We start from the raw sequence: 57671 nt of genomic DNA, 5'->3' as shown, positions 1-57671 counted from the left end.
TGTTTTTTTGCTGAATAGAAAGAAGGTGAGTCACATCCTCTTCTTTTAGCATGCCAAGGGAAACGGCAATCGCTCCAAAAGGTTTACTTTCTTCAGACTGTTTATTTAAAATTTGAAATATTTGTTCAACAGTAAGCTTGCCTTCATTTAAAGCAATACGTCCTATGGGAAGCCAAGTTTGTTTTTGAATGTCTAAAGCCGTCATAACTTGACCTGGTGTTACATATCCTTTTTTTACGAGATAGGATCCAAACAGCTGCATATGTACCTCTCAAACACCTTTGCGGATTAATTTAGCGGCAAAATATTCTTGAAGAATATGTCGACATAAAGTTACAGAATATTAGCTTTTAGAAAGGATTTGTGTCAAATGCTCTCACCTTACATAAAACTTAAAGATAACTGTGTGTTATGTTCAAAATTAAAGAACTCTCAAAATGATCCTGATTTTCTTTTTGACGGAGGACACAACTTATACGTCTATAAAAGTCCATTTGCGGAAAAATGGCCAGGTGCTTTTATGGTTATTTTTAAAAGACATATTTATGAACAATCAGAAATAAGACCATCTGATTTACCAGATACTTTACATTCTTTAGTTTGTTTTGAAAAAGCAATTCGAAAAGTAACAAATTGTAAACGTATTAATTTAGTCAAATTTGCAAATGTAGCTCATCATTTGCATTGGCATATTATTCCTCGATATCAAAATGAAAATTTTTCAGAAAATTGCTCTTGGGAATTACAAGATAAAACAAAAGAAGAATTATATAAAAGAATAGATAAAGATTTCTTTAATAAAGATAATCCAATTTATAATAAATTAATTCAGGAATCTTTATTTGAAATTAAAAATAGAAGTTCCCCCTATTTTGGATGCGCTCTTTTTTTAAGACCTGTAGATTTAAATTTAAGAAGTCAATATTCAAAATACACTCCAGATGAAATAATTAGAATGGCTCGAGAAAATCCTAATCAATGGGAATGTCTTTTGATGAAAAGAAATTATTATGATTATGCTTGGGACTTTATTGGTGGAAATTGTGAAATCAATGAATATCCAGAATTTGGAATGATGAGAGAAGTATTAGAAGAAGTTGGTTGGAAAATTGAGAAATATAAAGAAGTAACAAGGCAATGGAAAATGGGTGCGATTAAAGGCTTTGTTTATTTAGCTATTCCAGAAAACATACAATTTCTTGAAGAAGAACCTCCTCGTATTCATTGTGAAGAGGTTCAAACAGTAAAATATTTTAATTTAATTCAAGTATTAAATGATTCTTTATTTCCGGATAGTGTGAGAGGAAGAATTTCTGCTTTCTTGAATAATAAACCTGACTTTGGAAGTATAGATGCTTAAATAGTTAAAATATTTAAACGCAACAATATGCTGCCTTAAAAAGAATTGATTTTTTTCTCATAATGATAGTGGTGACATGAATGTGTAATCTTTTAAAGGAGTGCGCTATGTCAGAGCTTCTATCAACCGAAATTCTTGCACGATTGCAATTTGCAATTACGATTATGTTTCATTATTTATTTCCTCCCTTATCTATTGGTTTAGGATTAATTCTTGTAATTACAGAAGGAATTTATCTTAAAACAAAAAATCCAATTTATGAAAAAATAACAAAATTTTGGGTTAAAATTTTTGCGGCGAATTTTGCAATGGGAGTTGCAACTGGATTAGTTATGGAGTTTCAATTTGGTACAAATTGGGCGACTTATTCACGTTTTGTTGGAGATATTTTTGGATCCGCATTAGCGGCTGAAGGTATTTTCGCATTTTTTCTTGAATCTGGATTTTTAGCAATACTTGTTTTTGGCTGGGATCGAGTAACACCTAAAGTTCATTTTTTCTCAACATTAATGGTTTGTTTAGGTTCTATGTTTTCTGCAGTTTGGATTATTATTGCCAATGCTTGGATGCAAACACCAGCTGGGTATCATATTGTTGGCGAAGGAATGCATGCAAAAGCGATAATAGATGATTTTTGGGCAATGGTTTTTAATCCATCAAGTATGAGAATGCTTCTTCATGCCATAATTGGTTGTTGGTTGATGGGTGCTTTTTTTGTAATGAGCATTAGTGCTTGGTATATATTAAAGAAACAACATTTAGAAGTAGCTAAAAAATCTTTTACTATAGGACTTGTTTTAGCATTTATCTCTTCTATTGCAGCAGCAAGTTCTGGACATTTATTAGCAGAAAGAGTTGCGGAAACACAACCTGCAAAAATGGCGGCTATGGAAGGTCATTTTATTACAGGGACAGGCGGAGCCCCCTTATATTTATTTGGAATTCCTAACTCTGAAAAACAAACTGTCGAATATGGAATTAAAATTCCAGGAGGTTTGAGCTTTTTATTGCACTGGAATTTTACAACTCCCGTTAAAGGTCTTGATCAATTTAAACCAGAAGACCGACCACCAGTTGGGATTACATTTCAAATGTATCATATTATGGTTACTTTAGGCATGTATATGCTATTCATTACAAGTGTTTCTTTAATACTTTTAAAACGGAAAAAATTATTTGAATCAAAACTTATGATGAAAATTTATTGTTTTTCCGTTATTGTTCCTGTGATTGCAAATCAAGCGGGATGGATTGCTACGGAAACAGGGAGGCAACCATGGATAGTTTATGGATTAATGAGAACTCCTGAAGGACTATCTAAATCTGTTAAAGCAAATGAAATTTTAGCTTCTATAATAATGTTTACTTTAATTTATATATTACTTTTTTTGGTTTGGGTTTTTGTAATTCACAATAAAGTGAAACATGGACCTGATGAAATTTTTCCTAATAAAAAAAGAAAATTTATTGAAGAAAATAATGTCTAGGAGTTATTTATGGACTTAAATATATTTTGGTTTGTTACTTTAGGAATACTTCTTGCAGGATATGCTGTTTTAGATGGATTTGATTTAGGTGTGGGAATTTTGCATCCTCTTGCAAAAACAGATCATGAAAAACGATTATTTTTAAATTCAATTGGGCCTTTTTGGGATGGAAATGAAGTGTGGTTAGTTACATTTGGAGGCGCGCTTTTTGCTGCTTTTCCAGATGCCTATGCAACTGCTTTTTCGGGTTTTTATTTACCCTTTATGTTACTTTTATGTGCTCTTATTTTTAGAGCCGTTTCTATAGAATTTAGAAGTAAACATGACTCTCCTATTTGGAGAGCTGCCTGGGATTGGAGTTTCTTTGGAGCGAGTGTTTTAGCAACTTTTTTATTTGGAGTTGCTGTTGGTAATTGTTTAAATGGAATTCTTGTAGGTGCTGATAAAGAATATGCTGGTACTGTTTTAGATCTTTTAAATCCTTACTCTATAGCGATTGGAATTTTAGCTGTTGCTACTTTTGCAATGCATGGTTCTATTTTTCTTTATCTTAAATTAGAAGGGGAATTAAAAGAGAGAGTGCATAGATGGATTTGGCATACTTTTGGTTGTTTTATTATTTGCTACATTTTAGCAACCATTTATACTCTTGTTTCAGTACCTAGATCGATTCATAATTTTGAAAATCATCCTTGGCTTTGGGGTATTGTTATTTTGAATGTATTAGCAATTGCAAATATTCCCAGAGCTGTTTTTTTAGGAAGACCAGGTTATGCATTTCTTTCATCCTCTTTAACTTTAATTGCTTTTACAGCATTATTTGGTGCAGCATTATTTCCAAATTTAATTACTTCAAATATTTTACCAGAATATAGTTTAACAATTTATAATTCGGCTTCCTCAGAAAAAACATTGAATATTATGAGAATTATTGCTTTTTGCGGAATGCCTTTTGTTATTTCATATACTGCAATAATATATTGGGTATTCAGAGGAAAAGTTAAATTAGGTAAGTTTAGTTATTAAAATTAATATATAAATTATATATATTTTACATATTTATGTATAAATAAAAACTTGTAATTATTATATTTTATGATAATCAAAAATCTCATTCGAATTAGAATGAGATTTTATTTATGTGTTTTTTGTTTTTGTTGGAGTGTGGAAAATTGAATAAAAAAATAATCAATTCATTTTTATTATCATTAATTGCATTTTCTCAATTTGCATTTAGTTTCGAATCTTTTGCGGCGTCTTATTTTGGATCTTATTTATTTTGTTCAAGTGAAAACGGCTTAAGACGTGATGAATATTGGAATAGAAAAGTCTTTTGGAGATGGTCAAGAGGAAAGGATTCAAACACCCAAACAATCAAAATTGATGATAAATATAATAACTTTACTTTTGCCAATAAATCTGGAACCTGGATTAATGGATTTGGAGATATCTCATCAACAACATTGCAACATTATTTATTAGTTAAAAAAACCTTTGAAAATAAACAAGAAGCTATACGTTATTGTCAATTTCTAGAAAATAAATGTGTAAAAGAATTTGGCCCGTCTTTTAAATACGTTGGTGTTTCTTCTTGGAGTATTCCTCAATCAGCTTGGGGTACAATTGCTGTTCGTTATAAAGAATATAAACAAACAAAATGGACAGCATGTTCAAATTGGCAATTTTCAGATTATAAAGAATTAAATTATTATCCTCTGTGGAAAGTTACAAGCTTAACTAGTTTGGCTGCAGCTGGTTTGGTTATTTATCCATGGGCACTAGGTGGATTATTAGGGACTATTGGCCCAATATCAGGAGCTGTGGGAACGGGTATTGGTCTTGCAATTGGAATCGATGATGCCTTCGATATTTACCAATATATTTCAGAAAAAATGTATAATAATCAAGATTAAAAAATTATTTTAGCCCTATATAAATTATAAAATTTATATAGGGCATTCTTTATTCAGAGGAGTTATGCTTGAATAGAAATAGATTCAGTTCTTTTTTATTATCGTTCATATTATTATCTCAATTTGTAATAAGTTTAAACACTTTTGCTGAATCCTATTTTGGATCTTATTTGTTTTGCTCTAGTGAAAATGGGTTAAGAGGAAATGAATACTGGAAGAAAAAAGTAAATTGGAATTGGTCAAAAGGTTTTACTTCAAATAATCAAATTGATGATAAATATAAAAGTTTTACTTTTGTAAATAAATCTGGAACTTGGATTAATGGCTTTGGTGATATATCAGCAAAAACAGGTCAATATTATTTATTGGTAAGAAAAACTTTTGAAAATAAACAAGAAGCTATACGTTATTGTGAAAATCTAGAAAAAAAATGTGTAAATGAATTTGGTCCTTCTTATAAATATCTTGGTGTTTCTTCGTGGAGTATCCCTCAAACAGCCTGGGGAACTATTGCTTTGCGCTATAAGGAAAACTTAAGTATAAAATGGACAACTTGTTCTAACTGGAAATATTCAGATTATAAAGAGTTAAATTATTATCCTGTTTGGAAATTAGTGGGATCAAGTATTGGTTATAGTTATATAGCTGCTTCTGGAATGCTAATTTATCCTATAATGTGGTACATAAAAGGAGGATTTATTGGGTTTACATTAAGTCTTGCTCCTGGAATTATAGTTGCTGAAGAAGCGGTTGTAGTTGGAACTTTAGCTGGTGTTGTTGCAGGAACAGCCTATGGAGTTTATATAGGACTTGATGAAGCTTATAAAATATATAAAAATATTTATAATGAAGTAAATAATAAAGAAGATTAAATTTTTTTAATACTTCATGTAAAAAAATAGTATTGTTAAAGTTCTCTTCATTAATATTTATTTTTAAAAGGAAGTTGTCAAATTGTATAGAAATATTTTTAGTTCATTTGCTTTATTATCAATTGCATTTTTGCAATTTATTGTATGTATTAATTCTTATGCAAGTTCATATTTGGGCTCATATTTTTTTTGTTCAAATAAAATGGTTTAAGAGGCGATTCTAAAATTTTACTTATATAAATGAATCTGGAACATGGATAAATGGATTTGGCGGTATTTCTGCAAATAATTATAAATTTTTTTATTAGTAAATAAAACCTTTTAAAATAAAGATGAATCTATTCAATTTTGTCAAACTTTAGAAAAAAAATGTGTATCTGAATTTGGTCCTAATTATAATTATGTTGGCGTTTCTTCTTGGAGTATTCCAATATCTGTATGGGGATCAATTGCTGTTCGTTATAAAGAAAATAATGTTACAAAATGGACAACTTGTTCAAATTGAAAATATTCTGGTTATAAAGAGTTAAATTATTATCCTGTTTGGAAAGTTACAGGTCTAACATTAGTTGCGGCAGCTGGAATTGTAATATCTGCTGTCACTATGAATGTTTTCGGCTCTATGCTTGATATTTATGCACTTGAAGATCTATTATTGGGAAATAAAGTTGTGACAGCTTTTGGTACCATTATAGGAATTGATATTGCTTACAAAATTTATGAATATGTCTACGAAAAAATTAGTCTAAACGATTAAAAATTATATTTTTCAATATTTATTACTTTTGACTTCTTTTTCCTTTACTAAGTCACAATTTTTATTTTCTTTTATAAATCCATAAGGACAATTTAAACATCCACTTTTACAACAATATCCTCTTTTTAAATGGTATTCCTTAGTAAATACCATAAGTCCCTTATCGTTAAAATAAAAATCTATTCCTTCTTGTATTTTTTCAACACTCATCGTTGGTTCCATTTTATTTTATAATATAAAAAATACCATATCTTTTTAATTTTAGCATATTAGAATTATTTAAGTCAATTTGTTAGTTTTATTAATTGTATTTATTTAATATAAATGAGTTACTAATAATATATTCGTTCTGGTTAAATTTATATTTATTTAAAATAAAATAGGATAAAAATTCTGAAAAATTTTTAATTTTATGAATAGGAAAAGAATAAAGCCCATAATTGCTATCAAAAAGATAAATTCCTTTTTTAGTTAATGCATAACAGATGGAGTGACCGCCATATTTTGTTGGCAATGCAATTGTTCTAAAAATAATATTGTTGTTATTTAGAATATTTGATTCTGATAATAAATCGGGATGAAATTCAATTTTTTCGAAAATAGGGTAAATTTTGTTGAAATGAATATGATAGAAATTATTTTTAAGGAAGTTTAAATCCATACTTAAATATAATGATAGTCTTTCTATTTTTTCTTCATCTGCATTTATAGGTAGATAATTTAAGATATTTTCTTTGTTGATTTGCTGAAAGTCATTTAATTTATTTTTATTTAAATCTTGAATTTGTTTGCTAAAAGAAATTAAATTTGTATCAATTTCATATTTATCTCTAATGTTGTTTTTAGGGCTGTTTTTTAGTTTATTTATAAATTCAACTTCTATTGCTGATGTTTCTTTTGTTTCCTCAGAATTATTAATATAGTTTTGAACTATCTCTTCGAATTTTGATTTAAATTCTTTTTTGTTACTTTGAACAAAAATTAGTTTTCTAAGATTTCTTTTTAGTTCTATTTCTTGTTTTCTTTCTGGGTAGTTTTTTAGTTTTTTTGCATTTATATATTTTTTTTGGATAGACATTACAACTTCTAGGAAATGAATAAAATCTGGTGTTTCTAAATAAGAAATAAATTCTGATATGTTGTTATTTTTTAAAAAACTATTTGATAAAAATTTAGCAAATAAATAGGTAAATCCTAAACATAAACCAGATGAAAAATTGTTATCTAATCGGTCTTTAAACTTGTTTACATAATCTTCTTGATTAAAATTGTAAATTTTTGAACATAAATATTTATTTAATACATATTTTTCATTTAAATCTTCTAAAAATCTCATGCTAAATTCCAGTTTTAATTCGCGAATATTTTATATTTTAAAACTCATAGAATTTATCATTTATAGTATTAAAATTTGATGAATTATTTATTTAATTTTGAATGTCGGAATTTAATGAAAATATAAAATTTTAGAAATAAATGAATATAATCCATTTTAATTTAAAAAATCTATAGAGCACCATAATCATAATCACTGATGTGCCAATATTATTTTGTAAATAATTGATATTGCTTAATTATGTGTGTTTTAGGAATTTTATTGGATATTAGTTATATCCGAGTTTTTATAACTAAATAATTGAATTCCATTCTTATTAGTAAAAATTTAATATTAAATAGAATTTAAAATTCAGAGTGATTATTAAAAATAGATTAAGTTTTAGATATCCAAAGATATACTAATAATATTAATATATTGTTGTTTTGTCAATTTATTCTTTGTAATTTTGGCAAATATGAAAACTTAACAATATTTATAATTTTCAACTATTTATAATTTATAACATCATTATTACGTATATCATCTCTTCATTTTTGCATTTTCAGCTCCGATAAAACCCCGAAACAAATTTGCAACCCGCTTTTGATGTGTTAGTTACACTTTAAGTTTGATGAACGAGCGCTACAATACGCTTTCGTTCTTATTAATTAAACGATGTGGAGTAAGTCATGACCTTGCCAAAAATTCATAGTCAAAAGTGGTTAAGTGAAGTTGAATTGCTTGATTCTGAAATAGAGCCTTCTGACTCTTTAAAACCAGCAAACATAGAGAAATTTTTTGCTGGAATAACGGATTCAAAAGCCTGTTCAAATGCTTCAAGCGGTATTTTAAATGATATATCCAAAGAACTTGAAACCACTGTTCCATGGTTTTTATCTCAAATGCCGCCCCTCTATTTATGGTCGACTTCACAAAAAGCGATCATGGACGACATTTTAGAAATCGTTTCTGGCAAGGTTCTTAGCGAAAAACAAATTGCTGAGAGGGTATGTGCCTCCACTCAAACTGTTACTTTTATTGCAGCGGGTGAGCACTCAACAGCATCTGTTAGAATTGCCCCTGTTTTATCGCGTCATCATGCAAAAGTAGCACGTTTATTTAATTCATTAGATAAAAAAATTGGACTCTGTGAAATTTATCAAGCTCCCTATAATACAGAAAAAGCATGGGAAGAAAAAACTTCTCAAGCAAAATTAGCTTCGCTTAGAAAGCTTCTGTCCAATAAATCTTCCTATATGGTAGATTCCTTTGTTCAATCGCTTGATAAAGACTATGTTGAAGTCGCTACTACAAAACAAATGGCAATTGCCTTTGAAGCTGTAAATTATTGCATTGAAAATGAAAATTCTTATGTAAATTTAACAACCATAGTCGACGAGCAAACAAAAGATACACGCGTTAGAGTTGATATCTGTCTTAAGCACTTTCCAGTTAATGCTGCGATGGAAAATATAATTGGAATTTTCAACCGCTATAATTTTCAAGTAAGAAGACTATTAGCTAACGAAATATTAATGACCAATAATCAAAAATTTACTGTTTTACATCTTATTTCGGCAAGTCCAACGGGCGAAATTATTACCGATAACATGAAAGCTTGGGGCAAGGTTCTTAAGAGTTTAAAAACTTTATCCTATGTTGATCATGGCGATGAATTTTCAAATTTATTGCTTGGGGATAGCCCATTTAGTTTGAATGAAACGAACTTAGTAAGAGCCTTAGCAAATTGGGTTCATATTTTTCTAACTAAACAAAATCCATATTATTATTCAACGGATCGTGTATCTAAAGTAATAGCAAATAATTTTAATTATATGGAATATTGTATCCGCTATTTTAGAGCAAGATTTGATCCTAGATTTGAAGGCGATCGTAAAAAAGAAGCAAGCTTTAATTACGAACAAATACAAATGTTATATACAGAAATGAATGATGTTGTTGAAAAAAATATTTTAAAAGAGGGATTAAACTTTCTTTCTCATATTTTAAAAACAAATTATTTTTTAATTTCTAAGGGAGGGTTAACTTTTAGAATTGATCCTTCTATTTTGGATAAACAATTTTATCCAGAAACTCCTTTCGGAATTTTTTATATGATTGGGCGTAACTTTAGAGCGTTCCAAGTTAGATATCGCGATATTTCTAGGGGAGGCATGAGAGTTGTTATGCCTCGAAATTCTGGTGATTATGAAAATGCTCTTGCCGGCATTTTTGATGAAGTAAATGGTCTTGCATCTGCCCAACAATTAAAAAATAAAGATATTCCTGAGGGCGGTAGTAAATGCGTTATGGTTGTGCGCCCAGGTGCAGATAAAAATGAAGCTGTAAAAGCGGCTATTTCTGGTTTGCTTGATCTTATTGTAACGGATCCCAAAACAGGTGCTTTAGCCGATGGAATTATAGATTATTACGACAAAGATGAAATTATTTATTTAGGGCCAGATGAAAATCTTACAGATGATTTAATTGTTTGGATTATTCAACACGCTCTTCATAGAAAATACAAATACGCTTATGCTTTTATGTCTTCTAAGCCTGATTTTGGGATCAATCATAAAACATACGGTGTTACCTCAGAGGGCGTAAACGTTTATGTAGACAACGTTTTAAAATATTTAGGATTACAAAATTCTAATTTCCGAGTAAAAATGACAGGTGGTCCAGATGGGGACGTTGCTGGAAATGAATTAAATATTCTTTATCGTGAATATGGAGAACGCTGTCGTGTTGTTGCCATTGGAGACGGATTTGGTGCTGCCTATGATCCTAAAGGATTAAATTGGGGTGAACTTATTCGATTATTTAAAGAATCTAAATCTATTGTTGAATTTAATCCAAATAAATTAAGCGGTGATAGTAAGGCTTATGTTATTTCTGCAAATTCAAAAGAAAATATTAAAACAAGAGATAATCTATACGCAACGGCAGAAGCTGAAATTTTTATTCCAGCAGGTGGTCGTCCTTATACAGTAAAAGAAAGTAACTGGGATAAATACTTGTTACCTAATGGAAGACCAAGTTCATTAGCTATTGTAGAAGGCGCAAATATCTTTTTTACAAAAGAAGCTCGTCAAAAAATAGTAGATAGTGGTGTTGTTGTTATTAAAGATAGTTCTGCAAATAAAGCAGGGGTAAGTTGTTCTTCTTATGAAATTATTGCTTGTCTAACAATTTTACCTGAAGAGTTTTCAGAAATTAAAGATATTTATGTTAAACAAGTTTTAGATATAATCCGCAGAAATGCAGATCAAGAAGCTAAACTATTATTCCGTGAATGGCTTAAAAATAAAAATGAAACGGATCTTGTTAAATTAAGTTATGAAATTTCTGCTGAAATTAATCAAGCTAAAGATATTTTATTAGATAAGTTAAACGATCTTTCTGACGAAGATCTTTCTGCTAGTAAATATACTTTTGTATTATTAAAGCACTGTCCATCTATTTTGGTTGAAAAATATAAAGACCGTATTTTAAATAGACTTCCAAGGGCGCATAAAATTGCAATTTTAAGTGCTCATATGGCAAGTCACGTTATTTATCGTGAAGGATTAAATTGGCTTGAATCCATGCATCAAGATCAAATATTCAAGGTTGCTCTTGATTATATTGAAGCAGAACGTAACATTGAAAAAATGATTGCCGAACTTAAAACAAGCGGTCTTTCTTTCAAAGATGAGATTGTTGACGTTTTAAGAGCTGCAGGTGCAAAACACCTTGCATCTAGTCGAATGTAAACAAATTAAATAGTTTATATTTTGAATAGCACGGCAACTTTAAAATGGAGGTTGTCGTGCTTTCGTATTTTAATAGGACTAAAGTTTTTTTTCTAATAATTGTTTTTCTGTGCTTTTTTGTTGTTTATCCCTTTTTATTGCCATTTGTTTTTGGCATTTCATTTGCTTTTTTGTATGAATCTGTTTTAGAAAAATTATATCAATTATTTAAGTTTAAAAAAGAAATTTGGAAATGGTTTTTAAGTGTTATTTTAGTTGTTTTAACACTTACAGCTATTATTGGTCCCGTTTTAACATTAGTAACAACTGGTATTCAGGAGTCAGTTACATTAATAAATTCTTTAGACAGTGAATTAAAAAATCCTGAAGCAATTAAACATGCATCCAGTAATATAAGTGTTTATTTAGACAAATTTTCAATTCATTATTCTGCTGAAGAAATAATTGTTAAAGCTACAGATGTCCTTAAAAAAATTGTTACTTTTTTAGCTTCAGGAGTAGGATCTGCCTTAACAGCAACCCCCGCATTTATGATAAAGTTTTCTGTTTTTATTCTTACATGGATCTTTTTTATGATTCATGGAAAAAAATATCGGAATTATTTTTTACCAATCCTTATTCCATGGGAAAAAGAAAGAGAAATTATTTCTAAAACAATCTCTTCCGTATTAAAGGCTTTAATTGTTGCAAATGTTCTTGTTTCTTGTATTCAGGCTTTTTTAATAACATCATCACTGGCTTTATTTGGAATTCCAAGATTTGCTTTAATGGGGATCATTGCTTTTTTTGCTTCATTTATTCCTGTAATTGGCACTGCTCCTGTAATGATTGGGGCTGCCGCTTGGTGCTATTTTAGCCAAGGTCGTTTAGGTGCTGCCATTGGGATTATAATTTGCGCTGGCTTAGTTAGCTTGGTAGATAACGTCATGAGACCTTTTCTTATGAAAGGGGGAGCAGACTTAAATTTTTTCTGGATATTTCTAGCAATCGTTGGTGGAATGTCTCAGTTTGGCGTTGCTGGGGCTGTTTTGGGGCCTGTTTGTTTCGCTCTTTTTATAGCTTCGATTAAAGCTCTTAAAGAAGAGCAATCTGCTATGCTTACTCATCAAGATGAGGAAGTACCTAATCCCTAGGCTTTCAAAAATAAATAGATTTCAATAAAAACAGTTACTCTTTTTCTCACGTTACGGTAAAGGAGAAGAGGTTTCATAACGACCTTGATACTATTTATCGTAACCTTTTAGTTTTATGGAATTTGAATGGCAATAAAAGCTAAAAAAAATAAAATATTATTTCAAGATTCAACATACGCATTAGAAGGAAATTTACCTTCACAATATTATGGAGTAACTATTTTTGATATTGATGGAGATAATGAACCTGAAATTCTAATTGCAAATGCGCATGGACCTAATATTATATATAAATATAATGAAAAAACGCAGACATTTACAAACATAGCTCCCGAAAACTTTAAAGCCTCTAAGTTATCCACAATTAGTTTGTGTGTTGGAGACTTTTTAGGAAATGGAATACCTGCTGTCTATATGATGCATTCCGATACAATTTCTGGAATGAAAACACATTATGATAGTATTTTTGTCAGAGGAAGCTCATTAACTGAGAAGTTAGTATTTAAAGACTATTTAGGAAAAAAATCTCAAATGAGTAACCCCTACTCTGGAAGAAGTGTTGCCGCTGTAGATTATAATGGAGAAGGTAAACATTCTTTTTATGTTGTAAATTATAAAGCACCAAGCTTATTTTATAATTATAATAATGAAGATAATAAAATTGAAGAACTATCAAAAACACTTGGCTTGCGTCAATTTGCAGGTGGTCGAAGTGTTGTTGCTCAATATATTATAAATAAAAATGCTCTTGATATCTTTGTAGGGAATGAAAATGATCCCAATGCCTTATTTACAAAATTAGAATCTGGTGAATATAAAGAAGTTGCCTCAGATTATACCTTAACTGACTATATAAATCATTCTAGAGGGATTGCCGTAGCAGATTTTGATGGAAATGGCCTTGCTGATATTGTAGTTGGTACTTGGGAAAGCAAAAACTCAATATTTATTCAAACAAAAGAAGGTGAATTTGAAAATTTATCACCTGCTTTTTTTGTTGAACCCAGAAGTATTCGTAGCGTAATTGTTGCTGATTTCGATAATGATGGTAATGAAGAAATATTTATAAATACAAATAAAAATAGAAATAGAATGTTTCGTTATTTAGGTAACAGAGAATGGGAAGAATTAGATATTGGTCCACTTTCTGGAAAATATTTAAATGGAACAGGTGCTGCTATTGGAGATTTAACAGGAAATGGATTTTTAGATATATTTATCTCCGTTGGCGATCATTTTCCGAATGAAAATAAATTATTTTTAGGTGTAGATAATAAAAATTATTGGTTTAGAGTACAACCTTTAACAACAAAGGGTTTTCCTGCCTTAGGTGCTAAAGTAAGACTACATTTAAAGAATGGAAAATCACAAACAAAATATATTTGTTCTGGCAGTGGCTACTTATGTCAAATGGAGCCTGTTGCCCATTTTGGCTTAGGAGCGAATGAACCTATTATCGATAAAATTGAAATAACATGGCCTGGTAATGGTATAGATAAACCTCCATTTCGAGAAATATTAGGAAATGATTTATCTTATAATACATTTATACAAATTCCTTACCCTAAAGATTGAGAAAGAAATCTTGAATGGAATCTTTAAAAAAAGAAAATGAAATTTATAATTTTAGTGATATTGATTCTTTAAATTACTGCAAAACTATTTTGCCAAATGTTTCAAGATCGTTTGCAATTGGTATTGAATTTTTAAAAGGTGATTTACAAAAATCGGTATTAGTAGGATATTTATTATGTAGAATAATAGATACAGTAGAAGATGATAGATACTTAGATTTAAATTTAAAGAAACAATATTTAAATAAATTTATAGAATGTTTTACAGATCTAAAAAAAGCGAATTATTATAATAGTATTGCAGATGAATTAACTGGTGATAAATATCATATAGACTTAGTTAGAAATACGACTAAGGTATTTCAAATTTATTTTAGTCTTTCAACAAATTCTCAAAAAATATTAAAAAAATGGGTAACAGAAATGTCAAATGGCATGGCCTTGTTTGTTACAAGATATCCAAACGGCATAAGAATAGTTTCTTTGAATGAATACAAAGAGTATTGTTATTATGTAGCAGGAACTGTTGGGTATATATTAACAGAATTATGGAAAGAATATGGTAGCTGCATTAATGATAAATCTTATCAAATAATGCTTAAAAATTCCGCAATATTTGGCGAAGCTTTACAAACTATAAATATTTTAAAAGATATTGCTTGGGATGCAAAAGGAGAAAACTCAATTTATATTCCATCTGAAATTCTATTAAAATATGGAATTACTCATGATACATTATTATTAGATAATCTTAGACCTAAAGCAGAATTAGCAATCAATGAAATTATTCAACTTGCATACCAAGATATAAAAATTTCATTAGAATATTTAAAATCAATTCCACGAACAAATTTTAGAATTCGATTTTTTTGTATTTTTCCTCTACTTCTTGCTCTTGCTACTCTAAAAAAATTTGAAGAATCCAAAAATAAAATTACGCCTGAAAATGTAATAAAAGTTACGAGAAATGAAGTTAAGAAAATAAAAATATTGTCATTATTTGCCTCTATTTTTAATTTTCTACTTGATATTCCAGTACTTCGATTTTTTAAAATTTAAACAATTTTTATAATTATAAGCATTATAAATTTTAATTTTTAAAAATTAAAATTTAATCCCTTGACAAATTTTTGAAAATTATGTAGTAGTAAAGTATAATTTTATGTAAAATTTATAATGTCACACCTTGTTAAAGTTTTTGTATTAATTACGCTTAAAAATAGGAATAATTTATAAATTTTATTATTATTTTAATTAAGCTTTTTATTAATAAACATATAATAGAAAAAAATTCTATTAAAGGAGTTTGTCTATGAAAAAGATTTTATTTATAAAAATATTTGTATCAATGAGTGTATTATATTTTATTTCCTCAGCAAATGCTCAATATTTTAAGCCATCTATAGATGGAAGTTGGCTTATTTCATTTGAAAAAATAAAACCTCAGGTTACATCTAATAATTATCTTTTAAATAAGTGGAAAAGTATATTTTTTAATAAATACTTTAAAACTTCAACAGATGAAACATTTAGGCTAAATAGTATTGTTGCTGAGAACCTCAAATTTTCAAAAGATATAGTTACATTTAAAGCAGATAAATATATAGTATAGAGCAATGATCTTTAATTAAATTATTTAATATACGTAATTATGAATAGATAAAAATGCCTGAAAATGTTTATAAATAAACTAAATTTTTATCATATCCTCTTTTTATTTATCAATTGAAAGTAACTTAAATTTGACATATGAGCAAATATTGCAAATTTTAAAATATTTAAATACAATTTTATCAATTATAAAATTTGCAATCTTAAAATAAACGGTTTAGGTATTATGATTGATAAAGTAAGTTCTAAAAAGTATGATTATTGTGAAAATTTAAAAGTAAATATTACTAATAATATTCAAAATTGTGCATTTTTTATTGCCATTGATATAGATAATTTAATCATTCATTCCGTTTCTTCAAATCTTCACGAGTTATTTCTTGAAAATTATAATCAATTTATTGGGAAAGAAATATTAAAATATTTAAATGAAAAATCTAAAATTACACTAAAAAATATTATTAGCAATATTAAAAAAAATATTTTCAAAAGAAGAATTTTAGTTGAATTGTATTTTTTAATAAATAATATTATTAATAAAAGATATTGTGTTATTTTTATTTCTCAAAACTTACTTTGTATTGAAGGTTTTATAAAAGAAGAGACTGAAGATATTTATGAAGATTTATTAATGATTGAAAATGAAATTCAAGAAACAATTCACTCTAAAAAAAACAAAGAAGAACTCTCAGAAAGTGTTTGTAAATTTATTAGAGAGTTTACAGACTCTGATAGAGTATATTATTGTGAGTTTGAAAATGATAATCACGGTTTTGTGATTGGCGAAGATACAAAAGATATTAAAAATTCAATACTACATCACCATTTTCCGGCATCAGATTTGCCAATGACAGTTAGAAATTTATATATTGAAAATAGATTTCGAATTATTCAAGATGCGCAGTATACACCCATGCCTATTATTGGAAGTATTAAAAATTATGATTTAAAATACTCTTTATTTAGAGAAATAGGAGCTACGCATATTAAATATTTAAGCAATATGGGAATAAAGTTTTCCTCTTCATATTCGGTTGTAGAAGAAAATGTATTGAGGGGATTGGTAGGTATTCATAGTTTTTCAAGTAAAAATATATCTCTGGTTGTGTTATTTAAAATAAAAAAATTGATTGAGGCTTTTTCATCAAAATTATTAACTCAGAAATTTTCAAAAATTAAATTAAAAAATCAAGATATAAATTTTAAAATAATTGACTTTTTAAAATCCTATGAAAATGAGAACTGTGACATTGGAAAAATATCAAAAAACGATATTTCAAACATTAAAATTTATTTTAATTCTAAATTTGTTGTTTATGGAAATAATGAAAATTTAATATCAGATTTAGAAATACCAATAGAATTTTTGAATAAATTAAAAATTATAATTTCAAATAAATTATTAAATGAAGAGATTTTTTACACGGATAAAATGATAGATTTGGATGCTGATTTTGAAAAATGGGCTAATATTTCCTCAGGAATGCTTTATATATCTTTAGATAAGTCACAAAATACATTTTTTTGTTTTTTTAGAGAAGAAAAGATACAGACATATAAATGGAGTGGCGATCCAAATATTTTAGAAGTCAAAACAGATGGCACATTAAATCCTAGAAATTCATTTCAGACCTGGTTACAAGAAATTAAATTTAAATCAAATGAATGGACTTCTGAAGATTTAATTTTAGCAAATGAATTAAGAAATAAATTACTTACAATTAGATCTAATTATATTTTAAAATTGACAAATGATAATTTAAGTTTATCTAAAAAGAATAAAGAGATAGAAGTTTTACTTAGTGAAGTACATCATCGTGTAAAAAACAATTTGGCAATTTTAAATGCTATGTTTGATTGGAAAATAAAAGAATCAGATAATAATAAAGTTATAGATGTTTTAAAAGAGATGAAAAGTAGAGTTAGAGCAATTTCATCGCTACATGAATTGTTATATCAAACTAATATTTATGGAGAAGTAAATATTAGTAAATATATTTCTTCTATTATAAGAAATACATCTTCATTATTAATAAATAATAAAATAGAGTTTAAAACAAATTTTTCACAAAAAATAAATTTATCAATCCAAAAAGCTTTACCAGTTGGTTTAATAGTTCATGAATTTATAACAAATTCAATTAAATATGCATTTGAAAATAGAGATAACGGTATTATTGAAATTGAATGGAAAAATAATTTAAATGATAGCTTATTAGCTCTAAAAGATAATGGAATTGGTTGTTCAAATATTGAAAATTTAAAAGGTTCCTCAATTGGTCTCGAAATGATTCGTTTATTAATTAAACAGCTTGATGGCAGAAGTATTTGGAATGGAGAAGGTGGAGTAAGTTTACAAATTTATTTAAAAAAGGCTGATTTATGAATACAACATCTATAAAAATTCTTATTGTAGAAGATGAAATCATTTTAGCAAAAAATTTAGAAGACACCTTAATAGAAATGGGATATCAAGTAGTAGGAATTTCAGATAATGCAATGAAAGCAATTATGATGTTTTTTTTGCATGAGCCAGATCTTATATTAATGGATATTCATTTAAAAGGGGAAGTTGATGGTATCCAAACGGCAGAAAAAATTCTGGAACAAAAAGCAGTTCCTATTGTTTTTCTAACGGCAAATCAAGATCCAGCTACTTTTCAACGAGCTAAAATAGAAGGTGCTTTTGGTTATATTTTAAAGCCTTTTCAAGAGAGAGAAATGCAAATTGTAATAGATATTGCGATTTCTCAATTTGAGGAAAGGAAAAAAATTGCAAGACTTGAATCCATGCTATTAAATTCGGAAAAATTTAATAGTATTGATACTTTTGCTTCAGGAATTATACATAATATTAATACTTATTTAACATCTATTTTTATAGCTTCAGATATATTAAAAAAAGAAGATGCTTTAAACTCTAATTATTCAATAGAAACTGCATTAGAACTTTTAGAAAAGGGTGCTAATTCTATAAAAAATACGATCAAAAACTATAATAATATAATTGAAAATAAAGAATTCGAAAAACCAAATCTTTTTAATTTAAAAAATATTTGTAAGGAAGCAATTGAAATTTGTAAATATTATTCACTTGAAAAAAAAGTAATTATTAAAGAATTATTAGGTAATCAAGATACTTGTGTATGGATAGGATACAGTAATTTTTTTCAGGTCATAGTGAATTTAATAAAAAATGCTTGTGATGCTGTAGAAAAAACAAAAGACGCATGGTTACAAATATCATGGGAAGACTTAAATGAAAGAATAGTTCAAATAAAAGTCACAGATAGTGGGAATGGAATTCCAAAGGATATATGTGATAAAATTTTTGAACCATTATTTACTACAAAATCTATTGGATTGGGTTTGGGATTAAGTTCTTGTCGCCATATTTTACAAAAATATGGTGCAAATATTCATATAGATGAAACTAATAAAAATACTTGCTTTTTATTAGAAATTAAAAAAACTAATTTCTGAAAAAATTGAATTGGTGTTCATTTTCTATTTTATAATTGTAATTTATTATGGATAATAATCAAAAAAAATCATATTAATAATTTATCAAATAGTTTTATTTAATAAACTATTATCCTTGTGTTTGTTTATTTTATTAAAAATGAATAAAAAAAATATTTTTTTCAGTAAAGGAAAAATCAAATTGACTGATTAGTCAATTTGGTGTAAAACGTGCTAGTCCCTTGTTACTAGCCTTCCAAGTCTCTTATTATATTAAGATTTTTCTTTAATTTAAGTGGGTGATATCATGACTATATTTACATTTATTAAATTATTTATCACTATTACTTCTTGTGGGATATTTATTTTTTCAAAAACAAAAATGGAAGCAAAGGGAGATCAAACAAAAGCCAAAACAAAAATTGAAAATATTCATTATGCAAAAAATAAAATATCCTATTTCTAATATTTCACAATAATATAGGTTATATAATGAGTGTAAGAATAATTTTTATTTGGGTTTTATTTTTCGTATCCTTATTTTATTATTTAAATATAAAATAAATAATTACAGATTAAATAAATAAGAATAAATATAATAATATATTTATTCTTTAAATACTCCTATTGCTCCATCTCCTTCTGATCTAGGATCAGCAAATCCAAAATAAATTTGGTTTTGTTTCTTTTGCTCAGCGGTTTGTACCGAGCCATAGGGGTGTCCTAATTTTAATTTATGTCCCATTTTAGATAATTTTTCTAAAGTATCTGGACTTATTCCATCTTCATAATAAATTTCATCAGGCCATAATTGACTGTGAAACTTAGCTTTTGAAGTTGCTGTAGCAATATTCTTATTATAATCAATATAGTTAACTAATACATTGAATATTTGTGTTATAATTCTACTTCCTCCAGGTGCTCCCGTAGCAAGAATGGGATCGAAATTTTCATTCAATAATAAAGTTGGTGTCATTGAACTTAAAGGTCTTTTTTGAGGTTCAATTGCGTTTGCTTTTCCTTGAATAAGTCCATAAGAGTTTGGTACACCAACTTTTGCAGTAAAATCTCCCATCTCATTGTTTAATAAAAATCCTGTGCCTTTCACAGTTTTACCGTTTCCATAAGAAAAATTTAATGTGTATGTATTTGATACCATATTTCCATCTTTATCAATTACAGAAAAGTGTGTTGTGTTACCTGATTGATCCGATGCTATTTTAATTCCATCTGTTTGAATTTTTGATGATGGTGTATGTCTTATTAAATTTATTTTTTTGAAAACATTATAGGCGTATTCTTTTGAAGTTAATTTTTGAATTGGATTTTTTATAAAATTTGGATCTCCTAGTTGGCTATTTCTATCATGATAAGCATAGTTCATAATTTCAGTCATGATATGATAATATTTAGCGCTATTTAAAGGAACATTTTTTAAATCAAAATTTTCTAAAATATTTAACATCTCAATCAATGTTACGCCGCCAGAGCTTGGAGGAGGAACGGAAATGACATTAAAACCCCTATATTTTCCAAAAATTGGAGTCATCTCTTCGGCTTTATAATTTGCAAGATCTTCAAAAGTAATTATACCATTATTTTCTTTCATATCCTGAACTATTTTATTTGCTATTTCTCCTTGATAAAATGCTTTTGTTCCCTCTTTTGAAATTTTTTCTAAAGTATTTGCAAGATCTGTTTGTATAAATAATTCACCTGTTTTTCTAGCTTCATCATTACTATTAAAATATATTTTTTTAGATTCAGAGCTTGTTAATAATAAATCCTTTGATTCTTCTATTGAATTTGAAAATGCATGAGTTACAGGAAAACCATTACGGGCAAGGTCTATGGCTGGTTTCATGACAATTGTCAGGGGCAGTGATCCATATTTTTTTAATGCATAATTTAGTCCATATACGGTTCCAGGAACTCCACTTGATAAATGGCTTTTATCAATTAGGTCATCATTTACATTTCCTTTTTTATTTAAAAACATATCGCGTGTTGCTAATTTTGGCGCTTTTTCTCTGTAATTTATAGCAATCGCTTTTTTTTCTTTATTTAGCCAAATCATCATGAAGCCACCGCCTCCAATATTGCCGGCTTCTGGAAATGTAACAGCAAGAGCGTAGCCTACTGCCACTGCGGCATCGACTGCATTTCCTCCTTGGCTTAATATTTTTGCTCCCACTTTTGATGCAATCTCTTCTTCAGTAACCACAATTCCATTTTTTCCATAAATTGGTTTAAAAATTTCATTTACAAGAAGTTTTGAATTATCAATTTTAAAAGAATTAATTAATGCAAATGAATTTGTTTCTAAAAATAAAAAAATAATCGAAATAAAAAAATATTTTATTTTCATGTAGATTCCTTAAATCTGGGTTTTAAAATTTGATTTAATTTACATTGAATATTTAATTTTATCAATAAGATTATCTATAAAATTTGTATTTTTTGTGCATTTAATTATTTTATAGATAAATTTAAATAAATTATTATAAAATTTATTTAAGTTAAAAATTGACAAAATGATTCTAATTTATATTATTTATTTTTTAAAAGAGGTGTAAATGATTTTAATAAAAGTTATCTCAAATTTAAAATATTTGTATTTTTTAATATTTTTAAATATTATTATTGGATGCAGTCATACAACAATGAAAACAGAAATTAGTCAAATCCAGCAAAAGATCGATGAATTTAATAAGAATGATCATTCAAGTACAGGAACATCATTTACAATGCAGTGTCCAAAATATAATAATGGGAGTGAAATAACATTTAATAGTGGTTTACAATCAATAAATGGAATAAAAACAAAAAATAACAGCTTATATAGAATAGGTAGTAACACAAAATTATATATTGCAGTGATTATATTGCAACTTGAATCAGAGGGTAAAATATCAATTAATGATTCCTTATTTAAGTATTTTCCAATCGAATATCCAAAATGGAGTGAGGTTAAAATTTCTCAATTATTAAATATGACAAGCGGAATAAATAATTACTTAGGTAAAGATATAAATCCTATTCCACCAAAGTTTTTATCACAACCAAGCCATCATTATACAAAAGAAGAATTATTAGATTTAGTGGTTCATGATAATTTAAATTTTAAACCAGGTGAAAGATGGGAATATTCTAACACAAATTATATTTTACTTGGAAAAATAATTGAAAATGTAACTAAGAATTCAATATCAGAGGAGTTAAAAAATAGAATTTTAATTCCGTTAAGTTTAAATCAAACTTTTTTTGTTGAGCACTTGCCAAATAATGAAATTCCCAATTTTGAGCTTGAGAATTTGATGGCGGGATATTTTTATGGATATTCAATTCTTTCACCCAACGGATTTGATGTGAAATATTTTAGTTTATCTCAAGCAAGTTCTGCTGGCGGAATGATTGCAAATACTATAAATTTAAATAAATTTCTAAGAACTTTATTTACAAATAATAAGTTATTATTGAATGATAGTCAATTTAATAAATTAATTTCAAGGGTAGACATAAATAATAGAGTAAATGATTATTATGGTTTTGCTATTTTTGATGTTTACAATTTTAAATTTAATACAAGTGAATATATGCATACAGGAGGAGTTTTTGGATTTTCCTCGAAAATGTCTTTTCTTCCAGATCAAAATATATCATATACGTACGCTATAAATTCAGATAATAAAGAAAAAGTAAATGAATTTAATGAATTAATAGAATCTATTATTTATAATGAATGTTTTTAGAAATTTAATTATTCATTTACTTTTTGCAATCTCTTACTAATATATTGTTTGCTGTGATTAAAGCTCTCTTTAGAAATTTTTCATCTTTTCTTGCTGCTAAACTTAATGCAAATAATTGCCAATTGAAGCATAAATATTTCTTACTTGTTTCATTATCGGATGAATTTCTATATTCATTTAATTTAATATAAATTGCTCTAACAGTATTTTTATATAAATCTTGAGTATCATTTATAGTATTATAGCTATTAAAAAAAGCAACCTCTAATGCATTTTGCATACATTGATTCATAATAGTTTCCGTATTTAAATTTTTATTTTCAAATGCATTCATTATTTGATTATTTGCTAGCATATTTTCAATGCTTTCTCTACATTTATCTTCAATTTGTTCTTGTTCATTTAAACTTACATTTTGAGAATATGAATTTCCAAATTGCAAAATGATACTTATCGTTAATAAATATTTAATTGATTTAATCATGAATTACCTCTATAAAAAAAAGAAATATTAACTTGGATTTTTACTATTTACATATTCAAAAAGAATGTCAAACATATTAGCATACCATTAATTTATTTAATAAAAGGTAACAAAAATGGTGCGCCAAGAGAAGTGCGTAAGAACCAGTGAGTGCGAATCTCATCCACGTAAAGATTAGCCATCAGCGTGGAAGTAAGCAGTGCAATTAATAAGGTAACAAATTAATTGAAGCCATTGCGAGCGATGTATCAGGCTACAACAGACTTGAATGTATTGAGCCTCGAAATATCCATTATTGTGGAAGTTGACGTTATCATTTTTGCGGAAAACAACATTCTTATTTACGGATTGGCGAGTAAATATGAGTCCACCGGGGTCTAAGGCAGTTGCATGATACAAGATGGTTATTACGTGAACTTGGGAGATCCGTTTATTTCTTTCAGAGTTTCTGAGAGTAGATGTGGACAAGTCAGTAAAGATAAGGGCGCATTGATAAGTAAACGGAAGTCGGAGCTGTTCGTATGTACTCGGAGTTTGGGAAAGCCAAACACATGGGGAAGGGGCAGCGGAGATGATGATTGGGGAAATACGATTGGCTTTAATATGTACACAGAGGCGTAGATGAAGGTGAACAATAAATTTCCTCAAATAGTTGCAAAGGCAAAGGTGGATAAAGCGTTAAAATTTACATCATTAGCTCATCATATCAATAAAGATTTGTTGTGCTCAATATTTGGTGAATTGAAACGGAACAAAGCCTGTGGGATAGACAATGTTACTTTAGAAAATTACGCGAGTAATTTACAGAGTAATATAGAAGAACTTGTGTTGAAAATGAAGAACCAAACTTATTGTCCTAAACCAGTGAAGAGGGTTTATATCCCAAAGCTTGGAAAAGATGAGAAGCGAGGGCTTGGAATTCCTTCAACAGAAGATAAGCTAGTTCAATTAGGAGTCAAGAATATACTTGAGTCTATTTATGAGCAAGATTTCCTAGACTGTTCGCATGGTTTTCGCCCAAATAAAAGTTGTCATACAGCTATTATTGCGCTCAATCAGACAGTGATGACAAAGCCTGTGAACTTTGTTGTTGAGGTAGATATAAGAAAATTTTTCGATAACGTAAGTCATTACTGGCTACTTCGTTGTTTAGAAGAAAGAATTAGTGACCCAAATTTTCTTTGGATTATTAAGAGATTTCTAAAATCGGGAGTAGTAGAAGATGGATTATTTATAGAGAGTGATAAGGGTGCACCGCAAGGTGGAAATTTGAGTCCATTATTATCAAATATTTATCTTCATTATGTACTTGATTTATGGTTTGAAAAGAAATTTAGGTCAACAAGTCGCAATTATATGCAACTTGTTCGTTTTTGTGATGATTTTGTTGTTACCTTTGAGAGTCGAAAAGATGCAGAGCGTTTCCTTACTGAGTTAAGGGAAAGATTTGCAAAATTTGGCCTTGAAGTTTCAGAAGATAAAACACAACTTATTGAATTTGGCAAGAAGGCTTTTGAAAAACATAAACGAAACAAAACTAATCTTTCCAGTTTTAATTTCTTAGGTTTTACGCATTTTATGAAGAAAAGTCGTTTTGGCTTAACTGTAATAGGGCATAAAACTAGTAAAGAAAATTTACGTAGGAAGTTACAAACGATAAAAGAATGGTTGCGAATCGCACGTGCAAAGATTTCATTTAATGAGTGGATTCCTATATTAAAAGCAAAACTTACAGGTCATTATAATTACTTTGGGTTAAGTGGCAACTATAGATGTTTGAAACAATTTTATAAGCAAGTTATTTCTCTAATGTTTAAATGGATAAATCGCAGAAGTCAGAGGAAGAGCATTGATTGGTCGACCTTTATGAATTATTTGCAGAGTACTCCATTACCGCAGCCAAGAATAACGGTAAATATTTATAAATCGAAGCCTACGCAATGAATATCATCTCTGGGAGCCGGATGTGGGAAAACCACAAGTCCGGTTCTGCAGGGGTTTCATGGCAATGAATTACTTTATTTGAAAGGAAATAAAAGTCATGTCTCTACCTACCAATTAAGATGAAATTGAATAAAATATCCTTTAGAAAAACATATTATATAAATTATTAAAATAATTAAAATATAATAAATTATATAATATATATTAATAAAATTATTATAATACTCTTTTAAAATAAAAAACCATTAAATGTACTTGTAATAAATTTAGAACTATTCTAAATTTATTATTGGTATGCTTATCTAACTCAATCTTTTCTAAAATGGAGAAAGGTCATGCTAAAGTTTTCTGGAAATTTAGATGTTATTGTTTCTAAAATGGTTTCTAAGCTTGAACTAAGTCATGGAAAAAAAACAAAAATATTCTCTAAGAGAGTTAAAAGATGTCTATATAACTTAAAGCATGATAATTTTCGTCATGGTGAAGTAAGAGCTGATAATGATGAGCAAATCGAATTAATTGCACATTATATTAATAAACATTTTAATTCCTATCTATTAAATGGTTCAAATCCACCTTCCATAGATTCTAATGGTTCAAATCTACTTTTCAAATTAGGTTCTAAACTTTCAAATATAATGAATTCAAGTGTTTTATCAGAAGAAACAACAGAAACTCTTTTTATTGGAGCAAGCGCTGCAACGGCTTATTTTTTAGACACAATGAATGCACAAGATAGTTCAAAAGCAACCGTAATAGGAATGAAAAGTCCATGGGCAGAAGAACGTGGATTAGCAATTCCTTTTATAAACCATACCGATTTGCAAACGTCTTTTCCAAGTGAAAATTATACTCAATTTGGTGGGAATAGTGAATTTACAGAAAGAAAAAAATTTGCAAATTTAGTGCATGAAAAAATTAAAAAACTTTGCAAAAAATTCATACAAGGAAATGTTACATTAGTTGAAAATACAGAGCTTTTGGATATAGATGTTCCTAAATCTAAAAAGTGGAGAATAACTTATAAAAAGAAAGATTCAAATATTTTAAGTTTTATTTATACAGATCGTGTTTACTTTATGGCTGGTGCTGGTGAGCCACGTACACTTGATAGTATAAAACAACTCAATGAAGAATTATTAAGACTAAAAGATATTAATAAAGAACACAAATTTAATTTCCCACTAGTGCTTCATATGGATCAATTTGTGAGAGATTGTGTTCCTATTTTATTGCATCATAAAAAAACTGTTTTGGACGTTCCAGCAAGAGGTGCGCCAACTGGTAATTATTTATTAAATCGCAAAAAACAATTAAATGAAATTAAAGATAAAGATTCAATGCCTACAGTTGCTATTATAGGCTCGAATGCAGCGATAGATGCAGCAGCTGCTGCTCGTGCGAGAGGTTGGAATTTAGAACTTTGGCTTTCAGGGGGGAGCCTTGCTTACTTAGAAGGGACTCCATATAAAGACGAACCATACAATATTAATGGAGTAAGGTACCATAAATATAAAAATAGAGAAAATATTGTTTTTAAGTATGATGAAATAAATAAAAAAATTCATATAAAAGATGATTCATGTAATTTAGATTTAGGTGCTTTTGATAGTATAGTTTATGGTCTAGGTAGTAATGATAAATTTGATAATATTGTTAAAACATTAGAGCCATTAAAACCTTTTCTTGATACTTCAGGAGCCGTTGTCGATCCAAGTGGTTTCAAAGACGATGAGACGCCTGAAATAAATTATAATGGTTTTTTATGCTGGGCTGATTCGGATTTATCTCTATTTGTATTTGGTCTTGCGGCAGAAAATTATGAAAAATATGTCATACCAGGAGATGCATTAAAAAAACCAGTTCGTCTTACATCAGCAAATAGTCCAAATATCAAAGCAATGTTATCATGGCTCTCGGGTGATGTTTTAACAACCGGGCAATTGACTTATTTTAGATCAGCAATAAGTATTTTTAATAATTATATACCTAGCTCAATTGGTTCAGACATTGATTTTTCGCACGCTAATGTAAATACATTGGCAGGTCATTTAATAAGAAAATATCCAAATATTCCTTCTGAGGCAAGAACTGCTTTTATTACAGGAATTCATAAATTTATTTCTTTAAATCGTAATAATATGCCCCATGGTTTTTATCCTATGCAAATTAATTGTATAAAAACAGAACTCAGTATTTTAAATATTCTATATAATAAAAAGAATAATATAAATGAATATGCTTGGGTTGAAATTTTAAATAATTTATTTGTAAGTAAATTAAAAGTACAAATTAGAGGTGAATCACTTTCGAGATCTTATGCGTGAAGGTTAATATGTATAATAAAATTCAAATTAACCTTCACAAAAACCCAAACCACAATGAAATAATGTATAGATCAAATTTGAACTCACAATAATAAAAGCAAAGGCAAAAGTAAATTTGGTAAGTTTATTCATAATCACTTTTTCTGAATTTTGGTGTTTTTTAGGATCGTATAGAAAAAGTAAAAATGAAACTCCAATTATAGAGACAACAAATGTAATAAATGCCCATGTATAAAGACTTAATCCCATCATAGGGGAACCAAATGGTGTTGAATTAGGGGCAATATGCAATAATATCTGTCTTATTGAAACGGCAGCTCCTGAAAGTGCTCCTATAAGAGCTAGAGCATAAAATTTTGGTTTTATCCCAAATTTTAAATTTAGTAGTCCTGCGCATATGATTGCAATCATTCCTAAACGCTGCAAAAGGCATAAGGGACAAGGAGCTTCTTTATATATAAATTGATAAATAAATGCTCCCAATATCATGCTACATAAAGCTAATATAAAAAAACAATTTAGATTTTTTTCGATATTTTTCATTTTTTATTCCTTTTCGTTTTAAAATACAAGGTTTAAAGGGTCGGTCATATGATATTTTAGCATTAATAAAATGAATACTATCCCTATAAAAAGAAATAAAATTGCTATTTTTTCTTTATTAAATAAAGTAAAAACTATAGATAATAAAAATACCAAAAAAATTAGAGCCATCATTTTTAACCTCGTTTATGTTCTTAGTTTGTAATTTTTTTTAATTATACAAACAAAGATAATACTATTATCAATTACACTTAATATTTTAAGTGCTCTATAATTATAATAAATCTATTTTAATTAAAAGTAAAAGAATTTTTTGATTAATAAATTAAATCTTATAAATGTTTAAAGTATTTAATATTACTAAATTTTAATTTCTTTATTTAATAGTTCAATATATGCTTTTTTATTTATAAAATATTTAATTTTAATATTATAATAATTGAATATAAAATATTTTTTCTATAATTTTAGATCAAAATACTATTGTTTTTTAAAGAGATAAAAGTCTTTAAAGTATTTAAAAATATATCTAAATTACAAAAAGTAATTGCACAAAAAACATTTTGAATTTATCAAAAAATTTCATTGTACTTTAACGGGTTCAAGAAATGTTATGAGAGCACTCATATTATAATCTAAAATATAGCTTCCTTAAAAAAAAAAAGTAATGTTTCATTTTTTAATGAAAAATTTAAGTAACAATAAAATGAGCTCTAAATAAACTGAAATTAAAGTTTCAAGTATGATTTCCGATCCCCTTAGCTGCTCTACTAAATATAAGGGGGAAACTAGATGAGCATGAAATATAAAAATATGTTTGCTGCTGCTGTATTATTAGTTGTGGCTTTTACTAGCACTCAAATCTTTGCAGGACCAGGCGGCGGCGGCGGCGGCGGCGGCGGCGGCGGCGGCGGTGGCGGCGGTGGCGGTGGTTCTGGTGGAAAAGGTGGCGGCGGCGGTGGTTCTGGTGGAAAAGGTGGCGGCGGAGGACAAGGCGGCGGTCAAGGTGGTGGTCAAGGTGGTGGACAAGGTGGTGGACAAGGTGGTGGACAAGGTGGTGGACAAGGTGGTGGACAAGGTCAAGGCAATGATGGCAAAGGTCGAGGCAATGATGGCAAAGGTCAAGGTAATGATGGCAAAGGTCAAGGTAATGATGGCAAAGGTCAAGGCAATGATGCCAAAGGTCAAGGCAATGATGCCAAAGGTCAAGGTAATGATGCCAAAGGCCAAAACTCTAATTAATATAAAAGTTATCTAATAGCCATATAACCATCGTTACTTGGCTTTAAAATATTTTTAAAATCATCGCCCAAATTAAGAGTGATGATTTTTTTTTGGGGTGATATTGTTATATTTTCATTTAAAACAAGGGGATAGTTTTTATTTCCGTGACCAAACTGATTTGATTTAAAAACTGGGATATTCACTTCATTTGCAAATCGTTTAATTGTAAATTCAATATTTTCGTCACTATTTGTAAAGGAGCCTAGTAATATAGCCTTTGCATTTTGAAAAATTTTTGCTTGATATAAATGAATTAAGTTTCTATCAACAACATATCCTTTAGCACCAATATCTTCTATAAATATAATTTTATTTTTACCGTTTATTTGCCAATTTGTTCCTAAACTACTAGATAAAATTTCTAAGTTACCTCCAACTAATTTTCCGAATACCTCTTGAGATGATTTAGCTAGCTCATTTAAAGGCTCAATATTTGTATAAGTTATTTCTTTTATATTTCCTGAAATTATTTCAACTATATTTGAAAAATTTTTAGGGTCTTTTTCTTTGTTAAATAGGTCTGATAATGTTGATCCATGTATTGTTTTCCAATTCCAATTTTGAATAAAAAATAAATGTAAAAATGTTAAATCACTATATCCAATAAAAATTTTATTTTGATTTGGTTTTTTTAATTTTAAAAGATTTTCGTATAATCTAGCAGAACCATAACCGCCTCTTAAAGACCAAATAATTTTAGAGTTATCATTTATTGCCATTTTTATTTGATCAAATCTTTCTTCATCTGTATTGGAATGAAAAGGAATTAATTGGCTCGATAAGTTTTTAGGAAGTTTTAAGTCCAGAATATTTTGATTTTGAAGATATTGAATTTTTTCATTCTCTAATGTTGAAGCAGGGGCTATTACAGAAATAGGAATATTCTGAATATTTTGAATAAATTCTTTATTCTCTAATATATTATTCATTTTAAAATCAGCATTTTTTTTATTTAAATTTGATATAAAAATAAAAGATAAAACGGTTATAAAAAATAATTTTATTTTTTGCTTATTTTTTAGGCGCATTTTCGAACCCCAGACTTTAAAATGAAAGTGTTTATTATTATAATACATTTAAAAAATATAATAAAAATATTTGCTTAAAATTTTTTATATATAATAATTGATTTTAATGATAAAATTAAAAAAAAATATTAAATAATTATTTTATAATTTAAATTTACTATTTTAAATAATCTATTTAAATAATTAATTATTATTTAAAAATACAGCTATTGTCTATGTAAAATTATATGATAAAGTAAATTAACATATAAATATTAAATCACTTAAATAGTTATGTGTTTATATTAAATAATTAAATAAAAAAGAGAATAATATGCATCTCCAATTGTTCAATCCTTATAAAAAATTTCGGGATCATAAAATTTCATTTGAATATCACAAAATTGATTTTACATTGGATTCAAATAATAAAAATAAAATAAATACAGTTGATTATAAAGAAACCTATATAGATGCAAATAAAAATTTACATTCTGTTGTTGTAAGTGCAGCTACTGATATGTATATTAATAACAATGATTCAAATAAAAATGTTTTGCTCGAATTTTCAAGAAAAATAAGTGATAGATATTATTGCATATTAAAGGCTTATAACGATTATATGGAGAAACGTGATAAAAAAAATAAAACAGACAATGTAACTTTAACAAAAATTAAAAATCTAAATTTAAATCAAATATTAACGACAGAAAATAAATATTTAATTCAAACTATTAAAGATTATGTAACATGTGATGGAGCAAGTAATAAATATTTTGGAAATGCTGGTTCAACTCCACAAACTTGGATTCTTTATTTTGAAAATAAATTTATAGGACAAGAGAATTTTATAGAATTCAGGCATAGGTTATTTTTTGTATATAAATTAATGGGTTTTATGAATTCTTGTATTCAAAATGAAATTTTAATTAAAGAACTAAATAAAATCATTAAAAGTAAATATAATTTAAATATGGATGACTGGTGTATTAATGTTGAATATGCTCAATATTTAAATCATCGCTGCGAAAATACTAAAAAGAAGATACCAGTTTATAAAACAGGTCCAGCCGCCTCTTTAAACGTTTTTTTAAGGCAAGGAATTGATAACGATGATATATATTTGGAAAGAAAAAATAATTTAGATATTGCTTCATATCAAGATATAGCTGACAAAAAATTTCACTCTTATAGCCCCAAATTATTTGATGTTGTCATTAGCGAAAGAGAAGCAATGGCATTAACAGGGGATTTAAAAAAAGATATTAGAAATACACCAAACTCAAAAAGACCCATTTCCTATATTTCTGGAGCTCTTACCTATGAATATATAAGTAATCCAGCAAATAAAGATGCTCAAAAATATTTAGAAATTGCAAAAGAGCTTTGTCTTCCAATTATATGTGGAATATCTGGTACGATGGATTATTCCCTTTCAATGGCAGCACTTGTGTTTTTAGGAATAAAAAATAAAAAACAAGATTTAGAATATCAAAACATTATAAAACTAGCATATATTACTTGGATGTCTATTGGGTACGATCATACTCTCCATGAAATGCTTTTTTCAGCAACATCTTATGGTATTCCTTATATTCCTGGCCCCTATATAGTTGATTATATTTATCCAAATGATATTGATTTTAAATTGAAAATTGAAGAAAAACTCAAAGAAATTGGTTTGGATCTTCCTTCAAATATTTTAAAAGACTTTATTTTGACGAAAAATATAACGAATAGTATTGTAGGAAAGTCAATCTTTGCCCTTGAAAGTATTGCGAAATGCTCTGGAATTGTAAGAATGGTTCCAATGCAGCAAATTAAAGACGAAGTTTATAATTTAGAATTTCCAAACATAAGGCATTTAGGAAGAAAATCGGTTGGCACTAAAGATAGAACAAAAATTTATGATCCAAGCACTCAGTTAACATCTACAAGAACTGTTAATTCAAATCGGTTTACAAATAAAAATACAGAATTTACAAAAAAATATGCACAACACTTTTAAGGCCTGATGGAAATATGACCGTTTATAAGTGCACAGAAAACATAGGTTTTATATATAATTTACATGCATTAAAGAATAAAGGCTGGAAATACGTTTTTAGACAAAATGCAATAACAGATGCAAAATGGTGGTTAGGTGATCATAATTCTGATAGGGCTCAAAATGGAGCTTATTTTATTAAAATTGATCAATTGCGTTCAAATTTATTAAAAAATGCGAAAATTAAAGCTAAAGCAGATTTATTTAATGAGTTATTGCTTGGATTATCTAAAAATGCTTTATTGGGTTTATTTATTAGACAGGATGAAAATTATTCAAGTCTAGATGAAAGAAGCATATTTAATATTATTATTGGATATTTATCTATTAGATATCAATTAAAGCTTAATTTACCAATTTTTCATTTTGATAATCCCAAAACTAGCATAAATAAAAATAATAATGAAAATAGAATAAAAGTACTAACTCTTGAATTTTTTATAGATTTTTTACTAAATCAAAGGAATCTAAACAATCAAAAGAAACAAAAGAATCAAAGTAGTAAAATTAGTGCTAGTGATTTAAGTCAAATATATTCTTATATTTGGGGAATAAATATAACTGAAAACTCAAAAAAATATAAAGAAATTGAATCTTTAAGCATGGATGAATTCAAAAGAAAATTAAATAAAAAATTAGAGGGTGCTTTTGTCCTTGAAAAAGATAAATTAAAAATTGAGAAATTTTATATTGATACATTAAATAAAATGTTTCAATTTTACTCTAATCAAAGTTGTGATGTTTTAATTAATAAAACATCACCAGATAACGCTTCTATTAATGCTTCAATAAGTAGTTCCTCCTATTCTTTATCTTCAAACTTGCCAGCAAGCGGTTCAAGTCTTAAGCTTCCTCCGCCCCCACCATCTTTATTAAGATCAAAATCAAAAATAGTTCCCATTACATCACCAAATGATGCATCTCAAATTATTTTTGATACAAATACAGAAGTAACACATTCAAATCTTCCTAAATTTTTATATAATGAAGAATTAAAAAAAGTGTTATCTTAAACTTTGATCTAGTTTTTAGAGATAAAAGAGATTAAAAAAGGGTATAGAAAATAAAAATTGCATATTAAGATTAACCAATAATTTTTTTTAACTTGGTTTTAAAACAATAACCTTAGCTCTGCGTTTTACTATCCAAGCTGATTTTTCTTTACTAAAAAATGAAATTGAAGGTAAAATTTCACCGATTACAAGTGATTTAATTTTTTCGCTTTCTTCAAATATACCAATTTTTTGGGATAATTTTATGATTAGATAAAACTCTTCTGCAGTGCAATGTTCTGTTACTTCAGCTGTTTGAAGTTCTGGGGCATAAGGTTTCCAAATACTATCATCTATTTTTAAATTATATTTTTCTAATTTAAAATTTATTTGTGCAAATTGATGTTGGACGATTTGAAGATTTTTTTGAAGTTTAGATAAGTGTATTTCAGCGTCTTTTGAATTTAATTTATCTTCAATGGCACTATAAAGAACAGAACGAATTTGTTTTGCTAAAAGATTTGTTGTTAGAAAATTTCGCATAAATTCAGCTATTTCTATTGTACCTGAACTTTCAATGGTATCTGTTTGAATATTAACGATATTTGTTTTTGCTTGAACAAGATCCTGTGAAGCATTTTGAATAAAAAAAGTAGCTCTATCAAATGAATCCATTATTTTTTCTTGTAATGCTTCTTGTTTTGCTGGTAGATTTTCTAATGCTTTAAGCCGTTCCGAAATCGTTTGAATATGATTTTGTTGAAAACTTAAACTCTCTGCTAGTTGATCGGAAAGCGATTTAATAGATTCCATATTTCTTTGATTCATAAGAATTAATTCTTGATTTTCAGCACGTAGTGAATTAACTACTTTTTGACTTTCAAATCCAAAAATACGCGTTAATAACGAGGACTTTTCTAAAGTATTAAAATTTTTTGCAGCTGGAATAGGCTTTATTGCTGTTTTTTGCATGGGTTTCATGTTCATATTGAGACCTCCTCTTATCGCATGCTAGGAGGTATCTTATACTTGTAGAAAGCATTTCGTCAAAAAAAATAAAAAGAATCTGTCTTGAATAAATATGAACCTTTTAAAAAATCATATAAAATTGATTAAGTCATTATGAAAATGTACTGTTACTTTTACAAAGTAGCAATACATTCAATTTCTACCATTACATCTAATGGAAGTTTAGCTACTTGAACAGTCGAACGTGCGGGAGCATGTCCTTTAAATAAGCGCTCGTATACACCATTCATTTTTTGAAAATCATCCATACTCTTCAAGAAAACTGTGGTTTTAACTACTTTTTCAAGACCAGATCCAGAATTTTCTAAAATTGCGGACATATTTTTAAATACTTGTTCTGTTTGAGATTCAATTGTCGTTGCCTCTACAGTCATTGTTGCTGGATTTAATGGAATAGAACCTGAGCAATAAACCATGTTACCTAATACAATTGCTTGTGAGTATGGGCCAATGGCTTTTGGTGCATTTTCGGTAGCAATAATTTTCATTTAGTAAATTCCTTAAATAAATTATAAACTAAAATCGACATGTTGTTTTTATCTTAAAAAAAGTTCAGGAACAAGTTATATTACTTCCTATTTAATTATCCGCCAATTTGTGCTTTTTGAATAATTGATGTTGTGCTTCTTCCTGGTAAAAGAGAAATAAGTTCTACACTTCCACCCCAAGATAAAACTTCTTTTGCACCTATTGTATTTTCAATTGTGTAATCAGCGCCTTTTACTAAAATATTAGGTTTTAATGCTTTAATAAGTTCTATAGGTGTATCTTCTTCAAATATGACAATATAATCAACGCATGCTAAAGATGCTAAAATAGCGGCTCTATCCGATGAAGTTTGAACGGGTCTTGAAGGACCTTTTAATTTAGAAACACTGCTGTCTGAATTTAAACCGACAATTAGTAAATCACCTCTTGAGCGTGCTTTCTGTAAATAATCAACATGACCAGCATGTAATATATCAAAACATCCATTGGTAAATACAGAGCGTTTGTTTTGAATTTTAAGATCCTGTGAAATTTGAGTAAGAGAATCAAGGCTCATTAATTTTTCAGGATGTATTGCTTCGTTTCTCATTTTTAATGCTTCTAAAAATTCACTTAAAGAGATTGTTGCTGTTCCAGCTTTTCCACAAGCGATACCTGCGGCTATATTTCCAAGTTCTGTAGCTCTTTCAATAGAAAGTCCTGCTGCAAGACTCATCGCTAAAAATGAAATAAGAGTATCTCCTGCGCCAGAAACATCGGAAACTTGTAAAGCATGGGTATTTATTTTAAGAGTTCCATCAATATTTTTACCCTTGCACATAACACCGTGTTCAGAAAGACTCATTACTAAGTTTTCGCTGCCACTAGTTTCTAAGTAACAATCAGCAATGGTATTTATTTCTTCATCAAAATTAGTAAATAAAGAACCTGGTTTAATTACTTTTAAAACAGATCTACCTTCATTTAAATTCGGTTTAATCACTGTAGAACCTGCATAACGAAATACATCTTCGCTTTTAGGATCTGTTACAACAGGAATATGATATTGTTTACTTAACTTAATCAAAGAACGTATTAACGTTTTAGTTAAAAATCCTTTTCCATAATCTGAAATAATCAGACAGCGGTTTCCACCAAATTTTAAAAAGTTTTCATAAAGATCTAAAACCCTATTTTCTTCTTCTTGAGAAATTTGTTCATTTTTTTCTTTATCTACACGTACTATTTGCTGAGCCCCTGAGGTAAGCATATTTCCAGAAACAATTCTCATTTTTGTTGTAGTTGGAATTTCTTTAGAGATAATAAGAGAATGAATATCTATACCAAAGTCTTCAAGGATGCCTTTGAGAACATTCGCTTCGGAGTCGTTCCCTACTCTTCCACACAAAAAGGCCGCTCCACCCATTGAAGCCACATTAGCCGCCACATTTCCAGCTCCACCTGGAACTGCTTTTCTATGTGTTTCTAAAACAACAGGTACAGGGGCTTCGGGAGAAATGCGAGAAACTTTTCCTTCTATGTACGTATCAAGGATAATATCTCCAGCAATGAAAATACGTGTATTTTTTAGTGAGAGCACATCTTCAGGCGTAGAATGTCTTTCCATCTTTATCATCTAACAAAATCTCCAAAATTGAAAAGGAGTTGTACCTCTAACGTTAAAATGAATTATCAGTTTGGTTCTTGAAACTCAAGAACAATGAATAAATTGTCCTTATTTGGATTTTGAAACTGAGAAGAAGGGTAATTAATTTCCCTTATATGTTCAAGCCATTGCAAAAATTCATCTTTTGGTATGCTAAATATTTGCTCTTCAAAAGCTTTTTTGATGGATTTATCTAAAAAAGATGAACTTCCCATTTCAGGATTAAGTTCTATTAGCTCAAAATTATGGGTTTTTCCATTTTCATAAGTAATTTTAAAATGTGCTTTATATTTTTTTGGAAAAAGGTTTTGTCCAAGCAATGATTTAGGAAGTTTAAGATTACCAAATGGATTTATAACTACTTCGTCTTTTAGCGATTCCGATAATTTATCAGTTTTTGAAATAGTTTCATTTTCTAATGAAACATCATTTTTTATTTTTTTTTGATCAATAGAATTTTTATTTAGATTAGAAATTTCAATTTTATTTTGATTTGAATGATTTATTTTCTGAAAATTATTTTTAATTAGCTTTGTTGATTCTCTTTTGTTTTCTAAAGGAATATTTTGTGGTTTATCAAAATTTTTTATGATTTTTACATGTAAAATATTTTCTTTATGGTTTTTGTTTAGAGTTATTTTTTGATTTTTTTGTTGATAAGTAAAAAAAATAATAAAAACTACAAAATGAATGTGAAAAGACAAAATGAGAGAACCATAGTTTTTTAAAATATTTTTGTATCGCTTTTTTTTATCATGAAGTAGATTCATGGTATTCTTTCTTATAAACAATAATACCTAATGGCAAAACTGGTTCTATTCCAGCGATCAGCTTATGGGGAATCTAATGTCAAAACAACTTAAGGTTTTTATTCTATCCTTTTTGGGATTGCTAGCGATTGGAGCTGCTATTGCTTTATTATTTTTTCAAAACGAAAAATTTGAAATTAAAAAAAGCATCCCAGAAGTTGGAGTCGCCAGTGCAGCACAAGATACAAAAGCATTCCCTGTACCAGAGACAGCAACCTCAGATTTGAAATATAATTCTTGGTATGTCATTAAATTAGGAAATATTCCTATCGGACTTGTTGTTGTTGGAGTTGAAAATCAAAACACAGGTTTTCCTTTAAATTATACCGTACAATTTGTAAGTAGAATTGGATCTTCCCCACTATTGTCTGTTTTAAAGGGAGATTTAACTGTCGATGAATCCCGTAATTATAAATTACAACAATCTCTATTATCAAATACTGAAAATGGATCCTTTAAAGAAATTCAAAATTTATGGAGACAAGAAAAAGATGGAGTTTTGCAGCTAGCAAAAGATTCAGGAGCGAGTCTACTAGGTATTATTCCAGCTAGTTTAACAAGAGCAAAAAATAAAATACAACTTGATGAAACATCTAATTTGTTCTATTTTTCTCCAAAAGAAACAAGTTCTAAAGTCAATAAAGTATTTATACCATTTATTGGTTCTTTTTTTAATTTACAAGATGTTGAACCAAAATATGATGATGATGGATTTTTAAATTTTGGTAAAATTGTTTTTGAAGGTGGAGCTGAACTTAGCTTTACAAGAATTACAAAAAGTAAATATAATGATTTAACAAAAACAATTGCTGAGACTTTAATTGACTTTGGTTGGTTTTCATCTTTAACGTCTATGAAAACCGAGTTTGAAACATTAAAAAAATCTCTTGATTCTTGCGCAGGTAGAACTTCCAGTCTTAATAGTAGAATGATTCGTTATTTACCTCAAAGCTCTTATTTGTCTTACAGAAGAATTATTAATATGTCCCATTTTTGTTTGAGTTTAAATAGGGAAATAAATCAAAAGGAACAAGAGCCGTATAATCAAAAACTAAATATTATTTCTAATTCTGTTAAAGCTTTATTAAAAGAAAACGCACAAGAGTTACCTTATTTTTTAGCATATTCGCCTGATACTATTTTATATTATAATGATACCATTTCATTTCTTTGGCCTAGAATAACTTCACTAATTACACAGACTGCATTAAATGAATTGGAAAATAATTTTGAATTAGACAGAAGTAGAAAATCATTGGTTGGAATTCAATTAAATATTACAAATTTACAACCTAGAGCAGTTGTAAGAGCTCAAATTAAATTAATAGATTCATCTTTAAATTTCATAATTGAATCAGCGAAAAATCCTAATATGAGTTTATCGAGTTTAAATGATGTCCCTGCAAATATTGAAAAATCCCTTGGAACATTTTATTTAAATGGACAATCTTTTGCAAAAAAAATGGATATCAATTTTGATAGCATGTGTAAAATTAATAATGGGAAAATTGGCATTGATTTAGGTGACGCGCCTCAATTTGCAATCAATTCAGATTCTGTAAGAGGGGTATGGGATGTCCAAACACGAATAGAAATTGCTAGACAATTTGCAATTAAATCTACAATATCTAAAAACTGTTCAAATATTTATTTTAGAGTTCCTCTAAGTATTGAAAAGGCTTTTTCAAAAGAGCTTGATCAATTTAAAAGTGAAACATTAGGTTCTGAAAATGAATTATTATTATCAAATAACGTTCAAAAAAAATTATGGATACTTCCAGGTAAGTATCGCTTGGTTGTGACATCGTTAGTAACTGGCTCTGTGATGTCTGCCCAAGAATTTTCAGTTTCTAGTGGTATAAATACAAATGTTACTGCAAAAATAAATTAAATTTATAATCTTTATACAAAATAAAATTTTAATATAAAAAATCTTAATAATAAAAATATGTAATTTCTATTTTCCTTTTTTTATTTTTAAGAGTAATATTTTTTAAATTACGTAATTGAGGATTTAATTTAAAAAATTTAATAATAAGGATAATATAATGGATTTTATCTTAAAAAATTATGGAAATTTATGTAAAAAAATGATTGCTATTTCTATAATTTTAGGCGCAATTAATAGTTGCGGTAAATCTAGTAGTGTGAAAAATACTTCATTATCGAATGAAAATTCTTTACTAGACCAAGAAAATGCAAATTCGGGGTTGAATCAAGTTGAAAAACCATTTTTTGATCCCATAATTTACGGAAGTGGACCATATGATTTCGTCACAGATAAAACAGAAGGTGAAGCTATAAGCTATAATAGTATTATAATTAATAATAAAAAAATAAATTATACAGCAACTGCAGGTCATTTGGTTACGATTAATCCAAATACTTCTTTTCCAAATGCTAAAATATTTTATGTTGCATTTACTGCAAATAATAAAGAAGCTGAAACTCGTCCTGTTACTTTTTTATACAATGGAGGACCTGGATCTTCTGCTGTTTGGTTATTATTGGGATCTTTTTCTCCTAAAAGAATAAAAACATCTTTACCAGATTATACTCCTCCAGCACCTTATACTTTAGAAGATAATCCTGATAGTTTATTAGATAAAACAGATCTTGTTTTTATTAATCCTGTTGGTACGGGATACTCAACTGCCATTGCTCCAAATAAAAATCAAGATTTTTGGGGTGTTGACCAAGATGCCATGTCAATCACAGGATTTATTCAACGTTACTTAACCAAAAATGGAAGATGGAATTCACCAAAATATTTAATGGGAGAATCATACGGCACGCCAAGAAGTGCTGTTACATCATACTTTTTACATCAATCTGGTATTGATTTGAATGGAATAACTCTAATTTCTTCGATTTTAGATTATAGTAAATGGTGGGCGCCAGAAGGAATGTTACCAACCCTTGCAGCAAATGCTTGGTATCATAAAAAAACAATTGGTGTTCCGAGTCAAACGCTTCCTCAGTATATGGAACAAATGAAAACATATTCTAAAAATGTTTATGCTCCTGTGGTTCAAAACTGGATAAATAATTATAGTCAATTTAATAAACTTTTAACAAATAATTCTGATCCTGTTATTAAAAATGAACTTTCCGATATGCTAAAAAAATATACGAATTATAATGATCTTATTACTGTACTTTCTATGGGTACAACTGCAGAAAAAACATTATCAAAACAGCTTTCTGATCTTATAAATAAAATGAATGTTATGTCTAATTCAATTGCACAACAAACTGCAAATTACACAGGATTGGATGCTTCTGTCATTCAATCACAAACAGTATTGCCTTATAATCAAGCTCCATTTTCTGATATTACAGATTATGCGATAGGGAGATTGCTTGCAGATAAAGGAAAAGCGATAGGTATTTATGATGGTAGAGCAACTGGTATTTACACAGGAATTGTTAAAAATATTTTAAATTATCTCGATAGAGATCCATCAACTGTTAATGTTCAAGCAGCTTATACTGCGGCTTGGAATTTTTACTTAAATGGTGAATTAAAATATTTTTCAACTTCAGCTTTTCAAGATTTAAATTTAGCTGTGAGTAATAATTGGGATTATACACACATTGATCCTACTGGAGAAAACAAAGGAGGAAGCGGGCTTTATACAGCAGGTGATTTAGCAGCTACTATGAGTTTAAACCCTGATTTAAAACTATTTCAAGCAAGTGGTTATTATGATTCTGTAACACCTTTTAATCAAACTAATTTAGATTTAGCTGGGATGGATATTGAGCCAATTATTAGAAAAAATATTGAAATAAATGTTTACCCATCTGGTCATATGATTTATTTAGATGGAAATTCAAGAACAAAAATGAAAAATGATTTGAGTAAATTTTATGACAGTACGACCCATGATCCTTTGAGTATGCAAAGAATTTTAAAGTTACAAAAAGATACTTTAAATAGTAAAATGAATGTGAATTAATTTTTAGTTATTTTGGGGTCTAGGTTTTCTGGATTCTCTGAGAAGAATAGCTCTTTCATTTGCAAGCCAACTTCCATCTATGGATGGTTTGAAAAAATAGGTTTGTGTATCTTTTTTCTTTTCATTCTTAATAACATCTTGATTTATAACTTTTGTTTCTTTTTTTATAATATCTTGAATAATAACTTTCTTTTTGTCTGTATTTAAAATTTCTTTCTTTTTATTTTCTTCCGCTTTTTCTTTATTTAATTGATTTCTTGCATGTCTTAATAAAAAAGCTCTCTCATTTGCAAGCCAGCTTCCATCAATGGATGGTTTAAAATAATTGTTTCTTTTTATTCTTTTGTCTGGTTTAGTAAAACGAATAATTTCAGAATTTATATAGCTCCCGTTTGGGTATTCTGATGTTAATTCAATGTACTCTATTTTTTTATTTTCATTATAGTTAGCAACTAGATTGTATATTAAGCACTCACTATCAAAAGAATATGAGACAGCAACACAAATTAATTCTGACGCGCATGACATATTTATAAAATCCACATTGTTTAGTTTTGTATCATTTTTTTGTAAATACTCATTGAAAAATGGAACAAGAGGATTTTCGTTTAAAATAATATCTTTATGATCAATGCTATATGAAAAACTTGGAAAAAAAAATATTGAAAAAAGTGAATTTTTTAAGCGCATATTTAGTCCTTTTAAAGGAAATTAAATAAATAAAAAATTTTTTTAAAGGATTCGAAAGTTATATAAAGATTCAGTATGAATCGTAACATCTTTTTTTTATAAGTCAATTTTAATTTTTTTATTTTAATTTAAATTTAAAAAACTCATTATTTAATGAGTAATGAAGAATAAATATGTTCAGTTGAGTTTTTAGGAATAATTTCTTCTATATTTTTGGGCAATATTTTTGTATTTTTCTTTTTTAAAATTTTATCAATCTCATTACGAAAATTATTTTTGTTAATTAATAATTGAGGAGACCAGCCCTGCTGAATTGCTATATTTGTATAAGAAGTATTTTCAATGTCAAAATATAAAGATGGAACATTTATAAATAAGGATTGAATACCAACTGTCGATCTTTGGCTTATTACTAAATTAGAAATAGTAACTAAAGAAACTGTAGGAAATTCATTCTTAATAACGATAAAGTTCTTTAAGTTTAATTTTTTAATAATATCAGTCTCAAATTTCCCATTAACTGCAGGATGAATACTAATAATAAAAAAAGAATTTTCAATAGAACTAGACTTCTGCACAAAATCTTGAAATACACTTTCATATTCTTTTCCATATCCACCAATAAATGTTATAATATTTTTATCGGGATCAATATTTAATATTTTTTTAACTTTTTGAATGTCGGTATTTTTAGATTCTAAAATAAATTTATCTATTGAAGGTTGTCCAACTATTTTAACTTTATCTTTCATTATATTTTTTTCATTTAAAAAATCATAAATATTATTTGAAGGAACAAGTATTTGGTCTAATTTGTTATTAAAAGGTGTTATTATTTTTAAATCAGGTAAAGAAAACCCATCGTAAAATCCAATTAGTTTTACTTTAGATGTATGATGGTAATAATTTATTATTTGACTTTGATAGCTGCTAACTAAGCCTGTAATTACTTTTTTAGGATTATAACAAGATGTAACTTCATGAAGAATTTTTTCATTCATTTTATTTTCGCGAGATGTAGATTCTCCAATCATAAAATCATTGCTACAGCTTTTATTGATATTAATAATATTTTTGGTGAAATTTGATTTTTCAATTGCGTTTAAAGAACCTTTTCCTAATAAAAGTATTTTATATTTTAAATTTTCTTTTTCCATTTTTTCGATCACAGGTAGCAATGAAAGTGTTTCTCCTGCGTCATAAAATATATATAGATAATCTATGTTATTATTTGCATTATTTGAATTGATGGAGTGACATGAAGTTATTAAAAATAATACTAATAATAAAGTTATAAATTTATGTTTAAATAACGAAAAATAGGCAGACATAAATTTCCTTTGGTATAGAATAAATTATTTATATGATATAATGGTTAATAATTATATCATATTTTTTGAGAATAAAATTAATTTAAATTTTTAGATATACTTGTAACAATCCAATTTTCTTCTTCAATGCCTCTGCATTGTAAGCGGTGACAAGCAATTGAAATATTTAATTTGGGACATATTTCAATTAAAAATCCGCAAAACCAAAGTTCATTTTCAGCTACTTCATGAGGAAGTTTTATATTTGGATTCGTAAATTTTGTAATAACTCTATGTTTATCCATTCCTATGACACTGTCATAGGCTCCTGTCATACCAACATCCGTTAAAAAAGCAGTTCCCTTATCGGTGAGACGTTCGTCGCTTGTAGGTGTATGAGTATGAGTTCCGATTAAACCTGCTAAAATACCATCGTAATACCATGCAATAGCTTGTTTTTCAGAGCTTGCTTCGGCATGAATATCTGCAATGACAATATTTGATCCCGACTTTACTTTGTCTTCAAAATTATTTTTTTCTTTTGTTAAAAATTCAAATGGATCTTTATATTCTTCTTTCATTGCAAAATTACCCATTAAATTAATAATGTTTAAATTTTTGTTTCTTTCTGGAAGATAAAAAGTAGGTGCTTTATCTATATCGCTAATGCCATTTAAATTTTGTGGTAAAATGAGATCTTTGTGATTTTTACGAATGATGTGAACGTCTGCTTTGTCTTTCCAATGATTTCCCATTGTGAAAGCATCGACTCCTGCTTGTTTCATTTCTTCATAAATTTTGGAGGTAATACCAAATCCTCCAGCAAGATTTTCTCCATTAATTGTGACGAAATCGAGTGGAATTGTTTTTTTTAATTCGGGAAGAATTTTTTTAACAATTTTTCTTCCGCCTCTGCCTAGCACATCGCCAAGCATTAAAATTTTTATACTTTGTTGTTTTGGTTTTAGAATTTTTTCAAATGAAGAGTAGAAAAATTCACCTGTGAAATGATTTAATAAAATTTTACTTTGCAAGATGTGTAGCTCGCTGTTCTCTAACCATAGTTACTTTAATGTTGCTTGCTTGATGAAGGTCGTGACGTAATCTTTTTGCTACAGATTTAGCAAGTAAAGTGACAGCTTCGTCATCCATAACGGTAGGAGATACCATGGCTCTTACTTCTCTACCAGATTTAATAACGAACGCTTGTTCAACGCCTTCAAACTCTTCTACAGTAGATTCCATGTCTTTTAGCCTGTCAATTGCTTTTTCAAGAAATTCTTTTCTTGCACCTGGTCTAAAGTTACTGAGCATATTGGCGGTTTGTACAACAACGGTAATGGGATTAACTCCATGAAGACTTTCGCTGTGATGTTTTGCTGCGGCTTCAATAACTTCAGGGGATTCTCCATATTTTTGTAAAAATAAAGCCCCAACATGAGAATGACTCCCTTCGGATTCTTCATCTAAACTTTTGCCAATATCATGAAGTAAAGCAGCTCTTTTTGTAAGACGTACGTTAATATCTAGTTCTGCGGCTATAATTCCAGCTATTTGTGCTGTTTCAATAGAGTGTTGTAAAACAGATTGGCCACCTGTTGTTAGGTATTTTAGTTTACCTAAAGCTTGAATAACCTCAGGATGTAGTCCAGTAACACCACAATCAAATGAAGAACGTTCACCGGCTTCTCGGATCATTTGCTCAAATTCGCTTCTTGTTTTTTGAACGACTTCTTCAATTCTTGCAGGGTGAATGCGACCATCAGCAACTAAACGTTCTATTGCGGTTTTTGCAATTTCTCTACGAATTGGGTTAAAGCATGATATAATAACAGCTTCAGGCGTGTCATCAATGATTAAGTCAACTCCCGTTGCTTGTTCAATTGTCCTGATATTACGACCTTCTCTACCAATAATACGACCCTTCATATCATCTGTGGGTAAACTTATTACAGAAACAGTGGCATCTGTAACAAATTCATTTGCAATTCGTTGAATAGAAGTGGCTATTATTCCTCTTGCTCTTTCATCAGCTATTTTTCTTGCTTCTTCTTCGGCGGAACGAATTTCGGCGCTAGCCGATTTTCTAACCTCAACTTCTATTGCTTTTTTGAGCTGTTCTCTTGCTTCTTCTTGGGAAAGACGCGCTACAGTTTCAAGTTTAAGTTTACTTTCTTCAAGTGTCTCAAAGGATTTTTTAAGAGTTTCTTGAATTTTATTTTCTTCAACTTCGATAGCTTCAAATTTTTGTTTTAAATCTTTTTCTTTTTGATCTAATTGTTGAGCTTTTTTTTCTAAGGTCTCTTCTCTTTTTTGAATTCGGGTTTCAACTTTTTTAATTTCTAAGTTCTTTTCTCTTTGAAGACGCTCAAAGTCGCGGCCTTCGTTAATTGCGACTTCTTTTGCTTCTCTAAGGGCCTTTTTTACAAGTTCTTCTGCTTGAAGCCTAGCTTCAGACAATCTTTTTTCAGCCTCTTCGTGCTTAAATTTCAGCTCTCGCGCCAAGGCTCGCATATTCATGGTATGAACGCCTAAAAACGCAAGGGCTGCCACAGCTACTCCAATAGCTATGATTAATACGTATTCCCAAGCTCCCATTTTTTAATAACTCCAAATAATAACTTTTTTTAATATAGCTCCATTGTAAATCCTTTTAGGGACATACATGGCATTTTACAGTTTTCGACCTTAGAACATCGTATAGATTTTTACCAGTAATAGATATAATGTGGAATACCTTAAAATTAAAAAATAAAAATGCTCAGTTTTTTAGAATTGAGTATTTTAAGCTTTCGTTTTTGAGTGGTGTTGTTTGTCAATTCGATGTCACCAAAATAGGAAAGGAGGCTTAGGTTTGAGATAAGCATTCCAATAAAATACCATTTTTTTAAAATATCTTAAATTAATAATCCATAAATCAGATTTACTAATTTGGCTATTTTAATTCTCGTTGTTTTGATTGGGAATTTAAAGAAATAAAGAATGGTGCGGATGGGCGGACTCGAACCGCCATGCTTGCGCACACGCCCCTCAAACGTGCGTGTCTACCAATTTCACCACATCCGCAGTGAGGGGGTTAGTAACTTAAGGAGTAAAAAAAATCAACTTTTTCTATCAGGAATTTTTAAAAAAGAGATTTTTATTAAAAAATAAATAATATCAATATTTTATGTAATTATTCTGATTCCTCTTTGCATCGATTTCTATTTTATTTTCTTTGATATATATCCAAAATAGGATTGCTTTGTTTTTTTTAAATTTTGCTAGGATTATAAATGAAAAATAAACAAAAAATAGAAAAAAATAATATGAATTTTATTAATAAAAAATTGTCGCAAATATTATTTCCTTTTGTTGCCATTATTTTAATATTGTTGCCTTATATTAATGAGCAAGTCGCAAAGATGGCATCTGGTTTAGCTGTTATTTCAGGAATTTTGTTGTCCTTAATTTTTGGAAATCCATATCCTGAAAAAACAAAATTTATTGCTTCCGAATTATTGACCTGGTCCATAATTGGATTGGGGTTTGGAATGAATTTAATCACAGTAGCAAAAGTTGGATTTTCTGGAATTGGATATACTGTTATTGGAATTTTATTAACCGCTTTAATAGGATTATATATTGGAAAGATTCTCAATAATAAAAAAGATATTTCAATTTTAATTACGTTTGGAACTGCAATATGTGGTGGCAGTGCAATTGCAGCTCTTTCACCAACTATCAAAGCAGATTCAAATTCCATTTCTGTTTCGTTAGCTATTGTATTTTTATTGAATGCGAGCGCTTTATTTATTTTTCCTGCTTTAGGTCATATTTTCAATTTATCTCAAGAACAATTTGGTTTGTGGAGCGCTTTATCTATTCATGATACCAGTTCTGTAGTTGGTGCAAGTATGCAATATGGTGAAAAAGCCCTTGAAGTAGGTACAACTGTAAAGTTAGCCAGAGCTTTATGGATTGTTCCTGTTACTTTAATCGTTGGGTTTTTATTAGCCAATAAATTAAGCAATTCAAACAGCAGTGTTAAAGCAAAAAAACCTTGGTTTATATTAGGGTTTTTAGCTGCTGCCGCCATAGCCACATGGGTTCCTTGGGCAAAAGCGCCTGGATTATTTATAAAACATATTTCAGAAAATGCTTTAATTCTTACTTTATTTTGTATTGGTGCAAATTTATCTAAAGAAGCTTTAAAAAATGTTGGTATAAAACCTTTTATACAGGGAATTGTGCTTTGGTTAATTATGGCATCAGTGACTTTAATTTGCATTTATTTTAGTATAATAAATGTTTAAAAAATAATTAACTTGCTCCACGGGACGCTTCTTCGCCATCATTCTTTTTTAAGCCAAAGCTTGCAATAATTTGAAGTAAGATAATTCCAGATAAAATAAAAAATGTATAATGAAACGACTTTATTCCTTCTTCTGAATGTATATTTGTTTTTAAATTATCTAAAAAAGTTATTAATAAAAAAGAAACAAGTCCTACGGAAAGTCCTGCGGAAAATTGTCGAATTGTAATATCGAGACTTGTTGCATTTGCAGATTTATTTTTAGGAATATCAACATAAATCATAGGTCCATTGCTTGACATAAGTAGTATATTAAAAAATCCTAGAAAAAAACAACATATACAAATATAAATATAAGAACTTTCTCTTGTTATAAATCCAATAGAAATCAACGAGAAAAAAATTCCAATAGGCGCGAAAAAAATAACTTTTTTAAATCCAAATTTTTTAATAAATTGAGGAGAAATCCCTCTCATTACCATAGCACCAATAGCCATTGGAGATATTAGTAAACCAGATTTTAATGGTGTCATACCAAATTGAATTTGAAACATTAAAGGTAATAAAAAAGCAACTCCAGCTGTTGAAATATAAGCAATAATATTTCCAATCACTCCAATTTTAAATGTTCTATACTTAAATAATTGTAAATTTAAAATAGAATTTTCTTTATATTGAATTGCATGAAATATGAACATAATAAAAGTTATAATTCCAATCGATGACATTACTTTTATAATGTAACTGGGAATAATGCTTTCGCCTATAGATTCTATTGCAAGTGCCAGACAAGATAATGATGTTCCAATTAATAAAAATCCTATAATGTCTGCTTTTGTTTTATGTTCTGCAATTTCATTTTCAATATATTTTTGAGTAAAATATAGGGCGCATAATCCAATTGGAATATTAATAAAAAATATCCATCTCCAATTTGTATATGTTGTTATTAAACCTCCAATTAAAGGCCCAAGAACGGGACCTAATAGTGCAGGTAAAAAAATGTACATAGTAGCTTTTACTAGTTCGCTTGGTGGAAAAACTCTGACCATAATAAGTCGAGCTACGGGAGTCATCATGGCTCCTCCAAAACCTTGAAGAGCTCGAAATATGGAAAGCTCAATAAGTGAGTTTGAAAATCCACAAAAAATAGAACTGATTGTAAAAATAATAATGGCTGTTGAAAATACTGTTTTTGTTCCATAAGTATCCGCAGCCCAACCGCTTATAGGAATAAATATGGCTAAACTGATTAAGTAACTTGTTACAGCTAATTTTAAATTAACAGGATAAGTTTGAAATGATTTTGCAATTTCTGGAATTGCCGTGTTTATAATTGTGGAATCCATCATTTCCATGAATAAAACAGAAGATAATATCCACATAATTATTTTTTTATTTACTGGAAAATTCATGATTTTTTCTTTCAATTAAAGATTAAGCTAATAGATTTTATATTATGATAAACCTTTAGATGCCTTCTCTCCATCATTTTTTGCTAATCCTGAACTTATAAAAAACTCGATTAAAATAATTCCTGCTAAAGTAATAAAAGTATATCTAAATGCATTTATTGCATTATCTGAATAAATATGATTATTTGTAAAATTTAAAAAATAAGTAAGTAAAAGTGTCGAAAAAGCAATAGATATTCCAGAAGAAAACTGCCTAATTGTACTATCTAAGCTTGTTGCATTAGAGGAGTTTATTTTAGGAACATCAACATATATTAATGTTCCATTGCTAGACATGAGTGAGATTGAAAAAAAACCTAGTAAAAAGCATGAAATAATAATATATGAATAACTACTATTTATATTTATATATGAAAGCATTATTAAGGAAACAAAAATACCAATAGGAGTATATGTAATTACTTTTTTAAATCCAAATTTATTAATAAATTTTGGTGCTATTCCCCTCATAAACATAGCTCCCACTGCCATTGGTGCAATAAGTAAGCCAGAGACTAAAGGTGATAATTTAAATTGTAATTGAAATAATAAAGGAAGCAATAACGGAATCCCTCCTGTTGAAATAAATGCAATTACATTTGATAATGTACCAATTCTAAATGTTCTAAGCTTAAATAACTGTAAATTTAATATAGATTTATCTTTTATTTTTAAACTATGTAAAATAAATAATATCAAACTTATAACTCCAACTCCAAAAATAAAATATAATATATTATTTGGTATTATTTTTTCACCTATAAACTCTAAAAATAAAGCCAGACAGGATAATGATGTTCCAATTAAAATAAATCCTTTATAATCTAACTTTGAATTTGAATTTATAACCTCATTTTCAATATATTTACTTGCAAAAAATAAACAGATTATTCCTATTGGGATATTAATGAAAAATATCCATCGCCAAGTTGTATATGATGAAATAACTCCCCCAATTAAGGGGCCAAGAATGGTTCCAATTCTTGCAGGGAGAAATATATACATTGTAGCAATAACAAGCTCATTTACAGGAAAAACTCTTACCATAATGAGTCTTGCAACAGGAGTCATTAATGCTCCTCCAAAACCTTGTAATGCTCTAAAAAAAGCAATTTCATAAAGTGAATTAGATAACCCACAAAATACAGAGCTTATAGTAAATATTAAAATAGAGAGAGTAAAAATTTTTTTTGTACCATATTTATCAGCAGCCCATCCACTTATAGGAATAAATATAGCTAAACTAATAAGATAACTAGTTATAGCTAATTTTAAATTTATGGGTTGTGTTTGAAACGTTTTTGCAATTTCAGGAATGGCTGTATTTATAATAGTTGAATCTAGCATTTCCATAAAAATAACGGAAGATAAAATCCACATTGTTATTTTTTTGTTTAATGGAAATGCCATTTTCTAATAAATTTTCCTATCAGCTAAAGCAGGTAACCTATTTCTTGATTCAATTACATTTTCTTTGTTAATTTCTGCTTGTAATATTCCAACTTCTTCACCAAGTTTTGCAACAATATTTCCCCATGGATCAATAATCATACTGTTACCGTAATTTCTTTTTTGACCATTCAAAAACTCACCTGTTTGATTACAAGCTACCACATAACATTGATTTTCAATAGCGCGGGCACGTAACAATATTTCCCAATGATCTTTTCCTGTTTGCCAAGTAAATGCTGCCGTTACAAAAATAATGTCAAAAGGAGTTGTTTTCATCTTGTCATTATTACGAATTATTTCAGGAAATCTTAAATCATAACAAATTATATTTAAAGCATTCCAACTTCCATCTCTTGTTTCAAATAAATAACCTTCAGGGGATTTTCCATATTCAAAAGAATTGCTTTCGCAATAAAGTGCTTTTCCATTTTTATCGATTAAGTTAAATAAATGTAGCTTTCTATATATGGAAATCATTTCTCCATTTTTATCAAAAGTTACACAAGAATTAAATACTTTATTTGGATTATTATTAATTTCTTCAGAGTGACTGCCGCATACTAAAATAACTTTATTTTCTTTTGCTGCATTTTGTAATTCTTTAAAAACACCTTCTCCTATTTTATTTTTTGTTTTATGTCTTAAAGATTCATCACCCATATAAGTAAACATTTCTGGAAGTACTATAATTTCAGCACCCTTATTTGATGCTTCTGAAATATATTTTAAGGCAATACTTACATTTTCTTTTAAATCTGTTTGTGGATTCAATTGGATACAAGACACGAGCATAACTACTCCTTCATTTAAGAAACCTTTATATTTATTTATTAATCCTGGTTGTGAAAAATAGCTAGAGTTTATTGCTGTGAATTTATAAAATTAATTACTTTTGCCGAGTTTGATGCTCCGGAACTTGCGTTTATTTGATTGATAATATTTGCTAGCATTCCCGATCCTGTGTTAGTCCCAGACTTAATTCCGGCATTATTAAAATTTGTTTGAGTATTTGTTAAATAAGTATATACTGAATTTGCATCAGTTGTGCTCATTGAGTTAGTCTGGGAAGTCGAAATAGATCCTGACGCATTTAAACAGTCTGCTTTAATTATTAATATTGCTAAACTTGAATATGCTGTACCAAGTTGATAATTTTGATTGGCATTCATTTGGCTTGAGGAAATTAAATTTAAAGTTGTTACTGCTTTTGTTAATAATGTAATATTTGTTTGATTTCCCTGAGGCATTGCGCTTAAAATAGCTTGAAAATTATTTTTAGAATTACTAGAATTATTTAATATAGATACCATTAAATTTAAAACATTTACTCCAGCTAATAGCATATAGGATGTTGCTAATAGACCTATAGCTTGTTGGTCTCCTGGGTTTGAAGAAACATAAGGTTCCAGCAAGCTAATAGAAGAATTATAGTCTCCTGTATTTATATAGTCTTCCGCTTGTTGTTTTGTGTCTCTTGTAGTTAACGAGCTAAATACATTTTGATTGCCACAGGAAGTATATATAGGAAAAGAAGTTATAAGAAATGCACAAATCCATTTTTTTAATTGAGTTTTCATAATAGCCATCCTACAACGGCACGACCAAAAATTCTCTGGCTCGGATACTCGCCAAGTCTGGAACCTATTTCTTCTGTATACATTCCTCCATCTAATCTTAAAAAACTGATGTGAAGAAATGCTCCAAAAGTAGGGTATCCTTGATTTAAACCCGCCATAATTCCAAATGTATCACTTAGAGTATACTCAAGCCCTACATGAACCCTTTTCCCAAAGACAGCATTTTGAACATTTGTTACGTCTCTAATATCTGATGAAATAATAACGCGACTTCTTTTTGTTCCAAAAGAAGTACTAAATCCTAAATCTAGGACGGTTGGTTCAGAAAATGGGGATGTGCTTCCATCTGGAGTTGTCCATTTATATTCCATTCCAATGTTTCGATAAACTAACCCAAATTGAGTGCTATATTCTTTGCTTAATATATATATTAAGCCAATATCAGCTCCAATTCCTGCTCCTTGATTTAATGAGTTATTTATCACTGAATTTAATGAATTATTTGATAATTGAGTTTCTGCAGACAAAGTGGATAAACTTAAGTTTACTTCTTTTTTTTGTAAATATTTTCCACTTATTCCCAAATAAAGTCTATCATCATAAAAATTATTTGATAATGTTAAGTAAGCACCAACTCTATTTGCCGCGTAGATATTAGCGGTTGGAATTCCTGTATTTGGATCGATTCCTTCATATGCATTTCCATTTGCTCTGTCTAAAATTCCTAAAGAAACTTTTCTAAATATAAGTCCTGTATAGTTTTGAGCAGCACCACTAAAAACGGTATTTTGATTTTGAGCTAAAATCTGTAATGCGCTCGTGTTACCTCCGTTATAACTATTGTATAACTGCCCTAAATTTTGCGTAGCTTCAACTTGAGGACTTGCAGCAATGACTTCACTTAATATTCCTTTGCCTTGAGCAACTCCTGCTGGGTTATAAAAAATAGCTTCCATACCTTTTGCTGTAGCTATACCAGTATCTCCACGTCCCAGAAAATAACCAGAACGATATTCTCTTTGTAGTTCTTGTGAATAAGAATTTTGGAATGAAAGGAATAAAATATAAGGCAAAAGGGAACTTAAAAATGGAAATATGATAATTATTTTTTTACTAAATCCATCCATGGATTTTCCTTTAGCCCTATTTTATTTATAGCTTGTTTTATATCGGTGAGAGCGAAACTGAATTAAATTTAGCTTATAGGATTTCCGTCAATATTAATATTAGTTTGGCACCTTAGCGCCCCCTCTTTATCACTTATATATTCCAAAGTATGTTCTGGCTTATTTTCTTGTGATTCGTTTGTGCATTTAATAAATCCACAAATATATTTTTGTGGGCTTATTATTTTATTTGAAAGAAAATTTGATAAATATTCATAAGCAATTCCAAAGAATCTTTTATCACCAGGGACAAGGATAGTGGTTTTTTTCTGTTTCTTTGAAATTCTGTATAATTTTAAGTTATCATTTTCACCAAAAATATTTGTCTGAGTTGATTTTAATTTTTTAGGGTGCTTGATCTAAAGATGCTTTAGCTTCAGGTTATAAGAAATATTCCAAAAATAAATAATTTTTTTATTAAAGTTTCATTACATAATCAAAAGAGCATGATAATAATATTCTTAAATTATAGCTAATTTTTTTTAATACTTTGAATTTAAAGTTAGCAATAAAATATACGCACTATAATATAGTAAATATATGATTAAAATTTAAATATGTTTATTTAATTAAAATTACATAATTTGATTATTTTGTTTTAAAGCTTGGATACGGACTTCTAGTGGGGGATGAGTAGAAAATATCTCTAAAAAGCTAGATTTATTTGAAATTTTAAATGCAGCTATGGATTTTGGTGTTTCTTCGCCTTCTGGTAAAGGATTTTCATAAGCTCTTTGTAATGCAGCAAGAGCTGAAATCATACTTGATTTTCCAGCTAATTGAGCGCCACCTAAATCTGCTTTAAATTCTCTCTTACGAGAAAACCAAGCTACAGCTATAGAACCTAAAATGCTTAATAAGATTTCAAGAACAATCACAACTACGATATTTACAAGAGGTCTGATATCTTCTTTTACAAATTGTGTCGTTGCAAAAGCAATAATTCTTGCAAAAAACATAACAAAGGCATTCACAACGCCCTGTACCAACGTCATTGTTACCATATCGCCATTTGCAATATGTGATATTTCATGAGCTAAAACGCCTTCTATTTCATGGCTATCCATTCTTTGTAATAAACCAGATGAAACAGCTACAAGGGATCTGCTTTTTGATGGTCCTGTTGCAAAAGCATTGAGATCGGGGCTTTCATAAATACCGACTTCAGGTGTATTTGGTAAACCTGCTTTTTGGGCAAGTTTTGCAACTCTATTATATAAATTTTTTTCCTCTGGAGTGCAGTTTTCTGGATTGATGGCTGTGATTCCCATGGAAAATTTTGCCACCCAGCGAGAAATCGCTAAACTAATAAAGGCGCCGCCAAACCCCCAAATTAAACAAAATATCATTAAGCTACTGTAATTTATGCCTTTAGCGCTCATATAATGATTAACGCCAAGAACAGAAGTTACAATTGTAATTGTTACCATTACTAAAATATTTACAAGTAAAAACAAAAATATTCTTTTTGCCATATCGATATTTCCTCCTCTATCGAACATAGATAAGTTATACTATACAAAAGTACTATGTAAAAAGATTTAAATGCAAATTTAGATATTTTTAATTCTAATATAAAAGGTTTATATATGGTTTATTCAGATACAACAAATCTAGGTGGCTCAGTGAAAAGAAAAAAAATTCGTATTCATGATCTCATTGAGAAAAAGAAAAATTCTGAAAAAATTTCGTCAATTACTTGTTATGATGCATCTTTTGCACGAATTATAGAAATGTCGCAGATTGATTTTGTTTTGGTAGGAGATAGCTTGGGAAATGTAATCCAAGGAAAAAATTCTACTCTATCAGTTACCTTAGAAGAAGTTGCGTATCATGTTCGTTGTGTAAGGCAAACTATTAAAACTCCGCTTTTAGTTGGAGATATGCCTTTTATGACGGCAGGTATTAACAGACATGAAACGATGCATAATGCAGGACTTTTAATGAGATCTGGAGCTGAAGCTGTTAAAATTGAAGGGGCAACGCCTGAGATATGTGATCAAATTCACTTTCTTTCCAATAACGGAATTCCTGTTATGGGACATATTGGGCTCATGCCACAAAGTGTGAATGCTTTAGGGGGGTACCGCATCCAAGGTAAAAATGAATTGGATAAAAAACGTCTTTTAAAAGAAGCAAAGGCTTTACAAGATGCAGGCTGTTTTGCCATTGTTCTTGAGTTAATCGTTCCTAGTTTAGCAGAAGAAATTACAAATTCTGTTAAAATCCCTACAATTGGAATTGGCTCTGGAAATCAATGCGATGGGAATATTTTAGTATTGCAGGATATGCTAGGTATGAATAAAGATTTTAAACCAAAATTTTTAAAACATTACTTAAAACTAGAGGATACAATTAAAGAGGCTATGAATGATTATTGCAAAAGTGTTCAAGAAAAAAATAGTGAAAATGAGTAGTATTTTAAATGATTGAAAAAAAATTAAGTATTGAAGAAATAAAAGCAAAAATAAAAGTTGTTTGTATTTGTAAAGGAATCAAACAAGGCAGAATATGTGAAGCAATTCAAAACGGTGCTGATACTATTGAAAAAGTAAATAAACAAACCGGTAGTGGCGATGGAGGCTGCAAAGCGACTCGTTGTGGACCTGTTATAAAAAAATTATTAGAAAATAATGGTAAAATAATTTTAGAGCCCTATGAAACAAAAGTGGATGATGATGATCTTGATTTTTAATTTTATCTTTTTAAAGTAACTTAATCCGTTTTTAAATAAACAAAATTGTATTTATATTTATTATTTAATTTGTTTTGAGATTTAAATTTGTAAAATGAAAAACAAAGGATTAGAAAAATTGGCAGGCCAGGAGGGACTCGAACCCCCAACAAGCTGATTTGGAATCAGCCGCTCTACCATTGGAGCTACTGACCTACACAAGTTACTTTCGATATCAGTTGCAGACTGTCAGGTCAAGCTTTTGCAAGGTCTGAGGGTCTTAAAAAATAACCGTTTTAGCAAATAAGGTGAAATTTATGTTGAAGTTAGAGCATTCAGGTACAGGTGAAATATTTTATGCGACAAAACAATCTGCTGGATTTGATATTTGTTCGAACGAAAATACTACTGTGAAATCAACGGAATGGGCTCTTATAAAAACAGGATTGCGTATTGTAGAATCCTTAGGAGCTCAAAAATTAACTGTAGGTAACGAGCTTTTAAGCGTTATTCCTGAAATTCAAATTAGGCCAAGAAGTGGTCTAGCTTTAAAACATGGAGTTACGGTTTTAAATTCACCAAGCACGATTGATGCCGATTACCGTGGAGAAATTATGGTAACTATTGTAAATCACTCAAAAAATGATTTTACGATTCACAAAGGAGATAGAATTGCTCAAGGAGTTTGTGCTTTAGTCGTTCAACTTCCTGGAATTACAGTGAAAGAGGTTGAAAGAGGAATTGGTGGATTTGGTTCGAGTGGTAAAAACTAAAAATTTGTGATTTTTACAAAAGAGTTATTGACTAATCAGTCAATATAAGTTAGAATCTCATAACTCAAGAAATGATGCTATTGGCAAGATATTTTTCATCGGATTCAGGAGCTTATAGAATGAGCAAACTTTCTGGTAAAACATCTAAAATAAACCAATCCTATTCAACAGATGAAGAATCTGTTGTTTCGCTTGAGAGAACAATCTATTTTATCCCTGATAATGTCCCTTCAAATCAAATCGTATTTTCAGCTGTTAAAAATATTTGTGGAACTTTTGATGACGTTCTTGTTTATTTAGAGTCTGGAAAAGTAGATAAAATTATTTTTCATCCTCTTACAAACTCTCATACTCGTCGTCAAATTGTTCAATGGGCAAAAATTTTTAACCCATCTATTCAAGAACAAATAACAACTCATTTCCCATCAAAATCTTGTGGGTCAAATCAAGTTGCTTAATTCATAAATTCATATTTTATATATCGGAATCATTAAGGAAATATTTGCATTCTGCAAAGCTTGCCCTTTATTTTAATGTTGTTAATATATAATTTAATAAACATTTTAAAGGGTTTATTTCATGAATGATTTTGTGTTTAAAAAAAATTATGAACGCCTTAAAAAATTTCATCGAGTTAAATCATTAAAAGAAATATTAAATATTGAATTTTCATCTCGTGTATTTGAAGATGAAACCATAATTAAAATTAAAGAAAATATAAATAA

50 protein-coding genes and 2 tRNA genes (2 of these 52 cut by a window edge) are annotated in these 57671 nt (G+C 28.6%); 28 read left to right on the top strand and 24 right to left on the bottom strand.

Translation table 11 applies throughout. The features are described 5' to 3' along the window. Positions 1 to 262 carry the 5' portion of a cyclic di-GMP-binding domain-containing protein, MshE-related gene (locus GCL60_RS06870; RefSeq protein ID WP_153419549.1) on the bottom strand. Its footprint begins 98 nt before the window's first position, so the window shows 262 of its 360 coding nt (coding positions 1-262); it begins with the start codon at positions 260 to 262; the stop codon falls past the left edge of the window. A 108-nt stretch (positions 263 to 370) separates the two neighbouring features. Here GCL60_RS06870 and GCL60_RS06865 point away from each other — a divergent pair, with 108 nt between their 5' ends. The 6 genes from GCL60_RS06865 (at position 371) to GCL60_RS06840 (ending at position 6389) form a co-directional block, all read left to right on the top strand. Then, on the top strand, positions 371 to 1360 hold the full coding sequence (locus GCL60_RS06865) for an NUDIX domain-containing protein (RefSeq protein WP_153419547.1): 990 nt from the start codon (positions 371 to 373) through the stop codon (positions 1358 to 1360). 107 nt (positions 1361 to 1467) lie between these two features. Then, positions 1468 to 2847 carry a cytochrome ubiquinol oxidase subunit I gene (locus GCL60_RS06860; protein ID WP_153419545.1) on the top strand — a complete coding sequence of 460 codons (1380 nt, stop codon included), beginning with the start codon at positions 1468 to 1470 and terminating at the stop codon, positions 2845 to 2847. A 9-nt stretch (positions 2848 to 2856) separates the two neighbouring features. Next, positions 2857 to 3873, top strand: a complete 1017-nt coding sequence (gene cydB / locus GCL60_RS06855) for a cytochrome d ubiquinol oxidase subunit II (protein ID WP_153419543.1) — start codon at positions 2857 to 2859, stop codon at positions 3871 to 3873. A 146-nt stretch (positions 3874 to 4019) separates the two neighbouring features. After that, positions 4020 to 4760 (top strand): hypothetical protein, encoded by a 741-nt coding sequence (locus tag GCL60_RS06850; RefSeq protein WP_153419541.1) that lies wholly within the window; start codon positions 4020 to 4022, stop codon positions 4758 to 4760. A 68-nt stretch (positions 4761 to 4828) separates the two neighbouring features. Further along, positions 4829 to 5632: a hypothetical protein gene (locus tag GCL60_RS06845; protein WP_153419539.1), complete on the top strand. Its 804-nt coding sequence runs from the start codon at positions 4829 to 4831 to the stop codon at positions 5630 to 5632. A 604-nt stretch (positions 5633 to 6236) separates the two neighbouring features. Then, positions 6237 to 6389, top strand: coding sequence for a hypothetical protein (locus GCL60_RS06840; RefSeq protein ID WP_153419537.1), 153 nt, complete (start codon positions 6237 to 6239; stop codon positions 6387 to 6389). 12 nt (positions 6390 to 6401) lie between these two features. Here GCL60_RS06840 and GCL60_RS06835 read toward each other — a convergent pair whose 3' ends face one another. Next, positions 6402 to 6599: a C1orf53 family protein gene (locus GCL60_RS06835; protein WP_153419534.1), complete on the bottom strand. Its 198-nt coding sequence runs from the start codon at positions 6597 to 6599 to the stop codon at positions 6402 to 6404. 91 nt (positions 6600 to 6690) lie between these two features. Continuing rightward, on the bottom strand, positions 6691 to 7725 hold the full coding sequence (locus tag GCL60_RS06830) for a hypothetical protein (protein ID WP_153419532.1): 1035 nt from the start codon (positions 7723 to 7725) through the stop codon (positions 6691 to 6693). 671 nt (positions 7726 to 8396) lie between these two features. On the opposite strand from GCL60_RS06830, the gene GCL60_RS06825 reads away from it, so the two are divergent. The 8 genes from GCL60_RS06825 (at position 8397) to GCL60_RS06790 (ending at position 19708) form a co-directional block, all read left to right on the top strand. Beyond that, positions 8397 to 11462: an NAD-glutamate dehydrogenase domain-containing protein gene (locus GCL60_RS06825; protein ID WP_153419530.1), complete on the top strand. Its 3066-nt coding sequence runs from the start codon at positions 8397 to 8399 to the stop codon at positions 11460 to 11462. 56 nt (positions 11463 to 11518) lie between these two features. Then, positions 11519 to 12595, top strand: coding sequence for an AI-2E family transporter (locus GCL60_RS06820; RefSeq protein WP_161998109.1), 1077 nt, complete (start codon positions 11519 to 11521; stop codon positions 12593 to 12595). A gap of 126 nt (positions 12596 to 12721) precedes the next feature. After that, positions 12722 to 14170, top strand: a complete 1449-nt coding sequence (locus GCL60_RS06815) for a CRTAC1 family protein (RefSeq protein ID WP_153419526.1) — start codon at positions 12722 to 12724, stop codon at positions 14168 to 14170. Between the two features lie 14 nt (positions 14171 to 14184). After that, entirely contained in the window at positions 14185 to 15228 is a 1044-nt protein-coding gene (locus GCL60_RS06810; RefSeq protein WP_153419523.1) for a squalene/phytoene synthase family protein, read from the top strand. Positions 15229 to 15481: 253 nt separating this feature from the next. Further along, positions 15482 to 15781, top strand: a complete 300-nt coding sequence (locus GCL60_RS06805) for a hypothetical protein (protein ID WP_153419521.1) — start codon at positions 15482 to 15484, stop codon at positions 15779 to 15781. Positions 15782 to 16006: 225 nt separating this feature from the next. Then, the gene (locus GCL60_RS06800; protein WP_153419519.1) at positions 16007 to 18166 is read left to right on the top strand and encodes a histidine kinase dimerization/phosphoacceptor domain -containing protein; all 2160 of its coding nucleotides are present in this window, start codon (positions 16007 to 16009) and stop codon (positions 18164 to 18166) included. Beyond that, positions 18163 to 19263 (top strand): response regulator, encoded by a 1101-nt coding sequence (locus GCL60_RS06795; protein WP_153419518.1) that lies wholly within the window; start codon positions 18163 to 18165, stop codon positions 19261 to 19263. Before GCL60_RS06800 ends, GCL60_RS06795 begins: the two co-directional genes overlap by 4 nt. Before the next feature lie 286 nt (positions 19264 to 19549). Next, the gene (locus GCL60_RS06790; RefSeq protein WP_153419516.1) at positions 19550 to 19708 is read left to right on the top strand and encodes a hypothetical protein; all 159 of its coding nucleotides are present in this window, start codon (positions 19550 to 19552) and stop codon (positions 19706 to 19708) included. 141 nt (positions 19709 to 19849) lie between these two features. Here the strand turns inward: GCL60_RS06790 and ggt are convergent, their stop codons facing one another. After that, positions 19850 to 21610 (bottom strand): gamma-glutamyltransferase, encoded by a 1761-nt coding sequence (gene ggt / locus GCL60_RS06785; RefSeq protein ID WP_153419514.1) that lies wholly within the window; start codon positions 21608 to 21610, stop codon positions 19850 to 19852. Between the two features lie 208 nt (positions 21611 to 21818). On the opposite strand from ggt, the gene GCL60_RS06780 reads away from it, so the two are divergent. Continuing rightward, on the top strand, positions 21819 to 22994 hold the full coding sequence (locus GCL60_RS06780) for a serine hydrolase domain-containing protein (RefSeq protein WP_153419512.1): 1176 nt from the start codon (positions 21819 to 21821) through the stop codon (positions 22992 to 22994). Positions 22995 to 23010: 16 nt separating this feature from the next. On the opposite strand, the gene GCL60_RS06775 is transcribed toward GCL60_RS06780, so the two are convergent. Continuing rightward, positions 23011 to 23478 (bottom strand): hypothetical protein, encoded by a 468-nt coding sequence (locus GCL60_RS06775; protein WP_153419510.1) that lies wholly within the window; start codon positions 23476 to 23478, stop codon positions 23011 to 23013. 621 nt (positions 23479 to 24099) lie between these two features. On the opposite strand from GCL60_RS06775, the gene ltrA reads away from it, so the two are divergent. Continuing rightward, on the top strand, positions 24100 to 25422 hold the full coding sequence (gene ltrA / locus GCL60_RS06770; protein WP_153419507.1) for a group II intron reverse transcriptase/maturase: 1323 nt from the start codon (positions 24100 to 24102) through the stop codon (positions 25420 to 25422). A gap of 335 nt (positions 25423 to 25757) precedes the next feature. Next, a complete protein-coding gene (locus GCL60_RS06765; protein ID WP_153419505.1) occupies positions 25758 to 27749 on the top strand; it encodes a hypothetical protein in 1992 nt (663 codons plus the stop codon). Positions 27750 to 27776: 27 nt separating this feature from the next. Here GCL60_RS06765 and GCL60_RS06760 read toward each other — a convergent pair whose 3' ends face one another. Next, complete coding sequence (locus tag GCL60_RS06760; protein ID WP_153419503.1) at positions 27777 to 28292, bottom strand: disulfide bond formation protein B; 516 nt, start codon at positions 28290 to 28292, stop codon at positions 27777 to 27779. 18 nt (positions 28293 to 28310) lie between these two features. After that, on the bottom strand, positions 28311 to 28463 hold the full coding sequence (locus GCL60_RS17540) for a DUF5993 family protein (protein WP_419964829.1): 153 nt from the start codon (positions 28461 to 28463) through the stop codon (positions 28311 to 28313). Positions 28464 to 29084: 621 nt separating this feature from the next. Here GCL60_RS17540 and GCL60_RS17360 point away from each other — a divergent pair. Then, the gene (locus GCL60_RS17360) at positions 29085 to 29534 is read left to right on the top strand and encodes a hypothetical protein (RefSeq protein ID WP_202614005.1); all 450 of its coding nucleotides are present in this window, start codon (positions 29085 to 29087) and stop codon (positions 29532 to 29534) included. A gap of 8 nt (positions 29535 to 29542) precedes the next feature. Here the strand turns inward: GCL60_RS17360 and GCL60_RS06755 are convergent, their stop codons facing one another. Further along, positions 29543 to 30604 carry a S66 peptidase family protein gene (locus GCL60_RS06755; protein ID WP_161998108.1) on the bottom strand — a complete coding sequence of 354 codons (1062 nt, stop codon included), beginning with the start codon at positions 30602 to 30604 and terminating at the stop codon, positions 29543 to 29545. A 313-nt stretch (positions 30605 to 30917) separates the two neighbouring features. Between GCL60_RS06755 and GCL60_RS06750 the strand changes: the two genes are divergently transcribed. Together GCL60_RS06750 and GCL60_RS06745 are read left to right on the top strand one after the other, a co-directional pair. Continuing rightward, positions 30918 to 32591, top strand: a complete 1674-nt coding sequence (locus GCL60_RS06750) for a hypothetical protein (RefSeq protein WP_153419498.1) — start codon at positions 30918 to 30920, stop codon at positions 32589 to 32591. A gap of 14 nt (positions 32592 to 32605) precedes the next feature. Beyond that, positions 32606 to 33643, top strand: a complete 1038-nt coding sequence (locus tag GCL60_RS06745) for a hypothetical protein (protein WP_153419496.1) — start codon at positions 32606 to 32608, stop codon at positions 33641 to 33643. 87 nt (positions 33644 to 33730) lie between these two features. On the opposite strand, the gene GCL60_RS06740 is transcribed toward GCL60_RS06745, so the two are convergent. The 4 genes from GCL60_RS06740 to GCL60_RS06725 all read right to left on the bottom strand — a co-directional run bounded on the left by GCL60_RS06740 (position 33731) and on the right by GCL60_RS06725 (position 37555). Beyond that, positions 33731 to 34609, bottom strand: coding sequence for a hypothetical protein (locus tag GCL60_RS06740; RefSeq protein ID WP_153419494.1), 879 nt, complete (start codon positions 34607 to 34609; stop codon positions 33731 to 33733). 155 nt (positions 34610 to 34764) lie between these two features. Beyond that, entirely contained in the window at positions 34765 to 35139 is a 375-nt protein-coding gene (locus GCL60_RS06735; protein ID WP_153419492.1) for a RidA family protein, read from the bottom strand. Between the two features lie 95 nt (positions 35140 to 35234). Beyond that, entirely contained in the window at positions 35235 to 36755 is a 1521-nt protein-coding gene (gene rfaE2 / locus GCL60_RS06730; protein WP_153419490.1) for a D-glycero-beta-D-manno-heptose 1-phosphate adenylyltransferase, read from the bottom strand. 56 nt (positions 36756 to 36811) lie between these two features. Further along, the gene (locus tag GCL60_RS06725; RefSeq protein ID WP_153419488.1) at positions 36812 to 37555 is read right to left on the bottom strand and encodes a hypothetical protein; all 744 of its coding nucleotides are present in this window, start codon (positions 37553 to 37555) and stop codon (positions 36812 to 36814) included. A gap of 76 nt (positions 37556 to 37631) precedes the next feature. On the opposite strand from GCL60_RS06725, the gene GCL60_RS06720 reads away from it, so the two are divergent. Together GCL60_RS06720 and GCL60_RS17355 are read left to right on the top strand one after the other, a co-directional pair. After that, a complete protein-coding gene (locus GCL60_RS06720; protein WP_153419486.1) occupies positions 37632 to 39485 on the top strand; it encodes a hypothetical protein in 1854 nt (617 codons plus the stop codon). A gap of 199 nt (positions 39486 to 39684) precedes the next feature. Continuing rightward, positions 39685 to 41556: a S10 family peptidase gene (locus GCL60_RS17355; RefSeq protein WP_419964830.1), complete on the top strand. Its 1872-nt coding sequence runs from the start codon at positions 39685 to 39687 to the stop codon at positions 41554 to 41556. A 3-nt stretch (positions 41557 to 41559) separates the two neighbouring features. On the opposite strand, the gene GCL60_RS06710 is transcribed toward GCL60_RS17355, so the two are convergent. The 5 genes from GCL60_RS06710 to GCL60_RS06690 all read right to left on the bottom strand — a co-directional run bounded on the left by GCL60_RS06710 (position 41560) and on the right by GCL60_RS06690 (position 46622). Continuing rightward, complete coding sequence (locus GCL60_RS06710) at positions 41560 to 42246, bottom strand: hypothetical protein (RefSeq protein WP_153419485.1); 687 nt, start codon at positions 42244 to 42246, stop codon at positions 41560 to 41562. Positions 42247 to 42392: 146 nt separating this feature from the next. Beyond that, a complete protein-coding gene (locus GCL60_RS06705; protein ID WP_153419483.1) occupies positions 42393 to 43577 on the bottom strand; it encodes a CDP-glycerol glycerophosphotransferase family protein in 1185 nt (394 codons plus the stop codon). 77 nt (positions 43578 to 43654) lie between these two features. After that, the gene (locus tag GCL60_RS06700) at positions 43655 to 44590 is read right to left on the bottom strand and encodes a TIGR00282 family metallophosphoesterase (RefSeq protein WP_153419482.1); all 936 of its coding nucleotides are present in this window, start codon (positions 44588 to 44590) and stop codon (positions 43655 to 43657) included. After that, complete coding sequence (gene rny / locus GCL60_RS06695) at positions 44580 to 46154, bottom strand: ribonuclease Y (protein ID WP_153419479.1); 1575 nt, start codon at positions 46152 to 46154, stop codon at positions 44580 to 44582. Before rny ends, GCL60_RS06700 begins: the two co-directional genes overlap by 11 nt. 385 nt (positions 46155 to 46539) lie before the next feature. Then, a tRNA-Leu gene (locus GCL60_RS06690) sits at positions 46540 to 46622 on the bottom strand. Positions 46623 to 46831: 209 nt separating this feature from the next. On the opposite strand from GCL60_RS06690, the gene GCL60_RS06685 reads away from it, so the two are divergent. Beyond that, the gene (locus tag GCL60_RS06685; protein ID WP_202614003.1) at positions 46832 to 47851 is read left to right on the top strand and encodes a YeiH family protein; all 1020 of its coding nucleotides are present in this window, start codon (positions 46832 to 46834) and stop codon (positions 47849 to 47851) included. 7 nt (positions 47852 to 47858) lie between these two features. On the opposite strand, the gene GCL60_RS06680 is transcribed toward GCL60_RS06685, so the two are convergent. The 6 genes from GCL60_RS06680 to htpX form a co-directional block, all read right to left on the bottom strand. Further along, complete coding sequence (locus tag GCL60_RS06680) at positions 47859 to 49265, bottom strand: DHA2 family efflux MFS transporter permease subunit (protein WP_153419477.1); 1407 nt, start codon at positions 49263 to 49265, stop codon at positions 47859 to 47861. A gap of 42 nt (positions 49266 to 49307) precedes the next feature. Beyond that, complete coding sequence (locus GCL60_RS06675; RefSeq protein WP_153419475.1) at positions 49308 to 50714, bottom strand: DHA2 family efflux MFS transporter permease subunit; 1407 nt, start codon at positions 50712 to 50714, stop codon at positions 49308 to 49310. 3 nt (positions 50715 to 50717) lie between these two features. Further along, the gene (locus GCL60_RS06670; protein ID WP_153419473.1) at positions 50718 to 51548 is read right to left on the bottom strand and encodes a nitrilase-related carbon-nitrogen hydrolase; all 831 of its coding nucleotides are present in this window, start codon (positions 51546 to 51548) and stop codon (positions 50718 to 50720) included. Positions 51549 to 51616: 68 nt separating this feature from the next. Beyond that, positions 51617 to 52333, bottom strand: a complete 717-nt coding sequence (locus GCL60_RS06665; RefSeq protein WP_153419471.1) for a hypothetical protein — start codon at positions 52331 to 52333, stop codon at positions 51617 to 51619. Then, complete coding sequence (locus GCL60_RS06660; protein WP_153419469.1) at positions 52330 to 53460, bottom strand: PorV/PorQ family protein; 1131 nt, start codon at positions 53458 to 53460, stop codon at positions 52330 to 52332. The genes GCL60_RS06665 and GCL60_RS06660 overlap by 4 nt, the downstream gene beginning before the upstream one ends. Positions 53461 to 54074: 614 nt before the next feature. Continuing rightward, complete coding sequence (gene htpX, locus GCL60_RS06655; RefSeq protein WP_153419467.1) at positions 54075 to 54974, bottom strand: protease HtpX; 900 nt, start codon at positions 54972 to 54974, stop codon at positions 54075 to 54077. A gap of 114 nt (positions 54975 to 55088) precedes the next feature. Between htpX and panB the strand changes: the two genes are divergently transcribed. Then, on the top strand, positions 55089 to 55916 hold the full coding sequence (gene panB / locus GCL60_RS06650; RefSeq protein WP_153419465.1) for a 3-methyl-2-oxobutanoate hydroxymethyltransferase: 828 nt from the start codon (positions 55089 to 55091) through the stop codon (positions 55914 to 55916). An 8-nt stretch (positions 55917 to 55924) separates the two neighbouring features. Beyond that, entirely contained in the window at positions 55925 to 56194 is a 270-nt protein-coding gene (locus tag GCL60_RS06645; RefSeq protein WP_153419463.1) for a (2Fe-2S)-binding protein, read from the top strand. A 119-nt stretch (positions 56195 to 56313) separates the two neighbouring features. Here the strand turns inward: GCL60_RS06645 and GCL60_RS06640 are convergent. Then, positions 56314 to 56389: transfer RNA gene (locus GCL60_RS06640), tRNA-Trp, on the bottom strand. A 101-nt stretch (positions 56390 to 56490) separates the two neighbouring features. On the opposite strand from GCL60_RS06640, the gene dut reads away from it, so the two are divergent. The 3 genes from dut to GCL60_RS06625 form a co-directional block, all read left to right on the top strand. After that, on the top strand, positions 56491 to 56946 hold the full coding sequence (dut, locus tag GCL60_RS06635; RefSeq protein ID WP_153419461.1) for a dUTP diphosphatase: 456 nt from the start codon (positions 56491 to 56493) through the stop codon (positions 56944 to 56946). Between the two features lie 119 nt (positions 56947 to 57065). Then, complete coding sequence (locus GCL60_RS06630) at positions 57066 to 57404, top strand: hypothetical protein (protein ID WP_153419459.1); 339 nt, start codon at positions 57066 to 57068, stop codon at positions 57402 to 57404. Positions 57405 to 57525: 121 nt separating this feature from the next. Then, positions 57526 to 57671: the 5' portion of a hypothetical protein gene (locus GCL60_RS06625; protein ID WP_153419458.1), read on the top strand. It continues 103 nt past the right edge of the window; only the first 146 of its 249 coding nucleotides appear in the window; the start codon lies at positions 57526 to 57528; its stop codon lies beyond the right edge, outside the window.

It is taken from the genome of Silvanigrella paludirubra, assembly GCF_009208775.1.
GTDB classification, from domain to species: Bacteria; Bdellovibrionota_B; Oligoflexia; order Silvanigrellales; family Silvanigrellaceae; genus Silvanigrella; species Silvanigrella paludirubra.
The sequence above is the reverse complement of the archived record's forward strand: the minus strand, read 5'-3'. Positions and strand labels throughout refer to the sequence as shown.

Bases quoted from the DNA above. Each gene is read 5' to 3' on its own strand.
- GCL60_RS06710 (WP_153419485.1), bottom strand. From the start codon at position 42,246: ATGCGCTTAAAAAATTCACTTTTTTCAATATTTTTTTTTCCAAGTTTT.
- GCL60_RS06835 (WP_153419534.1), bottom strand. From the start codon at position 6,599: ATGAGTGTTGAAAAAATACAAGAAGGAATAGATTTTTATTTTAACGAT.
- GCL60_RS06765 (WP_153419505.1), top strand. From the start codon at position 25,758: ATGCTAAAGTTTTCTGGAAATTTAGATGTTATTGTTTCTAAAATGGTT.
- ggt (WP_153419514.1), bottom strand. From the start codon at position 21,610: ATGAAAATAAAATATTTTTTTATTTCGATTATTTTTTTATTTTTAGAA.
- GCL60_RS06630 (WP_153419459.1), top strand. From the start codon at position 57,066: ATGAGCAAACTTTCTGGTAAAACATCTAAAATAAACCAATCCTATTCA.
- GCL60_RS06805 (WP_153419521.1), top strand. From the start codon at position 15,482: ATGAAAAAGATTTTATTTATAAAAATATTTGTATCAATGAGTGTATTA.
- GCL60_RS06795 (WP_153419518.1), top strand. From the start codon at position 18,163: ATGAATACAACATCTATAAAAATTCTTATTGTAGAAGATGAAATCATT.
- GCL60_RS06660 (WP_153419469.1), bottom strand. From the start codon at position 53,460: ATGGATGGATTTAGTAAAAAAATAATTATCATATTTCCATTTTTAAGT.
- GCL60_RS06775 (WP_153419510.1), bottom strand. From the start codon at position 23,478: ATGATTAAATCAATTAAATATTTATTAACGATAAGTATCATTTTGCAA.
- GCL60_RS06645 (WP_153419463.1), top strand. From the start codon at position 55,925: ATGATTGAAAAAAAATTAAGTATTGAAGAAATAAAAGCAAAAATAAAA.
- GCL60_RS06675 (WP_153419475.1), bottom strand. From the start codon at position 50,714: ATGGCATTTCCATTAAACAAAAAAATAACAATGTGGATTTTATCTTCC.
- htpX (WP_153419467.1), bottom strand. From the start codon at position 54,974: ATGGCAAAAAGAATATTTTTGTTTTTACTTGTAAATATTTTAGTAATG.
- GCL60_RS06860 (WP_153419545.1), top strand. From the start codon at position 1,468: ATGTCAGAGCTTCTATCAACCGAAATTCTTGCACGATTGCAATTTGCA.
- rfaE2 (WP_153419490.1), bottom strand. From the start codon at position 36,755: ATGATAAAGATGGAAAGACATTCTACGCCTGAAGATGTGCTCTCACTA.
- GCL60_RS06725 (WP_153419488.1), bottom strand. From the start codon at position 37,555: ATGAATCTACTTCATGATAAAAAAAAGCGATACAAAAATATTTTAAAA.
- GCL60_RS06735 (WP_153419492.1), bottom strand. From the start codon at position 35,139: ATGAAAATTATTGCTACCGAAAATGCACCAAAAGCCATTGGCCCATAC.
- rny (WP_153419479.1), bottom strand. From the start codon at position 46,154: ATGGGAGCTTGGGAATACGTATTAATCATAGCTATTGGAGTAGCTGTG.
- GCL60_RS06780 (WP_153419512.1), top strand. From the start codon at position 21,819: ATGATTTTAATAAAAGTTATCTCAAATTTAAAATATTTGTATTTTTTA.
- GCL60_RS06685 (WP_202614003.1), top strand. From the start codon at position 46,832: ATGAAAAATAAACAAAAAATAGAAAAAAATAATATGAATTTTATTAAT.
- panB (WP_153419465.1), top strand. From the start codon at position 55,089: ATGGTTTATTCAGATACAACAAATCTAGGTGGCTCAGTGAAAAGAAAA.
- GCL60_RS17360 (WP_202614005.1), top strand. From the start codon at position 29,085: ATGAGCATGAAATATAAAAATATGTTTGCTGCTGCTGTATTATTAGTT.
- GCL60_RS06720 (WP_153419486.1), top strand. From the start codon at position 37,632: ATGTCAAAACAACTTAAGGTTTTTATTCTATCCTTTTTGGGATTGCTA.
- GCL60_RS06680 (WP_153419477.1), bottom strand. From the start codon at position 49,265: ATGAATTTTCCAGTAAATAAAAAAATAATTATGTGGATATTATCTTCT.
- GCL60_RS06810 (WP_153419523.1), top strand. From the start codon at position 14,185: ATGGAATCTTTAAAAAAAGAAAATGAAATTTATAATTTTAGTGATATT.
- GCL60_RS06790 (WP_153419516.1), top strand. From the start codon at position 19,550: ATGACTATATTTACATTTATTAAATTATTTATCACTATTACTTCTTGT.
- GCL60_RS06800 (WP_153419519.1), top strand. From the start codon at position 16,007: ATGATTGATAAAGTAAGTTCTAAAAAGTATGATTATTGTGAAAATTTA.
- GCL60_RS06825 (WP_153419530.1), top strand. From the start codon at position 8,397: ATGACCTTGCCAAAAATTCATAGTCAAAAGTGGTTAAGTGAAGTTGAA.
- GCL60_RS06840 (WP_153419537.1), top strand. From the start codon at position 6,237: ATGAATGTTTTCGGCTCTATGCTTGATATTTATGCACTTGAAGATCTA.
- GCL60_RS17355 (WP_419964830.1), top strand. From the start codon at position 39,685: ATGATTGCTATTTCTATAATTTTAGGCGCAATTAATAGTTGCGGTAAA.
- GCL60_RS06815 (WP_153419526.1), top strand. From the start codon at position 12,722: ATGGCAATAAAAGCTAAAAAAAATAAAATATTATTTCAAGATTCAACA.
- GCL60_RS06760 (WP_153419503.1), bottom strand. From the start codon at position 28,292: ATGAAAAATATCGAAAAAAATCTAAATTGTTTTTTTATATTAGCTTTA.
- GCL60_RS06750 (WP_153419498.1), top strand. From the start codon at position 30,918: ATGCATCTCCAATTGTTCAATCCTTATAAAAAATTTCGGGATCATAAA.
- GCL60_RS06740 (WP_153419494.1), bottom strand. From the start codon at position 34,609: ATGAACATGAAACCCATGCAAAAAACAGCAATAAAGCCTATTCCAGCT.
- cydB (WP_153419543.1), top strand. From the start codon at position 2,857: ATGGACTTAAATATATTTTGGTTTGTTACTTTAGGAATACTTCTTGCA.
- dut (WP_153419461.1), top strand. From the start codon at position 56,491: ATGTTGAAGTTAGAGCATTCAGGTACAGGTGAAATATTTTATGCGACA.
- GCL60_RS06670 (WP_153419473.1), bottom strand. From the start codon at position 51,548: ATGCTCGTGTCTTGTATCCAATTGAATCCACAAACAGATTTAAAAGAA.
- ltrA (WP_153419507.1), top strand. From the start codon at position 24,100: ATGAAGGTGAACAATAAATTTCCTCAAATAGTTGCAAAGGCAAAGGTG.
- GCL60_RS06665 (WP_153419471.1), bottom strand. From the start codon at position 52,333: ATGAAAACTCAATTAAAAAAATGGATTTGTGCATTTCTTATAACTTCT.
- GCL60_RS06755 (WP_161998108.1), bottom strand. From the start codon at position 30,604: ATGCGCCTAAAAAATAAGCAAAAAATAAAATTATTTTTTATAACCGTT.
- GCL60_RS06830 (WP_153419532.1), bottom strand. From the start codon at position 7,725: ATGAGATTTTTAGAAGATTTAAATGAAAAATATGTATTAAATAAATAT.
- GCL60_RS06865 (WP_153419547.1), top strand. From the start codon at position 371: ATGCTCTCACCTTACATAAAACTTAAAGATAACTGTGTGTTATGTTCA.
- GCL60_RS17540 (WP_419964829.1), bottom strand. From the start codon at position 28,463: ATGGCTCTAATTTTTTTGGTATTTTTATTATCTATAGTTTTTACTTTA.
- GCL60_RS06745 (WP_153419496.1), top strand. From the start codon at position 32,606: ATGACCGTTTATAAGTGCACAGAAAACATAGGTTTTATATATAATTTA.
- GCL60_RS06705 (WP_153419483.1), bottom strand. From the start codon at position 43,577: ATGTCTGCCTATTTTTCGTTATTTAAACATAAATTTATAACTTTATTA.